We start from the raw sequence: 55,714 nt of genomic DNA on the forward strand, positions 1-55,714 counted from the left end.
CCGGCGTCTATGACGCCTTCGTGGCGAAGCTCGCCGCCCGCGTCGCCGAGCTCAAGGTGGGCAACGGCCTCGAGGAGGGCGTGGTGCAGGGGCCGCTGATCAACCCGGCCGCCGTGGACAAGGTGCGCGCCCACATCGCCGATGCGCTTGAGAAGGGCGGTCGCCTGGTGTGCGGCGGCGAACCCCACGCCCTGGGCGGCACCTTCTTTGAGCCCACGGTGATCGCCGATGTCACCCCCGCAATGCGCGTCGCCCGCGAGGAGACCTTCGGCCCCCTGGCGCCGGTGTTCCGCTTCGAGGACGACGCCGAGGCGATCGAGCAGGCCAACGCCACCGAGTTCGGGCTGGCGGCCTACTTCTACGCCCGCGACTACCGGCGCATCTGGCATGTCATGGAGGCGCTGGAGTATGGCATGGTGGCCGTCAACGAGGGGATTCTCTCCACGGAGCTGGCACCCTTCGGCGGCGTCAAGGAGTCCGGTCTGGGGCGCGAGGGCTCGCGCCACGGCCTGGACGAGTTCACTGAACTAAAATACGTCTGTGTCGGCGGCCTTTGATCGCCACAAACCCACGGATTCCGGGAGTCATCATGAACAACGCACAGCTCAACGAACTCAAGCAGCGCTACGTCGCCAGCGGCGCGGCGAGCCCCGCCACCCAGTTCGCCGACCGCGCCGAGAACGCGCTGATCTGGGATGCCGACGGCAACCGCATCATCGACTTCGCCGGCGGCATCGGCGTGCTCAACATCGGCCACCGCCATCCCAAGGTGGTCGAGGCCGTGAAGGCGCAGCTGGACAAGGTCATGCATACCTGCCAAACGGTAATGCCCTACGAGGGCTATGTGCGCGTGGCCGAGAAGCTCAGCCAGATCACGCCGGTGCGCGGCCACGCCAAGGTGATGCTCGCCAACTCCGGGGCCGAGGCACTGGAGAACGCCGTCAAGGTGGCCCGCGCCGCCACCGGCAAGAACAACGTGATCTGCTTCGACGGCGGCTACCATGGCCGCACCTTCATGACCATGGCCATGAACGGCAAGGTCGCCCCCTACGCCACCGACTTCGGCAGCATGCCGGGCAACGTCTTCCGCGCCCCCTACCCGGTGCCCTACCACGGCGTCAGCGAGGACGAGGCGCTGCGCGGTCTGAAGATGGCGCTCAAGACCGACGCCAACCCCCGCGACACCGCGGCCATCGTGCTCGAGCCGGTGCTCGGCGAGGGCGGCTTCTATGCGGCCCCGGCGAGCTTCCTCAAGGCGATTCGCGAGATCTGCGACGAGCACGGCATGCTGATGATCGCCGACGAGGTGCAGTCCGGCTTCGGGCGTACCGGCAAGATGTTCGCCATCGAGCACAGCGGCGTCGAGCCCGACATCATCACCATGGCCAAGAGCATGGCCGACGGCATGCCGATCTCCGCCGTGGTGGGCACCGACAAGCACATGGACGCCTCCGGCGGCAACTCTCTGGGCGGCACCTACACCGGAAGCCCGGTCTCCTGCGCCGCGGTGCTGGCGGTGCTCGAGGTGTTCGAGGAGGAGAATATCCTCGAGAAGAGCCAAGCGCTCGGCGACAAGCTGGCCCAGCGCTTCGTCCAGTGGGAGGCGCAGTTCGCCTGCGTCGACAACCCGCGCCACCTGGGCGCCATGGCCGCCTTCGAGCTGGTCACCGACAAGCAGGCCCACAGCCCGGATGCGGAGCTGGCTGCCGCGCTGTGCAAGAAGGCCCGCGAAAAGGGGCTGGTGCTGCTCTCCTGCGGGCTCTACGGCAACACCATTCGCTTCCTGATGCCGGTGACCATCGAGGACGAAGTGCTCCAGGAAGGGCTCGACATCGTCGAGGCGTCCCTCAAGGAGCTGGTGGGCAGCCAGGCCGCAGCCACTGCCTGAGCCCTGCCCCAGGCCCGATAACGAACCGCCCGGCTGGTGACAGCCGGGCGGTTGTCTATGGCAGCCAGGCTCAGCCCTGTCGCACCTTGGCGATCACCCACAGCAACACCACCGATCCCACGGTGGCCGTCACCAGCGAGCCGACGAAGCCGCCGGCCTGAAGGCCCAGCAGGCTGAACAGAAAGCCGCCGACCAGCGCACCGACCACCCCGACCCCGATGTTGCCGAGGATGCCGAACCCGCCACCGCGCATGATGTGGCCGGCGATCCAGCCCGCCAGCCCGCCGATGATCAACCAGGCAATCACTCCCATCATCCGTTCTCCTCTTCCGTGCTCAGGGGCAAGTCGCGGGACCGTCGGATAACGGCCCCGCTGTGGACACCGCCGGGTCGGTCGCGTTCAGAAGGACGACCCGGGCTGCTCGAGAAAGGCCAGTTCCTCGGGCGTGGACTCGCGCCCCAGGATGGCATTGCGATGAGGGTAGCGACCGAAGCGCTCGAGAATATCGCGATGGCGCCGCTCGAAACGCAGGTTCTCCTCCAGGCCCGGCTGATCGAACAGACGCAGCGCCTCGTCATGGATCGCCAGCGACTCGCTGTGCATGTAGGGCATGTAGAGAAAGGCCCGCTGCAGCGTCGTGAGCGGCCGATCCAGTCCCTGGCCCACCGCCTCCTGGGCGAGCACCAGGGCGACAGGATCGGCGGCAAAGGCGTCCGGCGTATCACGGTGGACGTTGCGCGAGAACTGGTCGAGCACGATCACCTCGGCCAGCCGCCCCTGCGCCGCGCGGCGCCACGGCCACAGCTCGCCCTGCTGCGCCGCCGCGAGCAGCGCGCCGAAGCGCTGCGTGATCTCGGCATCCAGCGCCGGGTCCTTGCGGAACCACTGGGCAGGTGCGAGTTCGCGGAACCAGAAATCGAGCACCGCCTCGGCGCCCGGCAGATCGGTCGGCATGGATGGCTCCCTCCCCGGTGACGGTCGGCGACCTCGCCGCTTGCTGCTATCATGGGCCGCTCTCGTGTCCGCCATCAACCCGGGTATGTCGCTGATGCCGCTCCTTCCTGTGCTGGAAGCCCTCACCATTCCCTTCAACCTGCTCGGCCTGGTGATCTGCCTGGTCGGCCTGACCCTGGCGCAACGCCGCCAGCGGCGCTGGCCCTGGTATGGCATGGCGGTGGCCGGCTTCATGGTCGCCGCCACGCCGACCCTCCTCGCGCAGCTTTTGCTGCTGCGCTGAGGGGCCTGCCATGCGCCAGCCGCTGACCCGCGAACTCGCCGACCTGGTCGAACGCGGCCGCGACCGCCAGCTGCGCCTGGCCGTCACCGGGCTGTCGCGCGCCGGCAAGACCGCCTTTCTCACCTCGCTGGTCAACCAACTGCGCCACGCCGGACTGGAGGCGCGCCTCGACCTGCTGCCGGCGGCCCGCGAAGGACGCCTGCTCGGCGCCCGTCGCGTCAGCCAGCCCGACCTGGCGGTGCCGCGCTTCCCCTACGACCAGGCCATGGCGGCCCTGGCCGCCGAGCCCCCACACTGGCCGGCGCCCACCCGCGGCATCAGCGAACTGCGCCTGTCGATCCGCTACCGGCCGACGCGTAGCGGCCTGTGGCGCGGCGACACAGGCCAGCTCGCGCTCGACCTCTTCGACTACCCCGGCGAGTGGCTGCTCGACCTGCCGCTGCTGGGCACCGACTACCTGCGCTGGAGCACGCAGGTGCTGGCGGGCGCGGGCGCCCAGCGGCGTGCGCTGATGGCCGAGTGGGAGCGGGCCGCGGCGCGCCTCGACCCGGCGGCGGAAGCCAACGAGGCGGAGCTTGCCGCCATCGCCGAGCAGTACGCCATGGCCCTGCGCGCTGCCCGCGAGGCCGGCTTCGCCGACCTGCAGCCGGGGCGCTTCCTGCTGCCCGGCGACCTCGCCGGCGCTCCGGTGCTGCAGTTCTTTCCCCTGCCGGGCCTGGCCGACGGCGACCGCGAGCGACTCGAGGCGCTCCCTCCGGAGAGCGTCTACGCCACCCTGGCGGCGCGCTTTCGCCACTACCAGCAACACATCGTCAAGCCCTTCTACCGCGACCACTTCCGCCGCTTCGACCGCCAGATCGTGCTGGTCGACGTACTCGGCGCGCTCAACGCCGGCCCCGAGCGCTTCGAGGACCTCGCCCGGGCGCTCGCCACCCTGATGCAGAGCTTCGACTACGGCAAGCGCAGCCTGCTCTCGCGCCTCTTCGCCCCGCGCATCGACCGGCTGGCCATTGCCGCCACCAAGGCCGACCACGTCACACCCGAGCAGCACCCGCGCCTCACCGCCCTGCTCGAGGCACTGCTCGCCGAGCCGCTCAAGGACCTGCGCTACGCCAACGTGCCGGTCAAGGCACTATCACTGGCCTCGATCCGCGCCACCGACGTCCACGAGGTCGTCCACCAGGGCGAGCGCACCCCGGCCCTGCGGGGGACCACCCTGGACGGCGAGTCGCTGCTGCTGTTCCCCGGCGAGGTGCCGAGCCGGCTGCCCGATGCCGACTTCTGGGCGCGCCAGGGCTTCGCCTTCACCGCCTTTCGGCCTCCGCCGTCGCCGCACGGCGCCCTGCCCCACATCCGCCTCGACGCCGCCCTCGACTGGCTGCTCGGAGACAAGCTGCGATGACCACGCCTCGACCCCACCCCGGCGACGACGACCCGCAACCCGGGCGTCGCTTCGCCCTGGACGACGACGCCCCGCCCGCGCCGGCGAGCGTCACGCCGAGACAGGATTTCGACCCCCACCTGCCCTCGCGGCTCGCCGCCACGGAGTCGACGCGCGCCGAGCACGACCTGGAAAGCGGCCTGATGCGCCCCCGGAAGCGGCGCTGGGGCCTGCTGGGTCTGTTGACCGGCGGCCTGGCGCTGGGCACCGCCGAGCTCGCCGTGACGCTGCCCGCCACGCTCGCCGGCGGCGACTGGCTGGCCGGCGGCTGGCAGCTGCTGGGGCTGGCTGCCATCGCCCTGGGGACCGCTGCCCTGGGTCGCGAACTCTGGCGCCTGCGCCGGCTGCGCCGCCACGACCGCCTGCGCGAGCGCCTCGCCCGCCTGCCCCGGGCCGATGCCCGAGAGGGCCTGGCGCAGGCCGATGAGCTCAAGCGCCAGCTCGACCTCGACGACGACCACCCCCACTGGCTCGCCTTTCGCGACGCCGTCCAGCCGCACCACGGCGGCGACGAGCTGCGCGCCCTGCTGGCTCACCACCTGCTGGCCCCGCGCGATCGCGAGGCACGGCGGCTGATCTCGCGGATGAGTGGGGAAACCGCCGTCATGGTGGCCGTGAGCCCCCTGACGCTGGTCGACATGGGACTGGTGGCCTGGCGCAACCTGGCGATGGTCGATCGGGTGTGCCGGCTGTATGGCCTGGAGCTCGGCTACGCCAGCCGCCTGCGCCTGCTGCGTGGGGTGCTGCACAACATGGCCTTTGCCGGCGCTTCGGAGATGGCCAGCGACACCGGCATGGAGATACTCTCCCTTGACCTCGCCGGGCGCCTCTCGACCCGGGCCGGCCAGGGGCTGGGCATCGGCCTGCTCAGCGCCCGCCTGGGGCTGCGCGCCCAGCGGTTGACCCGCCCGCTCGCGTTCACGGACGACGAGGCGCCCCGCCTCGGCGACCTGCGCCGCGAGCTGTGGCAGCAGCTTCGCCGGCTGGAGGCCAAGGAATCGGAGCGCTGAAGTCGCCTATCTTGACCGCGGTCATGACAACCAGGCCGCCGCCAGCTAGGCTCGAAGTGACTTCCCCTCACTCACACCGCCACACAGGACGCTGCCATGTTCCACACCATCCTTGTTCCCGTCGACGGCTCCGAGCACAGCAAGAAGGCGCTGACCGTGGCCTGTCAGCTCGCCCGGCAGAGCAACGCCACCCTGCACATCCTGCACATCCCGGAAGAGCTGGCCCACGAGACCACCCTGGTGTGGGGCATCGGGGCCATTGCCCTGGAGGCCTCCCGCGAGGACCGCGAACGGACCGGCCGGCAGATCGTCGATCGTGCCGCCGAGGACGCCCGTCAGCAGGGGGCCACGCAGGTGGAAACCCTCATCGGCCAGGGCGACCCGGCGCGCACCATCGTCAGCGAGGCGCGCAAGAGCGGTGCAGACGCCATCGTCATGGGTAGCCGGGGGCTCAGCGACCTCAAGGGCCTGGTGGTCGGCAGCGTCTCGCACAAAGTGAGCCATGCCGCCACCTGCACGGTGATCACGGTACGTTGAGCCGGATCGAACGCCATCTCCCTGATTTGGCGTGGGGGGCTACACCGCGTTTGGCGCCGGCCGCGGGAATCCGTATAGTGGCCCCCTTACTCCCGCCACACGTTCGTGATCATGCTGCAGAATAACGCCCTGCTTGCCCAGCTCAAGCAACAGATCCGCTCCACCACCCCTCGTGTCGAGGGCGTGATCAAGGCCACCGAGAAGGGCTTCGGCTTCCTCGAGACCGACGACGGCAACTCCTATTTCGTCCCGCCGCCCGCCATGAAGCAGGTGCTGCACGGTGATCGCGTCGAGGCCATCCTCCACGAGGAGGGCGACAAGAAGAGCGTCGAGCCGGACACCCTGATCGAACAGGGACTGGATCGCTTCATCGCCCGGGTGCAGAAACGCGAGGGCCGCCTGGCCGTGGTCCCGGACCACCCCTCGATCAAGAACGTCCTGAAGGCGCGCATCAAGCGCAGCCTCGAGGAGGCCAGCATCGGCGATGCCGACTGGGTGGTGGCCCGCCTGGTGCGTCATCCGCTCAAGGCCGATGACCGCGGTTTCTTCACCCAGATCGACGAACTGGTGGCCAAGGCCGACGACCCGGCGGTGCCGTGGCGCGTGACCCTGGCGCGCCACGCCCTGGAGCAGGAGTGCCCGGACGCCGGCAGCGACTGGCCGCTGCGCGACGAGGGTCTGGCACGCGAGGACCTCACCGCCGAGCCCTTCTTCACCATCGACAGCGAGAAGACCCGCGACATGGACGATGCCCTGCGCATCGTCGCTCGTGAGAACGGCGGCTGGGACCTCACCGTGGCCATCGCCGATCCCACCGCCTATGTCGAGGAGGGCCACGCGGCGGACCTCGAGGCGCGCACCCGCGCCTTCACCGTCTACCTGCCGGGCCAGAACGTCACCATGCTGCCCGAGCAGCTGGCCGACGACCTCTGCTCGCTGTGGGAGGGCCAGGAGCGCCCGGTGCTGGCCTGCACGCTCACCGTGCACGCCGACGGCAGCCTGGGCGACTACCGCTTCTTCGCCGCCACCGCCCAGTCCCACGCCAAGCTGGCCTACGACCGCGTCTCCGATTGGCTCGAGGGCCGAGGCGAGTGGGCGCCAGACGACACCATCGGCGAGCAGCTCAAGTCGCTGCGCGATCTCACCGAGGCACGCGCCACCTGGCGGGCCGAGCATGCCCTGGTCTTCCAGGATCGCCCCGACTACGTCTTCGACCTGGACGACGCCGGCAACGTGCTGGACATCCGCACCGAAGAGCGGCGCATCGCCAACCGCATGATCGAGGAGTCGATGATCGCCGCCAACGCCTGCTGCGCCGACCTGCTCGCCGCGCACGTGGGCCACGGCATCTTCAACGTGCATCGCGCCTTCGAGGCCGACAAGGCCGAAGCCGCTCGCGAGTTTCTCGCCAGTCAGGAGATCGAGGTGGCGCTGGAGGCGCTCACCGAGCTGCCGCGCTACAAGGAACTCAAGCGTGAGCTGGAGGGCCGCGGCGACGCCTGGCTCGACCATCGCCTGCGCCGCTTCCAGGGCTTCACCAGCATGTCGGCCAAACCCGGCCCGCACTTCGGCCTGGGGCTGCCCGCTTACGCCACCTGGACCTCGCCGATCCGCAAGTACGGCGACATGGTCAACCATCGCCTGATCAAGCGCGTGCTCAAGGGCGAGCAGGCGCCTGCCGAGGCGAGCCTGGCGCTCACCGAGCAGCTCACCGAGCGCCGCCGGCTCAACCGCATGGCCGAGCGCGACGTCAAGGACTGGCTCTACGTGCGCTACCTGACGCCCGCCGCCGAGGCCCAGCAGACCTTCGACGCCGAAGTGATCCAGGTCAACCGCGGCGGCATGCGCGTGCGTCTCACCGCCAACGGCGCCACCGCCTTCGTGCCCGCCCCGACGATCCACAGCGATCGCGACAAGGTGGCCATCGACGACAAGGAGGGACGCATCCAGGTGGAGAGCGAGGAGCGCTTCAAGCTGGGCGACCACATCCGCGTCGCCCTGGTCGAGGCCCGCGAGGAGACCCGCTCCCTGGTAGCCCGCCCCGTCGAGTGACACGGCGTCCCCACCGACCCGCACGACGCCTCTGCCCGACACGGCCGGGGCGTCGTCGTAGTCGTCGCAGACACGAAAAGGGCACCCGCTCGGGTAATGCCAGTCAGTTAACGCTGACTGGCATTTCTCTTGGCAGGGTACTTCTGTGGTCGGCGCCTGACCGATCGGGGATAAGACCGCTCGCGTCGCTCTGGTAAAACGAAAGACGGTGCCATTTCCAGCATCGACTGAATCACGCCGGGCACACGTCCCGGCGTGACCCAGGGCAGGATCGTCAACTCCTTGATGATCCAATGGGCGGCCTGGTGGAAGCTGAGCTGGTTCGGGTGCACGGCATCCAGGCTATAGGCCATGCGGGCCATCTGGAAACGGATCAGATTGTAGGCCAGCAAGGTGCCCCAGAGCTCCTGGAACACCATCTCCGGCGTCCGGCTACGCAGCGTCAGGCGGTTCCCCAACAGGGATTGCTTCATTTCCCGGTAGCCCAGTTCGATTTCCCAGCGATGGCTGTAGAGATCGACGATATCCGCCGCCGGAAAGCGCAGCGGATCGGTCATCGAGGTCAGGATCTGGACTTCCTTGCCATTCACCTTGCGTCGTAACAGACGCGCCGCCATCGTCGCCGGCAAGTCCGGCCATTTCTTGCGGGCCTGAGGCGAGGTCGTCAGGGTCACCAGGCGGTCCTGCCGACCCAGCGAGCGTCCTTCCTGATACTGCGTCCCCTTCTTCAGAGGAATGAGCCAATGGCGCTGCTCGCCTGCGCTCTGCCAGGCATGCAGCAGGCCCAGCGAATAGAACCCACGGTCGAACAACGTCAGGGAGTGGTCGGGGGTACTGGCGATGAGCTCGGGAACCAGTTCCATTTCGCTCTTCGCCACGCTGTCGAAGGCCGAGCCCGTCAGTAGATGGCTGGTCAGCTCCATCTGACACACCATCCGTACCTGCGGGTAGCTCGCTTCCCCCTGGGCATTGCGCGTGCGCGCGAAGGCGGTCTGATTCTCCGGTGAATCGGGGGTGCGCCAGACCACGCCATCGACGCCCAGTAGCGTCAGCCCGCACCAGTGAGGATGCGGCGTCTGCTGGTGCCACAGGGCCTGGGTCTGCTCGAAGACCCGCTTGACGGGCTCGACCCCTAATCGCTGGCGCGCCTGCACCACAGCGCTGGGCGCGACGAAGGGGCGTTTGCCGGGCAGCATGATGTCGAGATGATTGACGATCTGTCCCATCGGGATATGCCGGAACAAGGCCATCCCGACAACGGCCCAGACCACCATGTCCAGGGGCAGGCGACGCTTTCGCAGTGTGGCCACGCCGGCTTCCTCGAGACAGGTGTCGATCAGTTCGGGAGAGAGCACCTCGGAGAGGCTGGAGAAATCCTCGGGTGCCGCCTTGGCGATGGCATCAATGGCGTCGCTGAAATGCATGGACCTTCCCGTGTCAGTGTGCCTGACACGGGAAGGTCTCATGATCAGCTTATAGAGAATAGGCTTAACTGACTGGCATTACACCTCGCGGTGGGCCTTTTTCGTGCCTGAACGGCGTCAGTCGTCGTCCGCGGGCTCGGGAACTTCGAGCTCCTCGAGCCCCTCGGTAGGATCGCGACGCTCGGCCTCCTCGAATTGTTGCTGGAGCTCGCGCTGCGCCTCCTCGAAGCGCCGCTCCTGCTCCTCGATGATGGCGTCGATATCGCGACTGGTCGGTTCGCCGGCCCGGGAGGCCTGCTCGTCGAGTTCGGAATCACCGGCCTCGGGCAAATCGCTGGAGGGTTCGAGTTCGGTCTCGAAATCCATGGACTCATCGTCCATTGCCTCGAGGGTCGGCGATTCTCCCTCCACTTCCTCGAACTGTTCGTCGAGGCGCCGCTGGGCTTCTTCGAAGCGGCGTTCGGTCTCCTCGATGATCGCTTCGATATCGGAGCTCGTCGGTTCACCCGGCAGGGCACCGCCCTCCTCCAAGGTCTCGGTCGGGGATTCCCCCAGCGTTTCGGCATCGGGGTCGATCGTCTCCTCCCCCTCCGGCATGTCGCCGGTGGGCACCGCCTCCTGGGCTGCGCCATCGTCCGGCGGCGCGTCGCCCTCAGTAGTTGTCGTCGGGTCGCCGGTGGGCGCGTCCGCCGGCGCTTCGGCCGGGTCGGGGCTGGGTTCGGCGGCGGCTTCCTCTTCTTCAGTTGCCGTCTGCGGCTCGTTCTCGCCGTTTACGGCCTCTTCGGCAGGGGCGCTCTCTCCGTCAGCGGGGGCTTCGGCAGCGGTTGCTTCCGGCTCGCTCTCGCCGCCTGCGGTCTCCTCGCCGTCGTCGCCACAACCCGCCAGTCCGAGCAGCAGCACCAACGCCATGACTGCCGGCTTCCAGGGTGTCTTCACCATTGCCTGTCTCCTGAATTCGGGGGCCATATTGCAGCAGAGCCGGGCCCCCCTCGCAAGGCAGGGCGTCCCGGATCAGGTCGCGAAGAGCTGTCCTTCGATATCGCGGAACGCCTTGAATTCGATGGCATTGCCGCTGGGGTCACGGAAGAACATAGTGGCCTGCTCTCCCGGCTGACCCTGAAAACGCATATAGGGTTCAATCTCGAAGCGCACCCCGGCTTCGGTGAGGCGGTCGACCAGGGCTTCCCAGTCGGCCATCTCCAGCACCACGCCGAAGTGCGGTACCGGCACCCCGTGGCCGTCCACGGGATTGCGGTGGTCCGCGACGCCCGCTTCGCCGAGTGCCGGGTTCAGGTGGCAGACGAACTGGTGCCCATAGAGGTTGAAATCGACCCAGGTGTCGCTCGAGCGTCCCTCGGGGCAGCCGAGCAGTTCCCCGTAGAAGCGCCGCGCCTCGGCCAGGTCGCGAACCTGTACGGCCAGGTGGAAGGGAGTCAGCATGAGGATCCTCCGTTTTGGTCAGGGTAGCCCCATCATGCCGCAGCGAGCGGGCGCTGGACAGGCCACCTACGCACCTCGAGCGTGGCGCGAAGTATGGTAGATTGCTTCCAGCGACACAGGCGCATCGCCGACCAGTACCAGGGAGCCGGACTTGACCGAACAGCTAAGGGACTTCCTCCACGCCCTGCTTCACGCCTTGCGCAACCTCCTGCCGATCATCGTGGTGGTGGTGGCCTTTCAGGCACTGCTGCTGCGTGAATGGCCGGAAGGGGGATGGGGAATGGCCGTGGGCCTGCTCATCGTGGCGTTGGGCGTCGCGCTGTTCTTGCGCGGCCTGGAGCTGAGCATCTTCCCGGTCGGCAAGCGGCTGTCGAACCAGTTTGCCCGGCGCGGCTCGCTGCCCATCCTGCTGGCCTTCGGATTCGCCATCGGCTTCTCGGCGGTGGTCGCCGAGCCGGCGCTGATTGCCGTGGCCGAACAGGCCGAGCAGATCAGCGGGGGGCGCATCGATGGCCTCACCCTGCGGTTGATCGTCGCCGCCTCGGTGGGCCTGGTCATGTCCCTCGGCGTGCTGCGGGTGATCCTGGGCCACCCCATCCACTGGTACATGATCTGCGGCTATGTGTTGGTGGTGCTGGTCACCTTCTTCGCCCCGGAAGAGATCGTCGGGCTGGCCTACGACTCGGGGGGCGTGACCACCAATATCGTCACCGTGCCACTGATCGCCGCTCTGGGCATCGGCCTGGCGTCGTCAATCCGAGGACGCAATCCGCTGATCGACGGCTTTGGCCTGGTGGCGCTGGCCGTCATGGTCCCCATGATCAGCGTCCAGTTGTACGGCACTCTGGTCTATGCCGACGACAGCAGCGTGCCCGCCGCTGCCGACATGGTTGCCCTCAGCACGGAAACCAAGTCCGCGCCCGGCGCATTGCAGGCCCTCCTCGATCTGCTGAGCATGCTGCGCGACGTCCTGCCGATCATCCTCGTCGTGCTGTTCTTCCAGTACGCCGTGCTCAAGCGCCACCTCGCCGACCCCCTCAAGGTAGGCATCGGTTTCGCCCTGGTGATCATCGGCCTCTATGCCTTCGTCATCGGCTTGAAGTTGGGGCTCTTCCCCATCGGTCGCAGCATGGCCGAGCAGCTCATCGCCTTCGACAGCTGGCTGTGGGTCTACCTGTTCGCCTTCGCCATCGGCTTCGCCACCACCATGGCCGAGCCGGCGCTGATCGCCGTGGGCCAGCAGGCCGAGGAGGCTGCGACGGGAAAGATTCAGGGCAACGTGATCCGGCTGCTGGTGGCATTCGGCGTGGCCATCGGCATCACCATCGGCGTGCATCGCATCATCAGCGGTGACTCCATCCACCACTACATCATCGGCGGCTATCTGCTGGTAATCCTGCTCACCGCCCTGGCACCGCGCTATATCGTGGCGCTGGCCTTCGACCTCGGCGGGGTGACCACCTCCGAGGTGACCGTGCCGCTGGTGACGGCGCTGGGCATCGGCCTGGCCAGCCAGATCGAGGGCCGCAATGTGCTGATCGACGGCTTCGGGCTCATCGCCTTCGCCTCGATCTTTCCTATCGTGACGGTAATGACCTATGCCATTCTCATGGAGAGGGTGGTGCGACCACGAGGTGAGACACCATGAAGTTTTCCCTGCTGGTGGCGATCGTCCCAGAGGACATGGAACAGGAATGCATCGATGCCGCCACCGAGGCCGGCGCCGTGGGCATGACCCTGATGACGGGCCGCGGGATCGGCGGCGAGCGCAAGAAGACCTTCTTCGGCCTGACCTACGAGGGCAGCCAGAGCATCCTGCTGATGACCCTGGAGAAGAGTCTGTCGCTCAAGGTGCTCAAGGCGATTCGTCACGTGCTCAACCCCACCGGCGAAGACTCCAAGGGGCTGGTCATGACCCTGCCCGTGGAGCATCTCGGCGGCATCGAGATGTCGCAGGTCAAACGCTTCGAGGAACGGATCCGACACGAGGTCTGACCCACTGGACGGAGAGAAACGATGCTGGTCAAGGACATCATGATGCGCGAGGTGGTAACGGTCTCGCCCTTCGCCACCCTGCGCGACGCCCTGAGCCTGATGAAGAAGCACAACCTGAAGTGCCTGGTGGTAGAGCAACAGGACCCCCACGACGCCTGGGGGCTGATCACCTACACCAATGTCCTCAAGACGATCGTCGCCGAGGCGGGGGACATCGACCTGATCAACGTCTACGACGTCTGCGCCAAACCGGCGATTGGCGTCGGCGAATCCCTGGATGTGCGTCACGTTGCCCGCCTGATGACCGACAGCGTGGTCAAGCGGGTGCTGGTGCTGGATGACAACAAGCTCGTCGGCCTGGTCACCATGGACGACATCGTCGGTACCGTGCTCGACATGATCGAGTGACAGCTGCGGAAGCCCCATGCAAGACTTCTTCACCTGGCTCGGCCACTTTCTGGGCGATCTGATCCGTTTTGTGGTCGACCTGCTCAGCCGCCTCTACCATGACGTCAGCGACGCCGCCCGCGGCTTTCTGGACGGCCTTACCCAGTCCCTGGGCATCGCCCCTTCGCTGGTGAGCATGGCCATGCTCGCCGTCGGGCTGTGGCTGCTCTACCTGGCCCTGCGCGCCCTGCTGCGACGGCGGCTGATCGCCACCGTCGTGTGGAGCGTATTGGGGGTGATGGTACTGAGCTGGCTGATCAGTTAGCCAACGCCTTTTCTACCACTTCATAGACATTGGGCGAGAGCTCCTCGGCGCGGATGCGCTCGAGCTCGCGCTTCATGAGCTCCTGGTGCGCCTCGTCGAAGCGCTGCCAGCGGGTCAATGGGGTGATGAGTCGCGCGGCGATCTCCGGATTGAGACGATTGAGCTCGATCACCACGTCGGCGAGCAGCTGGTAGCCCTGGCCGTCGGCGCGGTGAAAGTTGACGCGGTTCTGGCCGGCGAAGGCGCCGATCAGGGCACGCACCCGGTTGGGGTTCTTGAGCGAGAAGGCCGGGTGATCCATCAGGAAGCGCACCCGTTCCAGGGCGTCCGACTGCGGCCGGGTGACCTGGATGCTGAACCACTGATCCATGACCAGCGGATCGTGGGCCCACTTCTCGCCGAAGGCGCGCAGTGCCGGATCGGACAGGTCATCCCGTGAGCTGTGCGTCAGCAGGGTCAGGGCATGGCGCACGTCGGTCATATTGTGGTCGGCGGCGAACTGCTCCTGGGCATGGGCGATGCCCGCCTCGTCCTCGATGGCCACGAGATACGAAAGCGCCACGTTCTTCAGGCTGCGTGCGGCGATCTGCTCGGGCTCCGGCGCGTAGGGGGCCTCACTGCGATTGGCCTCATAGACGGCAAGGAAGTCGTCGCGCAGGGCGAGCGCCAGCGACTGCTTGACGAAAGTGCGCGCGGCGTGGATGGCGTCCACGTCCACCAGTGGCTGCTGCTCGGCGATGTAGGCCTCGCTGGGCAGGGTCAGCATCTCGGCGAGCACCGCCTTGTCATCGGTCGAACCGGCCTGAGCGAGCAGGCTGCGGAAGGCCTCGACGACACGCGGATCCATCACTTTCTCGACGCCATTGCGGTGGGCCGCGATGAGGTCGTCCAGCGCCAGCAGCGCCAGACGCTGGCCGGCGTCCCAGCGGTTGAAGCCGTCGGAATCGTTGGCCAGCAGGAAGGCCAGGTCCTCGCGGCCATAGGGGAAGCGCAGCTTGACCGGCGCCGAGAAGCCGCGGGCGAGCGAGGGTATCGGCGCCTCGTCGACGCCGGTGAAGACGAAGGTCTGCTCCTCCTCGCACAGGTGGACCACCGCATCACGGCCCAGGCGTTCGCCCTTCAGGGTCAGCGTCAGGTCCTCGCCGGACTTGGTGCCCACCAGGCCCATCCGAATGGGGATATGCAGCGGCAGCTTCTCCGGCTGGTCCGGCGTGGCCGGGGTGCGCTGGCGCAGGGTCAGGCGGTATTCGCACTCCGCGTAGTCGTACTCGCCGTGGGCGTCGATCTCCGGGGTGCCGGCCTGGGAGTACCAGCGCAGGAACTGGGAGAGGTCCTGGCCGGAGGCCTCGGCCATGCAGGCCACGAAATCCTCGATGGTCACCGCCTGGCCGTCGAAGCGGGCGAAGTACTGGTCGGCGCCGCGCCGGAAGGCCTCCCAGCCCACCAGGTTGCGCAGCATGCGCACCACCTCGGCCCCCTTCTCGTAGATGGTCAGGGTGTAGAAGTTGGAAATCTCGATGTAGTGATCGGGCCGCACGGGGTGGGCGGTGGGCCCGGCATCCTCGGCGAACTGGGCGGTGCGGAAGAAGGCCACGTCCTGGATGCGCTTGACCGGCGCCGAGTTGGTGTCGGCGGAGAAGCACTGGTCGCGGAAGACGGTGAAGCCCTCCTTCAGCGAGAGCTGGAACCAGTCGCGGCAGGTCACCCGGTTGCCCGACCAGTTGTGGAAGTACTCGTGGGCGACGATCCCCTCGACCCGCTGGAAGGTCGCATCGGTGGCGGTGCGGGGGTGGGTCAGCACCGCCGCGGAGTTGAAGATGTTGAGCCCCTTGTTCTCCATGGCGCCCATGTTGAAGTCGTTGACCGCCACGATCATGAAACGGTCGAGGTCGTACTCGCGGCCGTAGGCCTCCTCGTCCCAGCGCATGGCGCGCTTCAGCGAGGCCATGGCGTGGTCGGTCTTGCCGAGGTTCTCCTCTTCGACCCAGATCTGCAGGGTGACGTCACGCCCGCTCAGGGTCGTGAAGCGGTCCTCGACCTTCTGCAGATCGCCGGCGACCAGGGCGAACAGGTAGCAGGGCTTGGGGTGCGGATCCTCCCAGGTGACGAAGTGACGTCCCCCTGGCATCGTGCCCCGCTCCACCGGGTTGCCGTTGGCGAGCAGCACCGGCTCGCGCTCGGCGTCGCCGATCACCGTGGTGGAGAAGGTCGCCATGACGTCGGGGCGGTCCGGGTAGAAGGTGATGCGCCGGAACCCTTCGGCCTCGCACTGGGTGCAGTACATGCCGTTCGACTGATAGAGCCCCTCCAAGGCGGTGTTCTCCTGGGGGGCGATCTCCACTTCGGTGTCGAGCCGGAAGCGCGCGGGCACTCGGTGCACGGTCAGACTGCTGTCGGTAAGTGCATACTCACCCTCTTCGAGGGGCTGACCGTCGATGGCGATGGCCTTGAGCCTGAGCCGCTCACCGTCGAGGACCAGTGGCTCCCCGGCCCCCACCTCGGGATGGCGTTCCACATGCAGGCGCGCCGTCACGCGGGTCGCTGCCGGGTCGAGGTCGACACTCAGCTCGGTGCGCGCGACGCGGTAGGCGGGCGGGCGATAGTCGCTCAGGTAGGTGGGCTTGGGTTCGGACATCGGGAACGGGCTCCTGTCGAAAAACGACGGCCATTGTACGGCGGCCGTGGCCCGAACCTCAAAGCAGCCGGCGATCAACGGCGCGACAGGGGGCGGGCGACGGACCAAGGCTCGGCTCGGGGCGGGTGACGATCCACAGCCCGATCAGCACCAGGCCGACGGCCAGCAGGGCCTTCAACCAGGTGAGGCTCACCGTCAGCGCCAGCACCAGGATCGACACGCCCAGCGCCAGCACGGCGAGGTACTTGGCGTGGCGTGGAATGGCACGCTCGCCCTCCCAGGCCAGCACGGCCGGCCCGAAGCGCGGATGCTGGCGAATCCACAGGGCGAAGCGGGGCGAGCCCCGCGAGGCGGCCCACACGGCCAGCAGCATGAAGCAGGTGGTGGGCATCAGCGGCAGGAAGGCGCCGATCACACCCAGCGCGAAACTCGTCCCGGCAAGAGCGAGATAGGCGGCGCGACGCACTGACGGCATGAATTCCCTCCCCCTCGATCGGCCAGGGCCATCGACCGGCTTCGGCGATGGCACCACTGTCAACCATTCAAGCGTATTCGCCCCGGCCTCGCCAATCGGCTCTGTCTATGACGCCCTTTACCGCCGCCCCACGAAAATGCCCGCCGGAGGCGGGCAGGTGCCGATCGGGCCGTTACTGGATGGGGATCTCGCGCCGCTTGGACGTCACCTCGCCGCTGCGCGGCACGGTGACCGTCAACACGCCGTTGGCGAATGAGGCCTTGATATCCTCGGCCTTGGCGTCCGCCGGCAGGTCGAGCATGCGGCGGAAGCTGCCGTAGGCGCGCTCGACGCGCTGGTAGCGATCCTCCTTTGTGCTGCTCTCCTGGCGCTTCTCACCCTCGATGATGAGCCGCTGATCGTCGAGGGTCAGCTTGACGTCCTTCTCCTCGACGCCCGGCACCTCGACGGTGATCACGTATTCGTGGTCACGCTCAGCGATGTCGAGCTGCGGGCGCAGCAACGACGGCATGTCACCGAAGCGGCTCTCCAGCGAAGGCATACCGAACTGGCGCATGACGTTGTCCATCCAGCGATCCAGTTCCTGGTGCATGCCCAGCAGCGGCGACAGCTCGCCGCGCCGCGGCTGCTCGACCGGCGCGGCCGTGGACGGCGCGTCGCTGGCTTCGCTCTTGAACCAGTTCCAGGGAGAAAACTTCTGCAGATTCATACGCCACCTCCTGTCGTTGACATGTGACGCCAATCCAAAGGGTACTGCCTGTCTTCACCGATAGATTTGGTGGCGCACAGGCGCTTTTCAAGGCGACCTGCACGGCCCTTGACCTGGATCAGTCCGCTCAGGCGAGCGTGCCGCGTCAATCGCGGAAGTTGTTGAACTGCAAGGGAAGGTCCGGGCCGTCCTCACCCCGGAGCAGGGCCATGACGCTCTGGAGGTCGTCGCGCTTCTTGCCCGTTACGCGCACCTGGTCGCCCTGAATCTGCGCCTGCACCTTGAGCTTGCTGGCCTTGATGCGCTTGACGATGTCCTTGGCTTCCGCCGCCTCGAGCCCCTGCTTGAGATGCACCGTCTGGCGGGCGCGCACGCCGGAGAGTTCCGGCTCCTGTACGTCCATGCAGCGCGGGTCGATGCCCCGGCCAATGAGTCGATTGCGCAGGACATCGAGCATCTGCTTGAGTTGGAAGTCGACCTCGGCCTGCAGCGTCACCGTCTCGCCGGTCAACTCGAAGCTGGCGTCGACGCCGCGGAAGTCGAAGCGTCCCTGAATCTCGCGGTTGGCCTGGTCAACGGCATTGCTGGCTTCGTGCTTGTCGAATTCGGACACGATATCGAAGGAGGGCATGGTGGCATCCTGCTGACAATGTAAGCTGACAAAAATAAAGAGGGGCGCGGTACGCCAGGCGGCAGTCTACACGACTTGCTCCCCACAGGGCTCCGTCAGCGCCTTCTCCATCTGCCAGCCGGCACAGCCGTCGGCATAGTAGTCGTCGAGCCAGCGGCTCAGGCGGTAGCCCAGGCGACGGTAGAGACGCAGCGCGACCCGGTTGTCGGCGCGCACCTCCAGGCTCAGGCACGCCGCCCCCCGCTCGAGCGCCACCGCTTCCAGGGCCTCCAGCAGGCGGCGACCGATGCCGGCGCCGCGCGCCTCGGGATGCACGCAGAAGGAGTAGAGCCGCACACGCGGGCTGCCGCGACGGAACAGCAGCAGGCCATAACCCAGCAGCTCGCCGCGCTCGTTCTCGGCCACCAGGGTCAAGGCATGCGCCCGGTTGAGCAGATGCCACAGCTGGCGACGGCTGAAGCGGTCACCGGCGAAGGCGATCTGCTCGAGGCCTACGATGGCGTTAAGGTCCTCGGCCCGGCCCTGGCGCAGCGTGATGGTCATGATGACACTCCCGACGGTTCGCCACGGATTGTCACCACGCTCGGTGCGCCTGTCAGCGCCTGTTTGCATGAATTTTTTTCAGCAACCCTCCTGCTTGTCCGCCGCCTCCCTCAAGGGCATCCTGAGCGCGTCTGCCTTGCCCTCCCCCTTTCGTCTCAGGAAGCTCCTCCATGTGTCCCCTGCGTATCGTCGTCGACCGCCTGGCTGACTGGCGCCCCTACTACCCCACCGAGGACCTGGTCAGCGCCGACGACTTCCTCGCCCTGGACCGTCGCCACCGGGCGGGCAACGGCGAGGCGGAGCGCGCTACCCACGTCATCAACCTGTGCAGCGACCTCGACTACCTGGGCAGCGGCTACTACGTGTCGCTGCTCGCCCAGGCGCGCAGCCAGCGCGTGCTGCCCACGGTGGAAACGCTCAATGCCCTGTCGCGCAAGGCGCTCATCGACCTCGAGCTGGCGAGCCTCGCTCCGCTGCTCGGCGACCTGGCGCGCAAGGGGCAGCTGACCGGGGACTCCCTGGTGCTGCGGGTGCTGTTCGGCGAGTGCCTCGAGCCGGGGCTGGCCAAGCTCGCGCGGCGGCTCTTCGAGCGGCTGCCCTGTCCCTTGCTCGAGGCCCGCCTGGTCAGGCGCCAGGACGAGTGGCGCCTGGCCCGCTTGAAGCCGTTGCGCCTGCGCGATCTGGCCGCTGCCGAGCAGGACCTCTTCGCCACGGCGCTCAATCGCCATTCGCGCAAGGTGTGGCGTACCCCCAAGGCGCGCCGGCGCTACCGTTTCGATCTGGCCATTTTGGTCGACCCTCAGGAAGCCCTGCCGCCCAGCAACCGTGGGGCCTTGCGCGCTTTCATCCGTGCCGGTCGCCGCCTGGGTATCGATGTCTCGCTGATCACCAAGCGCGACGCGGGGCGCCTGGCCGAGTTCGACGGCCTGTTCATCCGCGAGACCACCGCGCTCGACCACCACACCTACCGAATGGCACGTCAGGCCGAGTACGAGGGGCTGGTGGTGATCGACGCGCCCCAGGACATCCTGCGCTGCACCAACAAGGTCTACCTGCACGCCCTGCTGCGCGCCCGCGGCGTCCCGGCCCCGGAGGGCCGCCTGCTGCAGCGCCGCGACCGCGGGCGACTCGCCGAACGCCTCGCCGGGCTGAGCTTCCCGCTGGTGCTGAAGGTGCCCGACGGCAGCTTCTCGCGCGGCGTGGTCAAGGTCACCGACCCGGAGCACCTCGAGCGCGAGGCGGCCAAGCTGTTCGAAGCGTCCGCCCTGCTGCTCCTCCAGGAGTGGCTGCCTACCGAGTACGACTGGCGCATCGGCGTGCTCGACGGCCAGGTGCTGTTCGCCAGCCGCTACTACATGGCACGCGGCCACTGGCAGATCTACGACCACTCCGGCACTCGCGTGAAGAGCGGCGGCTTCACCACCCATGATCCCGAGGATGTCCCCCCCGCCGTGCTGCAGGCAGCCCTCAAAGCGTGCCGGCTGATCGGCAACGGCCTGTACGGCGTCGATCTCAAGCAGAGCGGTGACCGGGCGGTGGTGATCGAGGTCAACGACAACCCCAACGTGGATGCCGGCATCGAGGATGCCCGGCTCGGCCGCGCCCTCTACGAGCGCATCATGGGGGTCTTCCTGGCGCGCATGGAGGCGCGCCGGCGCCAGGCCGGCTGACGACGCCCGACCGGTGGCGTACGCTACCCGCCACTACCGTGACAGGAGTGCCTCATGACCGATCGCGATACCCGCCACCAGAAGGCGATGCAGAAGCTCAAGGCGCATGTCGACGAGCGCGTGGCGAAAGCCACCGAGCAGCGCGGCCAACTGCTGGTGTTCACCGGCAACGGCAAGGGCAAGACCACCGCCGCCTGGGGCACCGTGACCCGGGCCCTGGGCTACGGCCATCGGGTGGGGGTGGTGCAGTTCATCAAGGGCATGTGGGAGTGCGGCGAGCGCGAGCGCCTGACCGACGACCCCAACCTGGAGGTGGCCATCATGGCCACCGGCTTCACCTGGGAGACACAGAACCGCGAGGCCGACACCGCCGCCTGCCGCGAGGTGTGGCGGGAGGCGCAGCGTTTGCTAGCCGACCCGGACGTCTTCCTGGTGGTGCTCGACGAGATCACCTACATGCTCAAGTTCGGCTACCTGGATATCGACACGGTGACTCGGGCGCTCGCCAACCGTCCCCGAGAGCAGACGGTGATCATCACCGGGCGCAACGCCCACCGCGAGCTCCTGGCCATGGCAGACACCGTGACCGAGATGCAAGAGGTCCGTCACGGCTTCAACAACGGCCTGGAGGCGCGCCGCGGCATCGATTACTGAGCCGCAAAACACGCCAGGCGCCCCGTGGGGCGCCTGGCGCAGGCCAAACGGCGGCGGGCGTTCAGCCCGCGAAGGGGTTGCGCAGCACGATGGTCTCGTTGCGGTCCGGGCCGGTGGAGATGATGTCGATGCTGGTGCCCACCTTCTCCTCGAGAAAGCTGATGTAGGAGCGGGCGTTGGCCGGCAGGTCCTCGACGCGCTTGATGCCGAGGGTGGATTCGCTCCAGCCGGGCAAGTCCTGGTAGACCGGCTCGATGGCCTCGTAGCCTTCCGAGTCCACCGGGGTGTCGAGCACCTCGCCGTCCTTGCTGCGGTAGCCCACGCAGACGCGGATGTTCTCCAGGCCATCGAGAACGTCGAGCTTGGTTAGGCACAGGCCGGAAACCGAGTTGATCTGCACCGCGTGGCGCAGCGCCACGGCGTCGAACCAGCCGCAGCGGCGCGGCCGCCCGGTGGTGGCGCCGAACTCGTGCCCCTTCTCGGCCAGGTGGCGGCCGTGCTCGTCGAACAGCTCGGTGGGGAAGGGGCCGGAACCGACCCGCGTGGTGTAGGCCTTGGTGATCCCCAGCACGTAGTCGAGATAGAGCGGTCCGACCCCCGAACCGGTGGCGGTGCCGCCGGCCGTGGTATTGGAGCTGGTCACGTAGGGATAGGTGCCGTGGTCGATGTCGAGCAGCGAGCCCTGGGCGCCCTCGAACAGGATGTTCTCGCCAGCGCGACGGATCTCGTGAACCAGGCTCACGGTGTCGCACACCATGGGGCGCAGTTCCTCGGCCATCTGCATGGCGCTGTCCAGCACTTCCTGGAAGTCCACCGGCTTCTCGCCGTGGTACTGGGTCAGCACGAAGTTGTGGTAGTCGAGCACCTCGCCGAGCTTGGAAGCGAAACGCTCGCGATGCAGCATGTCCCCCAGTCGCAGGCCGCGCCGCGCCACCTTGTCCTCGTAGGCGGGACCGATGCCGCGCCCGGTGGTGCCGATCTTGGCCACGCCACGGGCCTTCTCGCGCGCCTGATCGAGGCGCACGTGATAGGGCAGGATCAGCGGACAGGCCGGCGACAGGCGCAGGCGCTCGCGCACCGGCACGCCCTTGGCCTCGAGCTCGCGAATCTCCTTGATCAGGGCATCCGGCGCGAGCACCACGCCGTTGCCGATCACGCAGGTCTTGTCGGGCCGCAGGATCCCCGAGGGAATCAGGTGCAGGACGGTCTTCTCGCCATCGATCACCAGGGTGTGACCGGCATTGTGACCGCCCTGGAAGCGCACCACCGCAGCGGCGGATTCGGTGAGCAAGTCGACGACCTTGCCCTTGCCCTCGTCACCCCACTGGGTGCCCAGTACGACTACGTTCTTGCCCATTGTGCTCTCGTCTCTCGTTGCTGCACCGCCGGCTGGCCTGTGGCCTGGGTTCGGCCGACGGGCCGGATGGATCGACCGACCCGTACGGTCAGTCCGCTTGCCTCACACCGCGCTCACTCTTCCAGGTCCGCGACCTGCCACTGGCCACCGCGCCACACCAGCTGACGTCGGCAGCGGTGCGCTTCGGGGCCGGTCGTCTGGCCGGGCAACGCCTGGACCACGCGCTCGCCGCGGTGGCGCAGGTCGGCGATCGCCTCGCTCACGCCCTCCCCCGCAGCGGGCGCCCAGATGCCGTCTCCGGCCGGCGCGTGCTGCCCCAGGGTGGCCAGCAGCTTGAGGTCCATGGAAAACCCCGTGGCCGGGCGCGCCCGCCCGAATGCGCGGCCGGTATCGTCGTAGCGCCCGCCCTTGGCCAGTGCCTGGCCGTAGCCGGGCACGAAGGCGGCGAACATCATCCCGGTATGGTAACGGTAGCCACGCAGCTCACCCAGGTCGAAATAGAGGGCCACTTCGGGATGTTCTGCAGCCACGCCGGCATGGAGGGCGCGCAGCCGCGCCAGGGCCTCGGCGACCGCGGCCGGCGCTCCGGCGAGCGCATCGCGGGCCTCGTCCAGCACCTCGGGGCCGCCGTGCAGGGTGCCCAGGCTCTCGAGCATCCCGGCAATGGCCGGATCGCGGACGCTGGCCGCCACCTCGCTGGCCAGCGCACCGGGCGACTTGAGCGCCAGGGCGTCGAACAGCGCGCGCTCCTGATCGGCATCGAGCTCGGCGGCCTGGACCAGGCTGCGATAGATGCCGATATGGCCCAGCGCCAGATGCACTTCCTCGGCGCCCGCCGCCTCGAGGCTGGCCAGCGCCAGGCGCAGGATCTCCAGGTCGGCCTCGGGGCCGGCATGGCCGAACAGCTCGACGCCCACCTGCACCGGGCTGCGCCCGCCCTGATTCTGATCCGCCTTGGCGCGCAGCACGTTGGTGCAGTAGCACAGCCGCGCCGGGCCCTGGTGTCGCATGGAGTGGGCGTCCATGCGCGCCACCTGAGGCGTGACGTCGGCACTCGCGCCCATCAGGCGGCCGGTGGCCTGATCGGTGAGCTTGAAGGTCTGCAGGTCCAGGTCGCTGCCGGTGCCGGTCAACAGGGAGTCGAGAAACTCCACCGGCGGCGGCATCACCTGGTCGTAGCCCCAGCGGTAGTAGAGGTCGAGCAGCGCCCGGCGCAGCTCCTCCATGCGGCTCGCCTGGGGCGGCAGCACTTCGTCCATGCCGTCGGGCAGCAGCCAGCGGTCAGCAATGGTCATGTCTTCAATCCTGCAAACGAAGGGGATCGGGCGGAAGGCGACCGGGAACGCCCACAAAAAAACCGGGCCACGCCCGGTTGAAGGATTCTACCACGTTTGGCTCGGGGATGAACCCCGCCCGGCGCCGGGGCGGGGCTCAACCGGCTACCCCTGGTCTGGCTGTTCCTGGTCGTGCCGTTCCGGGCTCTTGAGGTAGCGGAAGAACTCGCTCGACGGATCGAGAACCAGCATGTCCTGGCCTTCGCTGAAGCTGTCACGATAAGCGTTGAGGCTGCGCCAGAAGCGGTAGAACTCCTGATCCTTGCCGTAGGCTTCCGAGAAGATCTCGGCGGCTTCGGCGTCACCTTCACCGCGCAAGGTCTCCGCCCGCTCCGTGGCCTGAGCCAGCAGCACCTGACGGCGCCGGTCGGCGTTGGCGCGAATGCGCTCGGCCTCCTCCTGGCCCTGGGCGCGCCACTCGCGGGCCTCGCGTTCGCGCTCGGAGCGCATCCGGTCATAGACCGCGGCGGAAACGTCATCGGGCAGGTCGATGCGCTTGACGCGCACATCGAGGATCGCCACGCCCAGCTCGTCACGCAGCAGCTGGTCGAGCTCCTGGGTTGGGCCCGTCATCAGGTCATCGCGACGCTCTGCGATGATCTGCTGCAGGTCGAGGCGGCCGAACTCGTTACGCAGGCTCTCGTCGACCCGCGGCTGGATCAGGCGAATCGCCATCATCTCGTCGCCGGACGTCGCCTCGTAGTAGCGGGTGGGGTTGACCACCTGCCACATCACGAAGGAGTCCACGATCACCGCCTTCTGCTCCAGGGTCAGGTAGCGGCTGGGATCGGTGTCCAGGGTCAGCACCCGGGTGTCGAACTTGCGCACCGTCTGGGTGATCGGCACCTTGAAGTGCAGCCCGGGCGAGATGTTCTCCTCGACGACTTCACCGAAGCGCAATTTCACGGCACGCTCGGTCTCGTCGACCACGAAGAGGCTGTTGCTGGCCAGCCAGGCGGCGGCGGCCAGGCCACCGACGATCAGCAGGGAACGGTTGTTGATCATTTAGCGGCCCTCCCGGCGAATGCCGCCGCTGGAATTGCTGGAGTTGCTGCCCTGCGAGGACGTGCTGCGCAGGCGTTCCAGCACGCGCGGGTCGAGCTCGCCGCTCTCGCCCTGCTGTGCCTCGCCCTGATCCTGCAGGCGTGTCCCGCCGGGGCGCTGGTCGAGCGGCAGGTACATCAGCGGCGCATCGTCGCTGACGTCCACGAGCACCTTCGGTGTCTTGCCGAACACCTCGGCGATGGCATCCAGGTAGAGACGCTCGCGCATGATATCCGGGGCGTTGCGGTACTGGGCCAGCAGCGCATTAAAGCGGTTGGCCTGACCTTGTGCCTCGGCGACCACCGACTCGCGATAGCCCTGGCCCTGCTCGACCAGGCGTTGGGCCTGACCTTGCGCCGCGGGGATGATGGCGTTGGCGTAGGCCATGCCCTCGTTGATGGTGCGCTGGCGATCCTCGCGGGCCCGGATCACGTCGTCGAAGGCGTCGATGACCGGATCGGGTGCCGCAGTGGACTCGATGTTGATGGTCTGCAGGCTGATGCCGGTACCGTAGCTGTCCAGGTAGGACTGCAGGCGACTGGCCACGGAGCTGCCGAGAATCTCGCGCCCCGAGGTCAGGATCTCGATCATTTCGGTCCCGCCCACCACGTGGCGCAGGGCGCTGTCCAGGGCGTTCTCGATGGAGAGCTGCGGATTGCGCACGTTGAGCACGAAGTCGCGCGGACTCGCTACCTGATACTGGGCCGAAATCTCCACCTCGACGATGTTCTCGTCGCGGGTCAGCATCGACTGCATCTGGCTCAGCGAGCGCACACGGGTCACGTTGACCATGCGCACGTCGTCGATCAGCGGCGGATTCCAGTGCAGGCCCGGGGTGACCACGCGCTGGAACTCGCCGAAACGCAGCACCACGCCGCGCTCGGCCTGATCAACCAGATAGAACCCCGAGGCCCCCCACACCGCCAAGGCGATGACAATCAACAGCCCCGGCAAGGCAAAGGTGTTGCGCGGCCGACCGCCGCCACCGCCCTTGCCGCCGCGACCGCCGCCCTTTCCGCCACGGCCGCCGAGCATGCGGTTGAGCTTGTCCTGAAACTTCTTCAGTGCCTCGTCGAGGTCGGGTGGGCCCTGGTTGCCGCCGCGCTTACCGCCGCCGCCACCGCCGCGCCCCCCACCGCTCCAGGGGTCGTGCTGGTTGCCACCACCAGGCTCATTCCAAGCCATACATCGTCTCCACTCTCGTTGCCTGCCGTTGCCGCCGGCGAGGCGTCGGTTGCCATCTTGTCGGCGCTTCAGGCGCCATGGCCCAGTTCTGTCAGGCGTCGCGCGACGTCCGGTGCCGATTCACGACTCCCACACCGGACGCTCCTGCAGCTCACGAGGCAGATAGTCCTCGGCGCGCTCGCCGAGCCGCGCCATCAGCTGCAGGAAATCGCGACGCGGCAGGCGGATCACCAGCCGCGTGTGCCCTGCGTCGTCGAAATGCTCCTCGCGCACCGCGCCCAGCTCGTGCAGCCCGGCGCGCAGCCGCCCCTGCTCAGGGGCAAGCGTCAGCGAAAAATCGATCACATCCTCAGCCAGGCACTCCGAGAGCGCCTGGTAGAGCAGATCGATCCCCCGCCCCTGCTGGGCCGAGAGCCACACCACCTCGGGGCGGCCCTCGCCGTCACGCTCGATGCGCGGAGCGCTGTCGAGCAGGTCGATCTTGTTCATCACCTTGAGCATCGGCACGTCGAGCGCCCCGATCTCGTCGAGCACCGCCTCCACCTGCGCCACGTTAAGGTCGCGGTCAGGGTCGGCGGCGTCGATCACATGGACCAGCAGCGCCGCCTCCGCGGCCTCCTGCAGCGTGGCCTGGAAGGCCTCGACCAGCTTGTGGGGCAGGTGGCGAATGAAGCCCACGGTGTCGGCCAGCACCACCGGCCCCACGTCGTCGATCTCCAGACGGCGCAGGGTCGGGTCGAGGGTAGCGAAGAGCTGATCGGCCGCATAGACCTCTGACGCGGTCAACGCGTTGAAGAGCGTTGATTTGCCGGCGTTGGTGTAACCCACCAAAGAGACGCTGGGGATCTCCGCCCGCGAACGCGCGCGCCGGTTCTCGCTGCGCTGGCTGCGCACCTTGTCGAGGCGCTTGTGGATCGCCTTGATGCGCGCCCGCAGCAGCCGGCGGTCAGTCTCGAGCTGGGTCTCACCCGGGCCGCGCAGCCCGATACCGCCCTTCTGGCGCTCCAGGTGGGTCCAGCCCCGCACCAGGCGGGTGGCCATGTACTCCAGCTGGGCCAGCTCGACCTGCAGCTTGCCCTCGTGGGTCCGTGCCCGCTGGGCGAAGATGTCGAGGATCAGGCCCGTGCGGTCGAGCACGCGACACTTCAGTTCACGCTCCAGGTTGCGCTCTTGGGAGGGGCTCAGCGCATGGTTGAAAATGACCAGCTCTGCCCCGTGAACCGCCAGCGCCTCGCGCAGCTCCTCGACCTTGCCAGCGCCGATGAAGGTGCGGGGATCGGGGCGCTGCCGGCTGCCGGTGAGCAGCGTGGCCGGCTCGGCCCCGGCGGAGCGCACCAGTTCCAGGAACTCGCCGGGATCCTCGCGCTCACGCTCGTCCTGAAAGTCCACATGAAGGAGTACCGCCGTCTCGCCGGCGTCGGGGCGCTCAAAAAACAATCAATGACCTCACACGTTATTTTCCGGCTGGGCAGCAGGATCCTGGGCCGGCAGGCGCACGTTGCGCGACGGGACCACCGTGGAGATGGCGTGCTTGTAGACCATCTGGCTGACGGTGTTGCGCAGCAGGATGACGAACTGATCGAAGGATTCGATCTGTCCCTGCAGCTTGATGCCGTTGACCAGGAAAATCGATACCGGAATGCGCTCCTTGCGCAGGATATTCAGGTACGGGTCTTGAAGGGACTGCCCTTTGGACATGTTGCCTCTCCCTATATCGTTTTCTTTAAGGGGTGGAAGTTATGATGTTGGGGTGGGTCACCCGGCCACTCGAAGCGCTCATCTTACGCTAACCGACCGATTCGCGCACGAGTTTCAGGACGGCGGGGAACGCATCGTCGCCCTGGGAATCGATCCATTCCAGCCCCGGCCAGCGACGCAACCACGTCAGCTGCCGCTTGGCGAGCTGGCGCGTCGCCACCACGCCGCGATGTCGCAGGTCGGCGAGATCGCCCTCGCCCGCCAGGTACTCCCACACCTGGCGATAGCCCACGCTCTTCATCGAGGGCAACGCCGGATGCAGATCGCCCCGCGCCCTGAGTGCCGCCACCTCCTCGATCAGCCCGGCGGCCAGCATGGCGTCGAAGCGGGCGGCGATACGCGCATGCAGGACGCGGCGATCCCCGGGGCTGACTCCTATCGACAGCGTACGCCAGGGGAAGGTTTCAGGGCGCTGTTCACGCCACAGCGCGGTGAGGGAGCGCCCGCTGACGTGATAGACCTCCAGTGCGCGCATCAGCCGCTGGGGATCGTTAGGGTGGATGCGCGCTGCCGAGACCGGGTCGACCTGCGCGAGCGCCTCGTGCAGGGCGGGCAGCCCCCGGGCTTCGACTTCGCGCTCCAGCTCGGCGCGCACCGTCGGGTCGGACGCCGGTAGGTTGGCCACCCCGGCCAGCAGGCGCTGGGCGTACATCATGGTGCCGCCCACCAGCAGCGGAATGCGCCCTGCCGCAGTGATCTCGCGCATCGCCGCCAGGGCATCGGCGCGGAATTCCGCCGCCGAGTAAGGCTCGGCGGGATCGCGGATATCGATCAGCCGATGTGGCGCGCGGGCCAACTCCGTCGCCGTGGGCTTGGCGCTGCCGATGTCCATGCCGCGATAGACCATGGCCGAGTCCATGCTGATCAGCTCGCAGTCGAGCTGCTCGTGCAGGGCGATCGCCAGGTCGGTCTTGCCGGCGGCGGTGGGCCCCATCAGCAGGATGGCCAGGGGACGGTCGTCGGGCATGGGGCTGCTGTCCATGTAGGGGCTACTGTCCACGCAAAAAGAGCCGGTCGAGTTCCTTCATGCTCATCTCGGTCCAGGTGGGACGGCCGTGATTGCACTGCCCGCTGCGCTCGGTGCGCTCCATGTCGCGCAGCAGGGCATTCATCTCGGCCAGGGTCAGCTGGCGATTGGCGCGCACGCTGCCATGGCAGGCCATGGTGGCGAGCAGCTCATTGAGATGCGCTTCCAGCCGGTCGGAGCGGCCGTAGCGCTCCAGGTCGCCGAGCATGTCGCGCACCAGCGCCTCCACGTCGGCGTCGCTGAGCAGAGCCGGCACCTGACGCACCAGCAAGGTTTCGGGGCCGGCCACGTCGAGCTCCACGCCGAAGCGAGCGAAGGCGTCGCGCTCGGCCTCGGCGGTGGCCACCTCGGCAGCGCTGGCGGCCAGCGACACCGGCACCAGCAGCGGCTGGGCATCGAGGGTGCCCTGATGCACCTGCGCCTTCATGCGCTCGTAGACGATACGCTCGTGGGCAGCGTGCATGTCGACCACCACCAGGCCGCGGGCGTTCTGGGCCAGGATGTAGATACCATGCAGCTGGGCCACGGCATAGCCCAACGGCGGGGCCTGGGTGGCATCCGCCTCGGCCAGCGGCGGCCGCGCTGCGGGCTGTGGCACACCTTGGCGTTCGGCCAGCGCCATGTCAGCCGCCTCACCCCCAGCCCCGGGTGATGCCGGCTGGGGCGTGAGCAGCGTCGCCTCGTGCTCGGGATGCAGGGCACGGTAGCCGTCCATGAAGGCGCGGACGCGGTTGGGGGTCACCGACTCACCGGGCTCCTCGCGACGCTCGTGCAGTGCCATGGGCTGCTGCTGCCAGCGCCCGGCCGACTCGCGCACACCCCGCTTGGCCTCGGCCGACGACGCGGGTGCTTCCACGGCGCTGGTCTCGCTATCATCCGCCACTTCCCGCTCCCCCGGGCGCGCCTCGGCGAGCGCCCGGTGCAGGCTGGAGAAGAGGAAGTCGTGCACCAGCCGGCCGTCCCGAAAGCGCACCTCGTGCTTGGTTGGGTGAACGTTGACGTCCACCACCGTGGGATCGAGCTCCAGGTAGAGCACGAACACCGGGTGACGGCCGTGGAAGAGCACGTCGCGGTAGGCCTGACGGATGGCGTGGGCCACCAGGCGGTCGCGCACCACGCGGCCGTTGACGAAGAAATACTGCTGGTCGGCCTGGGCGCGGGAGTGGGTGGGCAGTCCCACCCAGCCCCACAGGCGCAGGTGGCCAGCCGACAGATCGAGGTGCAGGGCGTTCTCCAGGAAGCCCTTGCCGAGCAGCGCCGCGATGCGCCGCTCGCAGCCCGCCGGATCGCCGGCCGCAGGCAGCTGATGCACCGTCTTCTGGTTATGGCGCAGCGTCCAGGCCAGGTCGAAGCGCGACAGCGCCAGGCGCCGGAAGGCCTCCTCGACATGGCCGTATTCGGTCTTCTCGGTGCGCAGGAACTTGCGTCGCGCCGGGGTATTGAAGAAGAGATCGCGCACCGTTACCGAGGTGCCGCGGGGGTGCGGCGCCGGTGTGACCCGCGGCTCCATCTGGCGCCCTTCGGCGACCACCCGCCAGCCGGCGGTGGGGTCGTCGGCGACGTTGGAGGTGAGATCGAGGCGCGACACCGAGCTGATCGACGCCAGCGCCTCGCCGCGAAAGCCGAGGCTCGCCACACCCTCGAGCTCCTCGAGAGAGGCGATCTTGCTGGTGGCATGGCGCGACAGGGCCAGCGGCAGGTCCGCCTCGTCGATGCCGCCCCCGTCGTCGCGTACACGGATCAGCCGGGCCCCGCCGGCCTCCAGCTCCACCTCGATGCGCTGGCTGCCGGCGTCGATGGCGTTCTCGAGGAGCTCCTTGACCACCGAGGCGGGCCGCTCCACCACTTCGCCGGCGGCGATCTGGTTGGCCAAGCGCGGGTCGAGGACACGGATGCGACGACTCTCGGTCATGCGATGAAGAACCTCATGAACGCGGTATCCGCAGCACCTGACCGACACGGATCACGTCGCCGTTGAGCTCGTTGGCCTGCTTGAGCTGGGCGACGGGCACGCCGTGGCGGGCGGCGATCTGCGAGAGGGTGTCACCGGGCTGGATGCGGTACTCGTTGCCGGCGGTATTGCGCTGGTTGTCACGCTGCCAGGCGAGCAGGCTGGCCGGTGGCGGATTGCGCCGGAAGTGCTCGCGCAAGCCGCCGAAGACGGCCTGAGCGAGCTCGTGCTGATAGCCGCCGTCGCGCAGGCGACGCTCCTCGCCGGGGTTGGAGATGAAGCCGGTCTCGATGAGCAGCGAGGGAATGTCCGGCGACTTGAGCACCATGAACCCGGCCTGCTCGACCCGCGACTTGTGCAGGCGGTTGACGCGCCCCAGCTGGTCGAGCACCTGGCCACCGATCGACAGCGAGTCGTTGAGGGTGGCGGTCATGGTGAGGTCGAGCAACACGCCGCGCAGCACCTCGTCCTTGTCGCTGAGCGAGAGGTTGCCATCCACCCCGCCGATCAGGTCGGCGCGGTTCTCGCTGGCGGCCAGCCACTGGGCGGTCTCCGAGGTAGCGCCGCGCTGCGACAGCGCATAGACCGAACTGCCGTTGGGCCGCGGACTGGTGAAGGCATCGGCGTGGATGGAGACGAAGAAGTCCGCCTTCTGCTCGCGGGCGATGCGGGTGCGCTGACGCAGCCCGATGTAGTAGTCGCCGTCGCGGATCATCACCGCCCGGAAGCCCTGGGTATCGTCCACCAGGCGCTGCAGGCGGCGGGCGATCTCCATCACCACGTCCTTCTCGCGCGTGCCCGAGGGGCCGATCGCCCCGGGGTCCTCGCCACCGTGGCCGGCATCGATGGCAATGATGATATCGCGTTTGGGATGGGGCTGGGCCTGGGACACCGCCGCCGCCGCGGCCGCGGCGGCCCCGCTGGTCCCGTCGCGGCGCGCCCGCTCGGCAGTGATCTCCTGGTCGCGGATCATCGCCTCGATGGGATCGATGGGGTTCTCCACGGCGCTCTCGCCGGGATACTCCATGTCCACCACCAGGCGGTGGCCGTACTGATCATTGGGTGGCAGGGTGAAGTGGCGCGGCTCGATCTCGCGGGAGAGCTCGAGCACCACGCGCAGGCCGGTGCCGTTGCGAATGCCGCTGCGCACCTCGGTGATGGCACTGCCGCTCAGGTCGAGACGAGCCAGGTCGGTGTTGAGGCCGCTCTCCTCGAGGTCGATCACCAGGCGCCGCGGGTTGTTGAGCATGAAGACCTCGGCCTCGGCGACGGTCGAGAGATCGAAGACCAGCCGCGCATGGTCGGGGGCGGCCCACAGGCGCACGTTGTCCACCTCGGCGGCACTGGCCGGCAGGGCGACCAGTGCCAGACAAGTCGTCAGCCACAGGCCGCGCAGCCCCTGCACGACCCGGCGCCAGCCACGGGGACGCCACGCTTCACTCATGTCGCTGCCCGCTCCCCGTGACGAATGGCACCGGCCAGCGCGGGCGCCTCGGCGAGTCGCTCCAGCGCCGCCCGGCCGTGGGGGGTGAAGGCCGCCAGCTGAGCCTCGCGCCCCGCCGCGGCGAGGCGCAGCTGCACCTCGATATCCGGCACCGGCAGCCAGCCCTCGCCGCGGCTCGGCCACTCCACCAGGATCAACGCCTCTTCGGCGAAGAGGTCGCGCCCGCCGATGAACTCCAGCTCCTCGGGGTCGCCAAGCCGGTAGAGGTCGAGGTGATAGAGGCGCTGGTCGTCGAGCACGTACGGCTCGACCAGCGTATAGGTGGGGCTCTTCACCGCCCCGCCGTGGCCGTAGGCGCGCAGCACACCGCGCGCCAGGGTGGTCTTGCCGGCGCCCAGTTCGCCAGCCAGGTGCACGCACCCGTGGCCGTTCAAGGCACGTCCCAGGCATTCGCCAAAGGCGACCTGGCGCTCTTCGTCGTCGAGTTGCACGCGCATCATGCTACCTGCCCTGCACCAAGCCTTGGGAAGTCACATCTCGGGAAGTCATATCGGGGTTGACCAGCGTCCGCGCATAGAATGCCAGATCGCCGGCCAGCAGGCCACGCTCGCCCGCGGCCCGGGCTGCCGCGTCGGCGGCGCGGGCGTGGACCACCACGCCAAGCCATACTGCCCGAACGAGCGGCAGCCCCTGGGCAAGCAGCGCCCCGAGCAGACCCGAGAGCACATCCCCCATGCCACCGGAGGCCATGCCGGGGTTACCGTAGGGACACACCGCCAGGCCGTCGGGCCCGGCAACCAGGCTGCCGGCCCCCTTGAGCACGATCACCCCGCCGCGGCGGCGCTGCAGCTCGGTGACCGCCGCGGGGCGGTCGGCCTCCACCTCAGCGGGACTCACGCCCAACAGGCGAGCCGCCTCGCCGGGATGCGGGGTGAGCACCCAGTCGTCTCGCCGCTGGCCGGTAAATTGCGAGGCCAGCAGGTTGAGGCCGTCGGCATCCACCACCAAGGGGCGTTCGGCCGCCAGTGCCGCCTGCAGCATGCCCTGGCCCCAGGCACCCTGCCCCAGGCCCGGCCCCACCACCAGCACGTCTGCCGCTTCGGGCAGCGCCCCCAGGTCGGTGGCGCCGCGCATGGCGTGGACCATCACCTCGGGGCGGCGCACCAGGCTTGCGGTGACGTGCTCCGGCGCCGTGGCCAGGCTCACCTTGCCGGCGCCGAGGCGCGCGGCGGCTTCGCTCGCCATCAAGGCCGCGCCGCCGAAGCCGGGCGCCCCGCCGAGCACCAGCACGTGGCCCATGGCGCCCTTGTGGGCATCGCGGGCGCGGGATGGCAGCAGGGCGGGAATCAGCGCCTCGTCGAGCAACTTGCCCGCCACCGGCAGGTCCGAGTGGGACGCCGCGTCGACGCCGAGGGCGCAGAAGTGCACCTCGCCGTTGCGCGCTGGGGCGCGTCCGGTGTGCAGCCCGAGTTTGTCGCCGATGAAGGTCACAGTACGGTCGGCGTGCACCGCGATGCCCAGCTCCGCCCCGCTGTCGGCGGCCAGCCCCGAGGGGATGTCGACGGCCAGTACCGGTCGGCCGCAGGCATTGATCGCCGCGATGGCCTCGCGCATGGTTCCCCGCACCTCGCCGCCCAGACCGGTCCCCAGCAGCGCATCCACCACCACCTCGCCGGTGAACTCGATATCCGTCTGCCACGGCACCAGGCCCACCCCGGCGGCGCTGGCCATCTCGGCGGCGCGAGCGGCATCGCCGTGGAGTTCCTCGGGCGCCTTGAGCACGATGCGCTGCACCTCGACACCGGCCATCGCGGCGAGGGCGGCCAGCACGTGGCCATCGCCGCCGTTGTTGCCGCCCCCGCACAGCACCGTGAGGCGACGCACACTGGGCCAGCGCGCATTGAGGCTCTGCCAGGCCGCTGTGGCGGCGCGTTGCATCAGCGCGAAGCCGTCGATGCCGCCGGCAATGGTACGGCGGTCGAGCTCACGCACCTGCTCGGCGCGGTACAGGGGCCGCAGGGCCGGCAGGCTCGCATCGCGGTACGCGTCGGTCATCCGGTGTCTCCCCAGGTCGCAATGCCGTATCATGGTGGCCATCGCCACTCGGCATTATAAAACAGTGGTTCGTTACTGCTGTGAAGTGTGTCCGCTTCTTGGCGACTTCGCCAATCCCCGACCCCTCTTGCGCACAATTTTCTCGATCATGAGCACTGCTTTCCCGATCATGAGCCGCGTGACGCCCGACCACGACACCGACCTGTCCGCCCTGGCCGACACCATCAAGCAGTGGGGGCGCGAGCTCGGCTTCCAGCAGGTGGGCATCACCGACCTCGACCTGGCCGAAGACGAGCGCCGCCTGGCGCGCTGGCTCGACGCCGGGTATCAGGGCGAGATGGGCTTCATGGCCAAGCACGGCACCAAGCGCACCCGGCCCGCCGAGCTGGTGCCGGGCACCCTGCGCGTGATCAGCGTGCGCCTGGACTACCTGCCCGCCGAGGTGGAGAGCGCCAAGGTGCTGGGCCAGCCGGAGACGGCTTACGTCTCCCGCTACGCCGTGGGCCGCGACTACCACAAGCTGATGCGCAAGCGCCTGGCGACGCTCGCCCAGTGGATCGAGGGCGAGGTCGGCCCCTTCGGGCATCGCGCCTTCGTCGACTCCGCCCCGGTGATGGAGCGGGCTCTGGGCCGCAAGGCCGGGCTCGGCTGGGTGGGCAAGAACGCCATGCTGCTCCACCCCAAGGCCGGGTCGCTGTTCTTTCTCGGCGAACTCTATGTCGACCTGCCGCTGCCCGTGGACCGGCCCTTCGAGCGCGACCACTGCGGCAGCTGCAGCGCCTGCCAGACCGCCTGCCCCACCGGTGCCATCGTCGCCGACCGGGTGGTCGACGCCCGCGCCTGCATCTCGTACCTGACCATCGAGCTGCACGGCGCCATCCCCGAGCGCTACCGCGAGGCAATGGGCAATCGGGTATTCGGCTGCGACGACTGCCAGCTGGTGTGCCCCTTCACCCGCTTTACCCGGGCCACGGCGGAAGACGACTTTTCCCCCCGCCACGATCTCGACCGCGCGAGCCTGCTGTCGCTGTTCGCCTGGGGCGAGGAGGAGTTCCTGGAGAAGACCGCCGGCAGCCCGATACGGCGCATCGGCTACGCACGCTGGCTGAGAAACCTCGCCGTGGGGCTCGGCAACGCCCCCTGGAGCGCGGCCATCGAGGCGGCCCTGCGCGCGCGCCTCGCCTACCCCTCGGACCTGGTGCGCGAGCACGTGCGCTGGGCGCTCGAGCGCCAGCAGGAGAAGCGCCGCAAGCGGATCGCTACCGCTTGAGCGGCGTCACTCTTTCTCGTCACTCTTCCTCGTCGCTGTCGTCCTCGGGCATCCGCAAAAACGTGCGGCGATAGTGGGCGAGCTCAGCCACGGATTCGCGGATATCGTCCAGCGCCAGGTGGACGTTGCGCTTCTCGAAGCCGGCCCGCGCTCCGGGATTCCAGCGCTTGGCCAGCTCCTTGACGGTGGAAACATCCAGGTTGCGGTAGTGGAAGAAGGCCAGCAGCGCGGGCATCTCTCGCTCCAGGAAACGTCGGTCCTGGTGCACGCTGTTGCCGCACATGGGCGAGGTGCCGGGCTCGACGTACTGACGCAGGAAGGCGAGCGTCTGGCGCTCGGCCTCGGCGGTGTCGACGGTGCTGGCCTTGACGCGCGCCACCAGCCCCGAGTCGCCGTGGGTCTTGCGGTTCCAGTCGTCCATCGCCTCGAGCAGCGTGTCGGGCTGATGGACCGCGATTACCGGTCCCTCGGCGACCAGGCTCAGGTCGTTGTCGGTGATCAGGGTCGCCACCTCGATGATGCGTTCGCGGCTGGGATCGAGGCCGGTCATCTCCAGGTCGATCCACACCAGGCGCTGCTTGCGCGGATCCGGTTTGTCGTTCGTCTTGGCCATGGCACCTTCCTTGCCGAGCGTCGCGTCGCACGGCTGGCGACAGCGAACGCGATGGATGAGTACAATGTCGCCATTGTACCGAGCTTCAGGGGCCCATGAGCAAACGCAAGTTGAGCCGTCAGCAGCGCTGGCGCGTCGAGAAGATCCAGGCTGAACGCGCCGCGCGTGCCGCCAAGCGCGATGCCCGCGAGGACGCCGTCCCGGCGGCGGGCGAGCTGAGCGCCGAACAGTCGGGCCGGGTGGTGGCCCACTTCGGCCGACAGCTGGAAGTGCGTCCGGAGAGCGGGGCGGAACCGGTTCGCTGCCAGTTGCGCGCCAACCTGGAGGGCCTGGTGACCGGCGACCGCGTGGTATGGCGCGCCGCCCATGACGCCGACGGTCAGGTCAGGGACGGCGTGGTGGTGGCCCGCGGCGAGCGCGACAGCGTGCTCGAGCGTCCCGACGCGCGCGGCCAACTCAAGCCGGTGGCGGCCAACATCGACCAGATCCTGATCGTCTTCGCCGCCGAGCCGGAACCCCACGCCAACCTGATCGACCGCTATCTGGTGGCGGCCGAGGCCACCGGCATCGCCCCGGTGCTGGTGCTCAACAAGATCGACCTGCTCCCCCCGGGAGGCGGCGCCCTGGGCGCGCTGCTCGCGCGCTATGCCGCGCTGGACTACCCCGTGGTGACCACCACCATTGCACGGAAAGACGGCCTGGAGGCGCTTCAGGCCCAGCTCGCCGGGCGCACCTCGGTGTTCGTCGGCCAGAGCGGGGTGGGCAAGTCGTCGCTGATCGACCGCCTGCTGCCGGACGAGGCACTGCGCATCGGCGCGCTGTCGAAGGATGCGCGCAAGGGCACCCATACCACCACCACGGCGCGCCTCTACACTTTCCATCACCCCACCGCCGGCGCCATGCCCGATGGCGGCGAGCTGATCGACTCCCCCGGCATTCGCGAGTTCGGCCTGACTCACCTCGACGAGCGCCAGGTCGCCGAGGGGTTCATCGAGTTTCGCGAGCACCTGGGGCACTGCCGCTTCCGCGACTGCCGTCACCGCCAGGAGCCCGGCTGCGCCCTGCGCGAAGCCGTGGAGCGCGGCGCGATCCACCCCGAGCGTTTCGCCAGCTACCGTCGCATCGTCGATGGGCTGAATGAATCCTAGACTCAACAGGACCCGAGATCAGGAGATCGCCATGAGTTCCGAAGACAACCTGCTGCCGCTGATTGTCGAGCCCGAACAGCTCGCCGAGCACCTGGACGCCCCCTCCCTGTTGATCGTCGACGTGCCGCTGCGTCCCGACAGCTATGCCGAGGGGCACGTGCCGGGCGCCGTCTTCCTCGACCACCGCCGGCTACTGCGCAGCGAGGGCGAGACACCCACCGACGTCCCGTCCGCCGAGGCGCTGTCCCGGCTGTTCAGCGAGCTGGGCCTGACCCGCGACACCCATGTGGTGGCCTACGACGACGAGGGCGGCGGCTGGGCGGGGCGCCTGCTGTGGACCCTGGAGCTGATCGGCCACAGCCGCTACTCCTACCTCAACGGCGGCATTCACGCCTGGCGGGAGAGTGACCAGCCGGTGTCCCGCGAGCCACATACTCCCACGCCCAGCGACTACCAGGCCGAGATTCTGCACCCCGAAGTGCGCATCGACCGGGTGGAACTGCAGGAGCGCCTGGGCGAGCCGGGGCTGGCCATCTGGGACGCCCGTTCGCGCGCCGAGTACGACGGCCAGCGCGGCAACAACCGCCGACTCGGCCATATCCCCGGCGCGGTGAACTTCGAGTGGACCGAGGCGATGGACCGCGAGCGCGGCCTGCGCCTGCGCGACTATGCCGAACTTGTCACCGAGCTCGAGGCGTTGGGCCTGACCCCCGACATGGAGGTGGTCACCCACTGCCAGAGTCACCACCGCAGCGGCTTCACCTGGCTGGTGGGCCGTGCCCTGGGCTTCACGAAGATGCGCGGCTACGGCGGCTCCTGGCAGGAGTGGGGCAACCGCGACGATACCCCGATCGAGTAACCACAACGGAACCCTTCACGTGTCACTTGCCCGACTCTTCTCGCTGATCCAGTACCCCCTGCCCCATCATCTGCTGTCGCGGCTGGTGGGGTGGCTCGCCGACTGCCGCCTGCCGTGGCTCAAGAATCGCCTGATCCGGGCGTTCATCCGGGTGTTCCGGGTCGACATGGGCCAGGCGCTGGAGCCCGACCCCACGGCCTACCCCAGCTTCAACGCCTTCTTCACCCGGGCGCTCACGGCGGAGGCCCGCCCTCTGGGCGAGGGGGTGCTGTGTCCCGCCGACGGCACCCTCTCGCAGTTCGGCGCCATCGAGGCGGGGCTGCTGCTGCAGGCCAAGGGGCACCGCTATGCCATGGCCGACCTGCTAGGCGGCGACACCGAGGCGGCGCGACGCTACCTGGGTGGCAGCTTTGCCACCGTCTACCTGTCGCCCCGTGACTACCACCGGGTGCACATGCCGATCGCCGGCACGCTCACCGAGATGGTCTACGTGCCGGGGCGGCTCTTCTCGGTCAACGCCGCCACCACGGCGCATGTGCCCAACCTCTTCGCCCGCAACGAGCGGCTGGTGTGCCACTTCGACACCGAGCACGGGCCCATGGTCATGGTGCTGGTGGGGGCGATGATCGTGGCGGCGATCGAGACGGTATGGGCCGGCCAGGTCACACCGCTGTCGGGCACCCTCCAGCGCACGCGCTTCGACCGGCCGATCCACCTGGCCAGAGGCGAGGAGATGGGCCGCTTCAAGCTCGGCTCCACGGTGGTGATGGGCTTCGCCCGGGAAGTCGACTTCGCCGACCTCACGCCAGGCGGCATGGTCAGCATGGGACAGTCGCTGGGGCCGCTGCCGGCGTCGGAGGGTGCTGGCAGCCGGGCCGTCAGCCAAGCACAGGATATCGACCAGGGCTAGGCACGGGGCGTGGCGAAGGCCATCACCTCCGCCACGCTAGCCTTGCCCAGCGCCAGCTGGATCAGCCGGTCGAGGCCGAGCGCCACGCCGCTGCCCGCCGGCATGCCGTGTGCCAGCGCCGCCAACAGGCGCGCGTCCGCGTCCACTTCGGCGAGCCCCGCCTCGCAGCGCGCGGCGTTGTCCTCGGCGAAACGCGTGGCCTGTTCGTCGGCATCGGTGAGCTCATCGTAGCCGTTGGCCAGTTCCAGGCCGGCCAGGTAAACCTCGAAGCGTGAGGCCACCCAGGCACCGTCCTCGGGGTCGTGATGGCGCCGCGCCAGCGCCGCCTGGCTCGCCGGGTAGTCCACCACCACGTCGAGGCTGTCACGGCCGAGCGTCGGCTCGATGGCGAGGCTCATCAGCAGATCGAGACAGTCGTCGCGAGGCGCGCCCGCCATGTCCAGCCCACCCCGCTCACCGGCCAGGCGGCGCAGCGCGGCGAGTTCGGCCGTGAAGGGGTCGAGCCCCAGCACCTCGCGAAACAGTTCGCGGTAGCGGCGGTGGCGCAGCGGGCCCGACTCGCGGCCGAGCACCGCGCGGATCAGCGCCGCCGTCTCCTCGATCAGCGCGTCAAGCGGAAGCCCCGGGCGGTACCACTCCAGCATGGTGAACTCGAGGTTGTGCCGAGTTCCTACCTCGCCGTCACGGAAGCTGCGGGCGATCTGGAAGATCGGCCCGCTGCCCGCGGCGAGCAGGCGCTTCATGTGGAATTCCGGCGAGGTCTGCAGCCACAGCCGCTCGCACCCCGCCGGAGTGGTCGCCTCGCAGGAGAGCGACGCCAGGTGCACATCGGTGCTGCCGCCGTGACCCAGTACCGGCGTCTCCACCTCCAGCACCTCGCGCTCGGCAAAGAAAGCGCGCACCGCGGCCAGCAGCCGCGCCCGCGCGTGCAGGGTTTCGATCTCGGCGGTGGGTCGCCAGTCGACCATCAGGCGCGGGAAACGTACTCGCCGCTGCGCGTATCGATCTTGAGCACTTCGCCTTCGTTGATGAACAGCGGCACGCGCACCACGGCACCGGAGGAGAGGGTTGCCGGCTTGGAGCCGCCCTGAGCGGTGTCGCCCTTGACGCCGGGGTCGGTCTCGGTGACTTCCAGCTCGATGAAGTTGGGCGGGGTGACGTTGATGACGTTGTCGTTCCACAGTGTCACGGTGTAGACCACCTGCTCCTTGAGCCACTTCTCGGTGTCGCCCAGCGCCTTCTTCTCCACGGGGTACTGCTCGAAGGAGCCGTCGGTCTTCATGAAGTACCACATCTCGCCATCGCTGTAGAGGTACTCCATTTCCAGGTCGAGGACGTCGGCTCCTTCCAGGGACTCGCCGGACTTGAAGGTGCGCTCCCAGACGCGGCCGGTGAGCAGGTTGCGCAGCTTGACGCGGTTGAAGGCCTGCCCCTTGCCGGGCTTGACGAACTCGTTCTCGAGGATGGCACAGGGGTCGCCGTCCAGCATCACCTTCAGACCACCCTTGAATTCATTGGTAGAATAGCTCGCCATGATCGCTCCATGTTCGAGCGCGCCCCCGGAGCGTGTCGGGGGCGCGCGTGAGGTGACATTCGGCGAGGAGAGCCTCGCCCGCATTGACTGGTGGACCGCATGATAACCCGAAGCCCTGCCCTTGTGCAGCGCGCCCCCACCGAGGAGGCGCAGCCGCTGGCGATGACGCCCGCCTGGCAGAGCCAGCTGGCCCGGGCGGTTCGCGACCCGCGCGAGCTGTGCCGCCGGCTGCGCCTCGACCCGGCCTGGCTGCCCGGCGCCGAGACCGGCCACCGGCTTTTCGAGGTACGCGTACCCGAAGCCTTCCTCGCGCGCATGCGCCCCGGCGACCCCGCCGACCCCTTGCTGCGCCAGGTGCTGCCCCTCGATGCCGAGGCCGCCCCCACCCCGGGCTATGTCAGCGACCCGCTGGCCGAGGCAGAGCACACCCCGCAGCGTGGCCTGATCCACAAGTACGCCGGCCGGGTGCTGCTGATCGCCAGCCCCGCCTGCGCGGTGAACTGCCGCTACTGCTTCCGGCGCCACTTCCCCTACGCCGAGAACTCGCCCTCGCGGGCGCAGTGGGAGCAAACGCTCGACCACCTGCGCGACGACACCTCGATCCGCGAGGCAATCCTCTCCGGCGGCGACCCCTTGGCCGCCAGTGACCGCCAGCTTGCCTGGCTGGTCGAGCGGCTCGATGCCATCCCCCACCTCAAGCGCCTGCGGATTCACACGCGCCTGCCGGTGGTGATCCCCGACCGCGTCGACGCGGGCCTGCTCGACTGGCTCACCGCCACTCGCCTGCAGACGGTGGTCGTGCTGCACAGCAACCACGCCAACGAGATCGACGACGCCGTGATCGCCGCCTGCCGGCGCCTTACGCAGGCCGGCGCGACCCTGCTCAACCAGAGCGTGCTGCTGCGCGGCGTCAACGATTCCGTGGAGGCCTTGGCTGCACTTTCCGAGCGCCTCTTCGAGGCCCGGGTGCTGCCCTATTACCTGCACATGCTCGACCCGGTGGCCGGCGCCGCCCATTTCGACGTCCCCGAGTTTGAGGCCCGCGAGCTGGTCGCGGGCCTCAGGGAGAGCCTACCGGGGTTTCTCGTGCCGAAGCTGGTGCGCGAGATTCCCGGCGAAGCGAGCAAGACGCCGCTTTAGGCCAGCGTCGCCGCGGTCACATTGGCCGCCGGTTCCTGGGTGGAGAGCTTGCGGTTGATGGCGCTCATCACCGCATTCATCGAAGCCGTGGTGATGCTCTCGTTGATACCGGCGCCGAACACCGCTTCGCCGTCGATGCGCACCTCCACATAGGCAACCGCCTCGGCGTCAGACCCCTGGCCGCGGGAGTGCTCGTGGTAGTCGATGATCTCCACGTCCTGGCCTTCGGCGACCAGCGCCCGAATGAAGGCCGCCAGCGGCCCGTTGCCCTCGCCATGGATGGTGCGCCGCTCGCCGTTCTCCTCGATGGTCGCCTCGAGGCGCACCTTGGGGCTGTCCGGCTCGGAGGAGAGGCGGTGGTTGACCAGGCTGAACGGCAAACGCTGCTCCAGATACTCGTCGGCGAAGGCCTGGTAGATCATCTGCGAGGTGATCTCACGCCCGGTGCGGTCCGCCACCTCCTGCACCACCTGGCTGAACTCGATGGAGAGGCGGCGCGGCAGCTCGATGCCGTGCTCCTGCTCGAGCAGGTAGGAGACCCCGCCCTTGCCGGACTGGCTGTTGACGCGGATCACCGCCTCGTAGCTGCGCCCCACGTCCATGGGATCGATGGGCAGGTAGGGCACCTCCCACATCGCCTCCGGATTGGCGCGGCGCTCCGCCATGCCCTTCTTGATGGCGTCCTGGTGAGAGCCAGAGAAGGCAGTGAACACCAGGTCCCCCACGTAGGGGTGACGCGGGTGCACCGGCAGCTGGTTGCAGTACTCCACCTCGCGCATGACCGGGGTGATGTTGGAAAAGTCGAGCCCGGGGTGCACGCCCTGGGTGTAGAGGTTCATGGCCAGAGTGACGATATCGACGTTGCCGGTCCGCTCGCCGTTGCCGAACAGCGTACCCTCCACACGATCGGCGCCGGCCATGATGCCGAGCTCCGCTGCGGCCACGCCGGTGCCGCGGTCGTTGTGCGGATGCAGGCTGACGATCAGGCTGTCGCGGTTCTTGACCTGGCGGCAGAACCACTCGATCTGGTCGGCGTAGTGATTGGGCGTGGCCGCCTCCACGGTCGCCGGCAGGTTGACGATCATCGGCGCGACCACGCTCGGGGCGAAGGTGTCCATGACCGCCTCGACGATCTCCACCGCGAAGTCCAACTCGGTGGTGGAGAAGAGCTCCGGCGAGTACTGGAAGGTCCAGTTCGTCTCGGGGGCGGCCTCCATCAGCTTCCGGATCTGGGCGGTGGCGTCCACGGCGATCTGGATGCACTCCTCACGGTCGACGTGGAACACCACGCGGCGGAAGACGGGGTCGGTGGCGTTGTAGACGTGAACGATGGCGTTCTTCGCCCCCTTGAGCGCCTCGAAGGTACGGTCGATGAGATGCGGCCGCGCCTGGGTCAGCACCTGGATGGTGACGTCATCCGGCACCTTGTCGTTGTCGATCAGCGAGCGCACGAAATCAAAGTCGGTCTGGGAGGCCGAGGGGAACCCCACCTCGATCTGCTTGAAGCCGACCTTGACCAGCAGATCGAACAGCCGCTGCTTGCGCTCCTGGTCCATGGGATCGATCAGCGCCTGGTTGCCGTCGCGCAAATCGACGCTGCACCACTGCGGCGGGGTTTCGATGCGCCGATTCGGCCACTGCCGGTCAGGCAGATCGACGGCAACGAAGGGGCGGTACTTGGCAGCGGGGTTATCGAGCATCATGGCGGCGGCCTCCGGGGACAGGGTTGCAGCATGGGGATACGGAAACGCCAGCGCCCCGCCGGGCTTGACCGGACGGGGCGCTGGCGTGGACGTCACGCCCGACGACTGTGTGACGCACCTCAGGGGAAGGAGCGACAGCGAAACGGGCAATGAAGGAAGCAGGGTTGGCAGACATGGTACGACCTCGATGGAACCTGGACAGGGGCAATGCGGCAGGCATCACCCGGCGCGCTCAGCGGCGGGCTAGTAGTCGTAGGTCTAGATCGAGGTGGTACGATGTCGTGTTCATATGTCTAGAAAATCAGCCTTGACCGGATTTGTCAACTTCTGGGGCGCCGTGCCGCGAGGCGAGTGCCGCCTCCATGCGATCGAGCTGGTCACGCATCGAGTGCACGTCGTCTCGCAGCCCATGCAGCTCGGCGGCCTCCCCTTCGCCACTCTCCAGCTCGATCGCCAGGCTCTCCTTCTGCATCACGTCGAGCACGATGCCGATCATCATGTTCAGGAACACGAAGGCGTTGAGAAAGATGAAGGTCAGGAAGTAGATCCAGGCGTAGGGGTAGTGCTCCATGGCGGGATAAAGCACCGCCGTGGCCCAGCTCTCGAAGGTGGCCACCTGGAAGAGCGTGAGCATGGCCAGCGAGATGTTGCCCCACAGCTTCTCGTCCACACTGGCGAACAGGAAGCTGCCAATGGCGCCGTAGATGTAGAAGATGATGAACATCAGCAGCGCCACATAGCCCATGCGCGGGATCGACTTGAACAGCGCCGTTATCAGCATGCGCAGCTCGGGGATCATCGAGATCAGACGTAGCACCCGGAAGATACGCAGCAGTCGCGCCAGCAGCACCATCTCGGAGTCGTCCATGGGAATCAGACTGGCGGTGACGATCAGGAAGTCGAAGACGTTCCAGCCCTTGCGGAAGAAGTCGCGCAGGCGTCGCTCCGCGGCCATGCGGATCAGGATCTCCACCAGGAAGAAGATCGTCACCGCCACATCGAGCATCAACAGCCAGCGCTGGAAGCGACTCGTCTCCTCGTAGGTCTTGGCACCGATCAGCAAGGCCGAAAAGACGATGATCACGATGACAGCGGTCTCGAACAGCTTATTGGCGCGCAGCCGCTCGAAGCGCTCGCGCCAGGTGACGAAATCAGTGCTCATGGGATCTCGGGTCTCACAGTAACATCGGGCAGCCGGTGGCGGATGCGGCCATCGGGCCCGCCGCCACGTGTCGCTAAGGTCAGGAATCGGTCCCGCGCGATAGTACCATGGGCACGCAAGGTACCATTACCCGATGCAGCGAAACGCGCTCGTGAGGGAGCGTTGACAAGGGGCGACAGCAGGCGGTCACGAGAGGGTCACCACGCGGAGCGGGTGCAGGAACCGGGCGGCAAAGGCAGCAAGGGAGAGCGAAGGGAGAAGAAAGTGGCCAACCCTGGCCAGGAGGGGCAATCCATACCGGGAGGTTAGCGTTGGACGAACCATCCCTGGTTCAACTGACGCGGCTCGCGCCGTTAGGCGAAGAAGGCCGCAATAGCGTCATAGGCCGCTTGCTGGGCAAGGGCTTGGGAGACCCAGTGACTAAAGACTTCACTATTAAGGGCATGGGCAACCTGGTTAGCTGGCATGAGAGTTTTCCTTTTTCGTGGTGAGACTCGATCATGCCCCATCGCCCGTCACGGCGCAAATGCGCGCTTCTGCATACATATCAAGGAAAAGATCACTGCCATGACATACACCTGGCCGAACAAACCGATCTCACATCAAGGTCATGGCTGTCACGGCCGATCGCCCGAACATGACTTGGATCATGTCCGGGCCGTCGCCCGCACGATCAGGTGGTGAGCTCGGGGGCGGTCAGGATTCCCAGCAGGTCCTGGGCATGGCGGGCGGCGTCCAGGCCCAGCGAGGTGAGGTAGCCGCCGTCGACCTGAGTGACCAAGCCCTTTTCATGCAGCCGGGCCACGGCGACGACAGCGGCAGGCGGCGCGGAGCTGGCGTGGACCTTGATACCCGCCTGAGAGGTATCCAGGTTGAAGAGGCAGAGGATGTTCAGCTCCTCCAGCAGATCAGCGGTGAAATGCGCTTGCGTCATGGCGACCTCCGGGTCGGGTGGGCTTCCCCGAAGGTACGCCAGATGCCTTGGTCGCGCCAGCGCGGCTAGCGCTGTCCTTCCTCCAGGTCCCCTTCGCGATAGCCCATCAGGTAGAGCACGGCATCGAGGCCCAGCGTGGAGATCGACTGGCGCGCCTGGCTGCGCACCAGCGGCTTGGCGCGAAAGGCGATACCGAGCCCCGCGGCGGCGAGCATCTTGAGGTCGTTGGCGCCGTCGCCCACGGCGATGGTCTGCTCCATGGCGAGCCCCTCGCGCGCGGCGATCTCGTGCAGCAGGTGCGCCTTGCGCTCGGCATCGAGGATCGGCTCGGCCACTTCGCCGGTCACCTTGCCGTTCTCGATGACCAGTTCGTTGGCATGGATCTCGTCGAAGCCCAGGCGCTCCTGCAGGTGGCGCGCGAAGTAGGTGAAGCCGCCGGAGAGGATCGCCGTGCGGTAGCCCAGGCGCTTGAGGTGATGCATGAGGCGCTCGACGCCGTCCATCAGCGGCAGGGTCGCGGCGATCTCGGCCAGCACCGATTCGTCCAGGCCCTTGAGCTTCGCCATGCGCTCGCGAAAGCTCTGCTGGAAGTCCAGCTCGCCGCGCATGGCGCGCTCGGTGACCGCCGCCACCTCGTCGCCGACGCCGTGGCGGCGCGCCAGCTCGTCGATCACCTCGGTCTGGATCAGCGTGGAATCCATGTCGAAGCAGACTAACCGACGATGCCGGCGCCAGATGGAGTCCTCTTGAAGGGCGATGTCGACGCCGTGCATGGCGCCCAGCGCCAGGGCCTTCTCGCGCAGGGCGTCGAGGTCGACCTCCTCGCCGCGCAGCCAGCACTCCACGCAGGCGCCTCGCTGGTGCGCGTTCTCCTGGGCCACGCCGCCGTCCAGCGGTTCGCGGCCGGAGAGGCGGTGGATCAGTTCCACGGTGAGCCCGTGCCCGGCGGTGAGCGCGCCCACCTCGGCCAGGATCCCCGCCGGCAGGTGCGGGGCCAGCAGAGTCAGGATCAGTCGCGGCTGGCTCGCCTGCACGCTCCAGCGCTGGTACTCCTCAGCGCTCACCTGAATGGCCTGGATGTCGAGCCCCAGGTCGTCCCCCGCCGCCGAGAGCGCGGCCTCCAGGTCATTGTCGTGGTCGAGCCCCACCAGCGCCTCCAGCGACACCATGCCGAAGGTCACGCTCTGGTTGATGTCGAGTAGCCGGGCGCCGCTGCGCGCCATGGCCTGCCCCAGCCCGGCCAGCTGGCCGGGGCGTGCCGCGCCGGTGGCGCGGATCAGTAAACGTCGTGTCATGAAGAGACCTCGAGTGTATCGACCTTCTGCAGGCCGCGTGGCAGCTTGCTGCCGCGCCGACCGCGCTCGCCACGATAGTAGTCCAGGTCGTCGGCCTTGAGGGTCAAGTGGCGCTTGCCGGCGTGCACCACCAGCGCCGCCCCGGCCGGCAGCACCACCAGGTCGCGCACGAACTCCTCGCGCCGTGCCGCCCTAGCGCCGGGGATGTCGATCATCTTGTTGCCCTTGCCCTTGGCCATCTCGGGTAGCTGCTCGAGGGGGAAGACCAGCAGCCGTCCCTCGTTGGAGACCGCCGCCACGCTCACCCCTTCGCCATCGGGAATCGTGTGCGGTGGCAACACGTTGCACCCCTTGGGCACGCTGAGCACCGCCTTGCCCGACTTGTTCTTGCCGATGAGTTCCTCGAGGCGCGCCACGAACCCGTAGCCGCCATCGGAGGCGAGCAGGTAACGGGTCTCGGGTGGCGCCAGCATCACGCCGGCCATGTGGGCACCGGCCACCACGTTGGCGCGTCCGGTGACCGGCTCGCCCTGGCTGCGCGCGCTGGGCAGATTGTGGGCCTGCAGGGTATAGGCGCGCCCGGTGTCGTCGAGCAGCACCAGCGGCTGATTGGTCTTGCCGCGGGCGGCGAGGTGGAAGCGGTCGCCGGCCTTGTAGGAGAGCCCCGCCGGGTCGATCTCGTGCCCCTTGGCACTGCGAATCCAGCCCTTCTCGGAGAGCACCACGGTGATGGGGTCGGCGCCGAGCAGCTCCACCTCGGAGAGGGCGCGGGACTCCTCGCGCTCGACCAGCGGCGCGCGGCGGGCGTCGCCGTACTCCTCGGCGGCGGCGCGCAGCTCCTTCTCGATCAGGTCGGTGAGCCGGGCCTCGCTGCCGAGCAGCGCCTTCAAGCGCTTGCGCTCGGCCTCGAGCGCATCCTGCTCCCCGCGGATCTTCATCTCCTCGAGCTTGGCGAGATGGCGCAGGCGCAGCTCGAGAATCGCCTCGGCCTGGCGGTCGGAGAGCCCGAAAGTGGCCATCAGCGCCGCCTTGGGCTCGTCCTCCTCGCGGATGATGCGGATCACCTCGTCGATGTTGAGGTAGGCGACGAGCAGGCCCTCGAGGAGGTGCAGGCGATCCTCTACCTTGCCCAGGCGGTGCTCCAGGCGGCGACGCACCGTGGTGCGGCGGAAGGTGAGCCACTCGCCGAGGAGGTCCGGCAGCGGCATCACCCGCGGCCGGCCGTCGAGGCCGATGACGTTCAGGTTGACCCGAATGTTCTTCTCGAGGTCGGTGGTGGCGAAGAGATGCGCCATCATCGCCTCGATGTCGACACGGTTGGAACGCGGCTCGATCACCAGCCGGGTCGGTTCCTCATGGGTCGACTCGTCGCGCAGGTCGGCCACCATGGGCAGCTTCTTGGCCTGCATCTGGGCGGCGATCTGCTCGAGCACCTTGGCCCCGCTCACCTGGTAGGGCAATGCGGTGACCACCACATTGCCCTCCTCCATCACGTAACGGCCGCGCAGCTTCACCGAGCCGCGCCCGCTCTCGTAGACCTTGCGCAGGTCGGCACGCGAGGTGATGATCTCCGCCGCGGTGGGGAAGTCCGGCGCCGGCAGGTACTCGACCAGGTCCGCGGTGGTCGCCTCGGGGTGGCGCAGAAGGTGGCAGGTGGCCTCGACTACCTCGTTCACATTGTGAGGGGGGATGTCGGTGGCCATGCCCACGGCGATGCCGGTGCCGCCGTTGAGCAGCACATGGGGCAGCCGTGCCGGCAGCACCACCGGCTCGTTCATGGTGCCGTCGAAGTTAGGGGTCCAGTCGACGGTGCCCTGCCCCAGTTCGGACAGCAGCACCTCGCTGAACTTCGAGAGCCTCGCCTCGGTATAGCGCATCGCGGCGAACGACTTGGGGTCGTCGGGGCTGCCCCAGTTGCCCTGGCCGTCGACCAGCGGGTAGCGGTAGCTGAACGGCTGCGCCATCAGAACCATCGCCTCGTAGCAGGCGCTGTCGCCGTGGGGGTGGAACTTGCCCAGCACATCGCCGACGGTGCGCGCCGACTTCTTGTACTTGGCGTTGGCGGTGAGCGCGAGCTCGCGCATGGCGTAGACGATGCGCCGCTGTACCGGCTTCATGCCGTCGCCGATGTGCGGCAAGGCCCGATCGAGGATGACGTACATCGAATAGTCGAGGTACGCCTTCTCGGTGTATTCGCGCAGCGAGAGGCGCTCGACGTCGCCTTCCGCCACCTGGATATCCATGGTCATGGGGTTATACCTCGATGTCCGCCAGGTTGCCGTAGTCCTCGAGCCAGCTCTTGCGGTCCGGCGCCCGTTTCTTGGCCAGCAGCATGTCCATCATCTCCAGGGTGCCGTCGTCGGCCTCGCGGGTGAGCTGCACCAGGCGGCGGGTGTCGGCGGCCATGGTGGTTTCGCGCAGCTGCAGCGGGCTCATCTCGCCCAGCCCCTTGAAGCGCTGGACATTCGGCGTGCCGCGCTTGCCCTCGAGCTGGCGAAGGATCGCCGCCTTCTCGCTCTCGTCCAGGGCGTAGTGCACCTCCTTGCCCAGGTCGATGCGGTAGAGCGGCGGCATGGCGACGAAGACGTGGCCGGCATCCACCAGGGCCGGGAAGTGGCGCACGAAAAGCGCACAGAGCAGGGTGGCGATGTGCAGGCCGTCGGAATCGGCGTCAGCGAGGATGCAGATCTTGTGGTAGCGCAGCTTGGAGAGATCGCTGCTGCCCGGGTCCATGCCGATCGCCACGGCGATGTCGTGGACCTCCTGGGAGCCGTAGATGTCATGGCTCTCCACCTCCCAGGTGTTGAGGATCTTGCCGCGCAGGGGCAAGATCGCCTGGGTCTCGCGATGGCGCGCCTGTTTGGCGCTGCCGCCGGCGCTATCGCCCTCCACCAGGAAGAGCTCGCTGGCCGCCGGGTCCTGCCCTGAGCAGTCGGCGAGCTTGCCGGGCAGCGCCGGGCCGGAAGTGACCTTCTTGCGCGCCACCTTTTTCGCGCTCTTCTGGCGGCGCTGGGCAGCGCTGATGACCAGCTCGGCGAGCGCCTCGGCCTGGTCGACATGGTGGTTGAGCCACAGCGAGAAGGCGTCCTTGACCACGCCGGACACGAAGGCCGCCACGGTGCGTGAGGAGAGGCGCTCCTTGGTCTGGCCGGCGAACTGCGGGTCGAGCATCTTCACCGAGAGCACGTAGCTGACGCGCTCCCAGAGGTCGTCGGCGGTGAGCTTGACGCCGCGCGGCAACAGGCTTCGGTACTCGCAGAACTCGCGCAGCGCCTCGAGCAGTCCCGAGCGCAGGCCGTTGACGTGGGTGCCGCCCTGGGGCGTGGGAATCAGGTTGACGTAGCTCTCGAGCAGCGGCTCGCCGCCCTCGGGCAGCCACTGGATCGCCCAGTCCACCGCCTGCTCGTCGTCGGCGAAGTGGCCCACCAGCGGCGAGGCCGGCAGCACCTCGTAACCGTCGGTGGCCTGGGCCAGGTAATCGCGCAGGCCGTCGGCGTACTGCCAGACGCTCTCCGTGCCGTCCGTGTCCACCAGGGTTACCTTGAGACCCGGGCAGAGCACCGCCTTGGCGCGCAGCACGTGCTTGAGCCGGCCCATGGCGAGCTTCGGGCTGTCGAAGTAGCTGAGGTCGGGCCAGAAGCGCACCAGGGTGCCGGTGGCGCGCTTGGGCGCACTGCCCACCACGCCGAGCTCGGCGACCTTCTCGCCGTGCTCGAAGGCCATGGCATGGCGGGCGCCGTCGCGCACCACCTCCACTTCCAGACGACTCGATAGCGCATTGACCACCGAGACCCCCACGCCGTGCAGGCCGCCGGAGAAGCGGTAGCTGGACTGGGAGAACTTGCCGCCGGCGTGCAGCCGGGTGAGGATCAGCTCGATGCCGGAGACGCCGTGCTCCGGGTGGATGTCGATGGGCATGCCGCGACCGTCGTCGGCCACCTCGATGCCGCCATCCTCGCGCAGCCGCACGGTGATCTCGCGGGCATGGCCGGCGAGCGCCTCGTCGACGCTGTTGTCGATGACCTCCTGGGCCAGGTGATTGGGACGGCTGGTGTCGGTGTACATGCCGGGGCGCTTGCGGACCGGCTCCAGGCCGGAGAGCACCTCGATCGAGCTGGCACTGTATTGCGTCATGCGTCGTCGTCCTGATGGATGATGCGCCCGGCGGGCAGGGCATGGCCGCCATGGGCGAAAATCGCCGGCAGATAGGCCGCCAAGGCGCTGAACCCGTGATCTCCGCCGGGGTGAATCACGCTGTGCGCCCCGCGATAGAGCGCAAAAGCTTCGGCCGGGTCGAGCGTCTCGTCGGCGGTGCCGAGCAGCAGCAGGTAGCGCTCGGCGCGCACCCGGGACGGCGTCAAGGCCGCCAGCTCCCGGCGATGCGCCGCCGTCACCGTGAAGCGCTCACCGGTGTAGTCGTTGACGAACGCCTCGCCAAGCCACTCGGCGACCAGCGCCGCGGGATTCACCGCCGGATTGATCAGCACCGCCGGCAGGTCGTGGCGCTCGGCCAGGCAGGTGGCCAGAAAGCCGCCCATGGAGCTGCCCACCAGCAGCGGGCTTGGGCCCAGATCCGCGAACTGGCGTTCGGCCAGTGAAAACGCCGCCTGCGGCCGATGAGGCAGCTGCGGCGTGGCGCAGGGCAGCGCCAGCGCGGCGCAGGCGGCACGCATCAGCGCCGCCTTGGGTGAGCCATGGCCGCTGTTGAAGCCGTGAAGGTAGAGCACACCACTGGCCCGCGTCGCTTGCAGCGGCGCACTCAGCATACCCAACACCCTGTATGCATTGCCAGTGTTCTCTGCGGATCAGTCGTCACCGACGGCCTCCGCCTGCCACACCGCCTCAACCAGCGCGCGGGTAGAGGCGTCCATGCCTTCGTGGCCGCGGTGACTCGCCAGGATGCGCTCGGTCTCGCCGGCGATCTGCTTGCCGAGCTCCACACCCCACTGATCGAAGGAGTTGATGTCCCAGATGGTCGCCTGCACGAACACCTTGTGCTCGTAGAGAGCGACCAGCGCCCCGAGCGTGGCCGGCGTCAGGCGGTCGAGCAGCAGCGTGGTGGAGGGCTGGTTGCCGCGGTAGCGCTTGTGGCCGGGGCGCGGCCCCGCCTCCTCGATGGCGTCGTCGCCAAGCATCAGCAGGCGCGACTGGGCGAAGCAGTTGGCCAGCGTCAGGCGGTGCTGCGCCTTGAGGTGTTCGCGGGTGGCCTCGTCCTCGACGTCGTCGTAGCGGCGCAGCGGGGCGATGAAGTCACACACCACCGGCTGGGTGCCCTGGTGCAGAAGCTGGTAGAAGGCGTGCTGGGCGTTGGGCCCGAGCTGGCCCCACAGCACCGGGCAGGTGGAGTAGTTCACCTGGCGACCGTCGTGGGTCGCCGACTTGCCGTTGGACTCCATCTCCAGCTGTTCGAGGTAGGCGGCGAAGTACTCCAGCCGCCCGTCGTAAGGCAGGATGGAGTGGGCGCGGATGTCGAGGAAGTTGACGTTCCAGATCCCCGCCAGGGCGAGCAGCACCGGCAGATTGTCGGCGAGGGGCGCGCCGGCGAAGTGCTCGTCCATGGCGTGGGCGCCAGCCAGCAGTTCGCGGAAATTCGCCATGCCCACCACCAGGGCGATGGGCAGGCCGATGGCCCCCCACAGCGAATAGCGCCCGCCGACCCACTCCCAGAACTCGAGCTGGTTGGCCTCGGCAATGCCCCACTCGGTCATCTTCTCGGGCTTGGCGGAGACGCCGATGAAGTGCTGGCGCATCACCAGGGCGTCGTCCACCCCCTCCTGGTTGCCCAGGCGCGCCATCAGCCAGTCGCGGGCGGTGCGCGCGTTGGACAGGGTGTCGATGGTGGTGAAGGACTTCGAGGAGAGCACGAAGAGCGTGGTCTCGGGGTTGAAGCGGCTCAGGTAGGCAGCGAGTTGGGAGCCGTCCATGGTCGAGGCGAAGTGCACATCGACGCGGTGCACATCCGCAAGCCGGTAGTCGGCCAGGGCGTGGGTCACCATCAGCGGGCCCAGGTCGGAGCCGCCAACGCCGAGGTTGACCACATCGCGGATGGGGCGCCCGGTGGCGCCGCGCCACTGAGCGGTGTGAAAACGGGTCACCATCTCGTCCATGCGTGACAGCGTCGCCTGAACACCCGGCACCAGGTCTTCGCCGTCCACCACCAGGCTGGCCTCGGCGGGCAGGCGCAGCGCAGTGTGCAGCGCCGGCCGGTTCTCGCTGATGTTGACCCGCTCACCGGCGAGCAGGGCCCGGATTGCCTCGGGAAGCCGTGCCTCCCGGGCCAGGTCGAGGAGCCTCTCCAGCGTCTCCGCACTCCAGCGCTGCTTGGATAGGTCCAGGGTGAGGCCCGCCGCGCGGCGGGTGAAGGCGTCGCCTCGCGCGGTGTCGGCAAAGAGGTCGCTCAGGTGCGTGCCGCGCATGGCCTCGGCATGGTTCGCCAGGGCCTGCCAGGCGGCGCTCTGGTCGATGGGGGCGTGGCGCATGACTCCTCCGTGACGTCGCCGTGCAGCCGGCAGCGCGGATGCGTAAAATGGGTGCCCACTCCGCTGCCGCCGGCCGACTATGAGTACTGCATCTTACCGTGACGCAATCTATTCGACACCCCTCGACCGAGTGGCGCGCTTTTCGTTCGACGAACAGGTCGTGGCCTGCTTTCCCGACATGATCCGCCGCTCGGTGCCGGGCTACGGACAGATACTCGGCATGCTGGGGCTGATCGCGCGGCGTCACCTGCGCCACGGCGCCCACGTCTACGACCTGGGCTGCTCACTCGGGGCCGGCGGCCTGGCCCTGGCCGGGTCGCTGCCGCCCGACGCCTTCCGCTATACCGGCGTCGACCTCTCGCCGGCCATGGTCGCCCGCGCCCGCGAGATGCTCGCCGCCGAGTGCCCGGAGCATGCCCTCGAGGTCGTCGAAGGCGACATCCGCACCCTCGCCTACCGCCCTTCGGGGATGATTCTGCTCAACTTCACCCTGCAGTTCCTCGATCCCGCGGAGCGTGACGCCGTGATCGCCGCGCTCTACGAGGCGCTCGAGCCCGGCGGGGTGCTGGTGCTCTCCGAGAAGGTCGTCGACCCCGACGAGGCCGACAACGCCTGGCGCGTGGAGCGCTACCACGACTTCAAGCGCGCCAACGGCTACAGCGAGCTGGAAATCAGCCAGAAGCGCACGGCGCTGGAGAACGTGCTGGTGCCCGACACTCTCGACGCCCACCACGCGCGGCTGGCTCGCGCCGGCTTCCCGCGTTCGCTGACCTGGTTCCAGTACCTCAATTTCGCTTCGCTGATCGCCTTCAAGGGGTGACACGCCATGAGCGGGCTTGCGGGAATGCTTGCGGGAACGCTGCTGAGCCTCGCCCTGGCACTCTATCTGGCCACCGCCTGGTGGCATGTGCGCAAGCCCCTGCCGACCGGCCTGGGTCTGACAGGCCCCTGGCGCGAGGCACGCGACGTCCAGCTCCGGCTCGACGAGACCTGGCTCGATGACGCCGGCCAGAGGCACTCCCGCGGTCAGCTCCTCGACGAGCGGCTGGCGTTGATCGCCCAAGCACGTCGCCTGGTAGTGCTCGACGTCTTTCAGTTCAGCGACCCCGCCGACTGCCCGGCCGACTGCCGCCCCGGCATCGCCGCAGCGCTGTGCGAGGCGCTGCTGGCACGCCAGCGGGCGGTGCCCGACCTCAGGGTCGTGGTGATCACCGATCCGATCAACAGTGCCTACGGCGGGCGTGCGACACCCCATCTCGACGCCCTGCGCGCCGCCGGCATCCGCGTGGTCGAAACCCGCCTCGCCGCCACCCGCGACCCCAATCCCAGCTGGAACGCCCTGTGGCGGCTGCTGTTTCGCTGGTGGGGCAATGCCCCACACGGCTGGCTGCCGAATCCGGTGGGCCCCGGCCGGGTCACGTTGCGCAGCTACCTGGCCGCGCTCAACCTCAACACCAACCACCGCAAGACGCTCGTCGTCGACCACGGCAACGACTGGCGCGCCCTGGTCGGCTCGGCCAACCTCGACGACACGGCCAGCGCCTATCGCGAGGCGGGACTCGTCTTCTCGGGGCCCGCCGCCCTCGACCTGCTCGCCAGCGAATCGGGCATCGCCGCCTTCTCGGGCGCTACCGCTCTCGCCCTGCCGGCCGCACCGCCGGCTTCCGACACCGCTGCGGAATCACCGTCACCCGCCCTGCGCGTGCTCGGCGAGGGCGCGATACGCCACGCCCTGCTCGCTCTCATCGACGACGCCCGACCGCCGGAGCGGCTCGACCTCGAGGCGCTCTACCTCGCCCACCGCGGGGTGATCCGCGCCCTGCTCGCCGCCCACCGCCGCGGCGTGGCGGTGCGCGTGCTGCTCGACCCCAGCCACGAGGCCTTCGGCCTGGCGCTGCACGGCGTGCCCAACCGCCCGGTCGCCGCGGAACTGCAGCGCACCGGCATCCCCGTGCGCTGGTGCGACACCCGCGGCGAGCAGGCCCACGCCAAGCTGCTGCTCAGAAGCGGCGGCACACGCCCCGCCCGGCTGCTGCTCGGCTCGGCCAACTTCACCCGCCGAAGCCTCGACAACCTCAACCTGGAGGCCAACGTGGAACTCGTCGCCGACGCCGACCACCCGGCGATCCGAGACGCCCTCGCCGCCTTCTCGCGCCACTGCCACAACGCGCCCCGGGCGCGCTTCAGCGTCGACTACGCCACCTACGCCGATGCCTCGCGGCGACGCTACTGGCTCTATCGGCTGATGGAAGCTACCGGCTGGTGCACTTTTTGAACACATTCTGAGAACAAGGACTCTCTCATGCCCCACGCGCACCGCGACCTTCTCCACGCCTTCGTCGACCAGGGCCTCGATCGCTGGCTGGCCCGGCTGCCCGAACAGCTTGCCGCCGGCCTCGACCGCCGGCGCTACGGCGACCTGCCGGCCTGGGAGAAGGCCGTGGCCAAGCTGCCCGCC

At 68.3% G+C, this 55,714-nt stretch carries 53 protein-coding genes (2 of these 53 only partly in view); 21 read left to right on the top strand and 32 right to left on the bottom strand.

All coding sequences use genetic code 11. The annotated features are described in order from the left end of the window. Positions 1 to 557, top strand: the end of a protein-coding gene (locus FEF15_RS09200) for an NAD-dependent succinate-semialdehyde dehydrogenase (protein WP_163558859.1). It extends 889 nt beyond the left edge of the window; the window shows 557 of its 1,446 coding nt (coding positions 890-1,446); its start codon lies off the left edge, out of view; it ends in the stop codon at positions 555 to 557. Positions 558 to 589: 32 nt separating this feature from the next. Beyond that, positions 590 to 1,888, top strand: a complete 1,299-nt coding sequence (gene gabT, locus FEF15_RS09205; RefSeq protein ID WP_163558860.1) for a 4-aminobutyrate--2-oxoglutarate transaminase — start codon at positions 590 to 592, stop codon at positions 1,886 to 1,888. Between the two features lie 70 nt (positions 1,889 to 1,958). Here the strand turns inward: gabT and FEF15_RS09210 are convergent, their stop codons facing one another. After that, the gene (locus FEF15_RS09210; protein ID WP_089682006.1) at positions 1,959 to 2,201 is read right to left on the bottom strand and encodes a GlsB/YeaQ/YmgE family stress response membrane protein; all 243 of its coding nucleotides are present in this window, start codon (positions 2,199 to 2,201) and stop codon (positions 1,959 to 1,961) included. Positions 2,202 to 2,288: 87 nt separating this feature from the next. Further along, entirely contained in the window at positions 2,289 to 2,843 is a 555-nt protein-coding gene (locus tag FEF15_RS09215) for a DUF924 family protein (protein ID WP_163558861.1), read from the bottom strand. 94 nt (positions 2,844 to 2,937) lie between these two features. Between FEF15_RS09215 and FEF15_RS09220 the strand changes: the two genes are divergently transcribed. The 5 genes from FEF15_RS09220 to FEF15_RS09240 all read left to right on the top strand — a co-directional run bounded on the left by FEF15_RS09220 (position 2,938) and on the right by FEF15_RS09240 (position 8,166). Next, positions 2,938 to 3,126, top strand: coding sequence for a hypothetical protein (locus FEF15_RS09220; RefSeq protein ID WP_163558862.1), 189 nt, complete (start codon positions 2,938 to 2,940; stop codon positions 3,124 to 3,126). 10 nt (positions 3,127 to 3,136) lie between these two features. Next, positions 3,137 to 4,528, top strand: a complete 1,392-nt coding sequence (locus FEF15_RS09225; protein WP_163558863.1) for a YcjX family protein — start codon at positions 3,137 to 3,139, stop codon at positions 4,526 to 4,528. Then, complete coding sequence (locus tag FEF15_RS09230; RefSeq protein WP_163558864.1) at positions 4,525 to 5,577, top strand: TIGR01620 family protein; 1,053 nt, start codon at positions 4,525 to 4,527, stop codon at positions 5,575 to 5,577. The genes FEF15_RS09225 and FEF15_RS09230 overlap by 4 nt, the downstream gene beginning before the upstream one ends. Before the next feature lie 96 nt (positions 5,578 to 5,673). Next, positions 5,674 to 6,114, top strand: a complete 441-nt coding sequence (locus FEF15_RS09235) for a universal stress protein (protein ID WP_163558865.1) — start codon at positions 5,674 to 5,676, stop codon at positions 6,112 to 6,114. Between the two features lie 111 nt (positions 6,115 to 6,225). Then, entirely contained in the window at positions 6,226 to 8,166 is a 1,941-nt protein-coding gene (locus FEF15_RS09240) for an exoribonuclease II (RefSeq protein WP_163558866.1), read from the top strand. 107 nt (positions 8,167 to 8,273) lie between these two features. Here the strand turns inward: FEF15_RS09240 and FEF15_RS09245 are convergent, their stop codons facing one another. The 3 genes from FEF15_RS09245 to FEF15_RS09255 form a co-directional block, all read right to left on the bottom strand. Next, positions 8,274 to 9,590, bottom strand: coding sequence for an IS4 family transposase (locus tag FEF15_RS09245; RefSeq protein ID WP_163558867.1), 1,317 nt, complete (start codon positions 9,588 to 9,590; stop codon positions 8,274 to 8,276). Between the two features lie 117 nt (positions 9,591 to 9,707). After that, the gene (locus FEF15_RS09250; protein ID WP_163558868.1) at positions 9,708 to 10,529 is read right to left on the bottom strand and encodes a hypothetical protein; all 822 of its coding nucleotides are present in this window, start codon (positions 10,527 to 10,529) and stop codon (positions 9,708 to 9,710) included. A gap of 72 nt (positions 10,530 to 10,601) precedes the next feature. Next, the gene (locus tag FEF15_RS09255; RefSeq protein WP_205598508.1) at positions 10,602 to 11,030 is read right to left on the bottom strand and encodes a VOC family protein; all 429 of its coding nucleotides are present in this window, start codon (positions 11,028 to 11,030) and stop codon (positions 10,602 to 10,604) included. A gap of 151 nt (positions 11,031 to 11,181) precedes the next feature. Here FEF15_RS09255 and FEF15_RS19670 point away from each other — a divergent pair, with 151 nt between their 5' ends. From FEF15_RS19670 to FEF15_RS09275, 4 genes are read left to right on the top strand one after another with little or no spacing between them, the layout of a single operon-like run. After that, positions 11,182 to 12,678 (top strand): DUF1538 domain-containing protein, encoded by a 1,497-nt coding sequence (locus FEF15_RS19670; RefSeq protein ID WP_163558869.1) that lies wholly within the window; start codon positions 11,182 to 11,184, stop codon positions 12,676 to 12,678. After that, positions 12,675 to 13,025 (top strand): transcriptional regulator, encoded by a 351-nt coding sequence (locus FEF15_RS09265; RefSeq protein WP_163558870.1) that lies wholly within the window; start codon positions 12,675 to 12,677, stop codon positions 13,023 to 13,025. The genes FEF15_RS19670 and FEF15_RS09265 overlap by 4 nt, the downstream gene beginning before the upstream one ends. Before the next feature lie 21 nt (positions 13,026 to 13,046). After that, positions 13,047 to 13,433, top strand: coding sequence for a CBS domain-containing protein (locus FEF15_RS09270; protein ID WP_163558871.1), 387 nt, complete (start codon positions 13,047 to 13,049; stop codon positions 13,431 to 13,433). 16 nt (positions 13,434 to 13,449) lie between these two features. Further along, positions 13,450 to 13,737 (top strand): hypothetical protein, encoded by a 288-nt coding sequence (locus tag FEF15_RS09275; protein ID WP_163558872.1) that lies wholly within the window; start codon positions 13,450 to 13,452, stop codon positions 13,735 to 13,737. Here FEF15_RS09275 and pepN read toward each other — a convergent pair. The 5 genes from pepN to FEF15_RS09300 form a co-directional block, all read right to left on the bottom strand. Continuing rightward, positions 13,730 to 16,372 (bottom strand): aminopeptidase N, encoded by a 2,643-nt coding sequence (pepN, locus tag FEF15_RS09280; RefSeq protein ID WP_163558873.1) that lies wholly within the window; start codon positions 16,370 to 16,372, stop codon positions 13,730 to 13,732. The two genes, FEF15_RS09275 and pepN, sit on opposite strands and share 8 nt — an antisense overlap. A 58-nt stretch (positions 16,373 to 16,430) precedes the next feature. Continuing rightward, positions 16,431 to 16,847 carry a YbaN family protein gene (locus FEF15_RS09285; RefSeq protein WP_163558874.1) on the bottom strand — a complete coding sequence of 139 codons (417 nt, stop codon included), beginning with the start codon at positions 16,845 to 16,847 and terminating at the stop codon, positions 16,431 to 16,433. A gap of 172 nt (positions 16,848 to 17,019) precedes the next feature. Next, on the bottom strand, positions 17,020 to 17,556 hold the full coding sequence (locus tag FEF15_RS09290; RefSeq protein WP_163558875.1) for an Hsp20/alpha crystallin family protein: 537 nt from the start codon (positions 17,554 to 17,556) through the stop codon (positions 17,020 to 17,022). A gap of 145 nt (positions 17,557 to 17,701) precedes the next feature. Continuing rightward, positions 17,702 to 18,187, bottom strand: coding sequence for a YajQ family cyclic di-GMP-binding protein (locus FEF15_RS09295; protein WP_163558876.1), 486 nt, complete (start codon positions 18,185 to 18,187; stop codon positions 17,702 to 17,704). Positions 18,188 to 18,253: 66 nt separating this feature from the next. Beyond that, a complete protein-coding gene (locus FEF15_RS09300; RefSeq protein WP_163558877.1) occupies positions 18,254 to 18,730 on the bottom strand; it encodes an N-acetyltransferase in 477 nt (158 codons plus the stop codon). Positions 18,731 to 18,900: 170 nt separating this feature from the next. On the opposite strand from FEF15_RS09300, the gene FEF15_RS09305 reads away from it, so the two are divergent. Both FEF15_RS09305 and cobO read left to right on the top strand, forming a co-directional pair. Next, entirely contained in the window at positions 18,901 to 20,400 is a 1,500-nt protein-coding gene (locus FEF15_RS09305; protein WP_163558878.1) for a RimK family protein, read from the top strand. A gap of 54 nt (positions 20,401 to 20,454) precedes the next feature. After that, entirely contained in the window at positions 20,455 to 21,054 is a 600-nt protein-coding gene (cobO, locus tag FEF15_RS09310) for a cob(I)yrinic acid a,c-diamide adenosyltransferase (RefSeq protein ID WP_163558879.1), read from the top strand. A 61-nt stretch (positions 21,055 to 21,115) separates the two neighbouring features. Here the strand turns inward: cobO and FEF15_RS09315 are convergent, their stop codons facing one another. The 11 genes from FEF15_RS09315 to FEF15_RS09365 all read right to left on the bottom strand — a co-directional run bounded on the left by FEF15_RS09315 (position 21,116) and on the right by FEF15_RS09365 (position 34,209). Then, a complete protein-coding gene (locus FEF15_RS09315) occupies positions 21,116 to 22,411 on the bottom strand; it encodes an adenylosuccinate synthase (protein WP_163558880.1) in 1,296 nt (431 codons plus the stop codon). Positions 22,412 to 22,524: 113 nt separating this feature from the next. Further along, entirely contained in the window at positions 22,525 to 23,706 is a 1,182-nt protein-coding gene (locus FEF15_RS09320) for an ATP phosphoribosyltransferase regulatory subunit (RefSeq protein WP_163558881.1), read from the bottom strand. Between the two features lie 144 nt (positions 23,707 to 23,850). Beyond that, positions 23,851 to 24,750 carry a protease modulator HflC gene (gene hflC, locus FEF15_RS09325; RefSeq protein WP_163558882.1) on the bottom strand — a complete coding sequence of 300 codons (900 nt, stop codon included), beginning with the start codon at positions 24,748 to 24,750 and terminating at the stop codon, positions 23,851 to 23,853. Further along, positions 24,751 to 25,974, bottom strand: a complete 1,224-nt coding sequence (hflK, locus tag FEF15_RS09330; RefSeq protein WP_163558883.1) for an FtsH protease activity modulator HflK — start codon at positions 25,972 to 25,974, stop codon at positions 24,751 to 24,753. A gap of 120 nt (positions 25,975 to 26,094) precedes the next feature. Continuing rightward, the gene (gene hflX / locus FEF15_RS09335; RefSeq protein WP_163558884.1) at positions 26,095 to 27,411 is read right to left on the bottom strand and encodes a ribosome rescue GTPase HflX; all 1,317 of its coding nucleotides are present in this window, start codon (positions 27,409 to 27,411) and stop codon (positions 26,095 to 26,097) included. Positions 27,412 to 27,420: 9 nt separating this feature from the next. Next, positions 27,421 to 27,672, bottom strand: coding sequence for an RNA chaperone Hfq (gene hfq / locus FEF15_RS09340; RefSeq protein WP_163558885.1), 252 nt, complete (start codon positions 27,670 to 27,672; stop codon positions 27,421 to 27,423). An 88-nt stretch (positions 27,673 to 27,760) separates the two neighbouring features. After that, positions 27,761 to 28,699, bottom strand: a complete 939-nt coding sequence (gene miaA / locus FEF15_RS09345; RefSeq protein ID WP_163558886.1) for a tRNA (adenosine(37)-N6)-dimethylallyltransferase MiaA — start codon at positions 28,697 to 28,699, stop codon at positions 27,761 to 27,763. 22 nt (positions 28,700 to 28,721) lie between these two features. Next, positions 28,722 to 30,671 carry a DNA mismatch repair endonuclease MutL gene (mutL, locus tag FEF15_RS09350; RefSeq protein ID WP_163558887.1) on the bottom strand — a complete coding sequence of 650 codons (1,950 nt, stop codon included), beginning with the start codon at positions 30,669 to 30,671 and terminating at the stop codon, positions 28,722 to 28,724. Positions 30,672 to 30,684: 13 nt separating this feature from the next. Then, positions 30,685 to 32,154, bottom strand: coding sequence for an N-acetylmuramoyl-L-alanine amidase (locus FEF15_RS09355; RefSeq protein ID WP_163558888.1), 1,470 nt, complete (start codon positions 32,152 to 32,154; stop codon positions 30,685 to 30,687). Beyond that, complete coding sequence (gene tsaE, locus FEF15_RS09360; RefSeq protein WP_163558923.1) at positions 32,151 to 32,651, bottom strand: tRNA (adenosine(37)-N6)-threonylcarbamoyltransferase complex ATPase subunit type 1 TsaE; 501 nt, start codon at positions 32,649 to 32,651, stop codon at positions 32,151 to 32,153. The genes FEF15_RS09355 and tsaE overlap by 4 nt, the downstream gene beginning before the upstream one ends. Positions 32,652 to 32,655: 4 nt before the next feature. Beyond that, positions 32,656 to 34,209: an NAD(P)H-hydrate dehydratase gene (locus FEF15_RS09365; RefSeq protein WP_163558889.1), complete on the bottom strand. Its 1,554-nt coding sequence runs from the start codon at positions 34,207 to 34,209 to the stop codon at positions 32,656 to 32,658. A 148-nt stretch (positions 34,210 to 34,357) separates the two neighbouring features. On the opposite strand from FEF15_RS09365, the gene queG reads away from it, so the two are divergent. Continuing rightward, positions 34,358 to 35,479: a tRNA epoxyqueuosine(34) reductase QueG gene (gene queG / locus FEF15_RS09370; protein WP_240454123.1), complete on the top strand. Its 1,122-nt coding sequence runs from the start codon at positions 34,358 to 34,360 to the stop codon at positions 35,477 to 35,479. Between the two features lie 19 nt (positions 35,480 to 35,498). Here the strand turns inward: queG and orn are convergent, their stop codons facing one another. Then, complete coding sequence (gene orn, locus FEF15_RS09375) at positions 35,499 to 36,092, bottom strand: oligoribonuclease (protein ID WP_163558890.1); 594 nt, start codon at positions 36,090 to 36,092, stop codon at positions 35,499 to 35,501. A 95-nt stretch (positions 36,093 to 36,187) separates the two neighbouring features. On the opposite strand from orn, the gene rsgA reads away from it, so the two are divergent. Genes rsgA through asd form a run of 3 tightly spaced genes read left to right on the top strand, consistent with a single transcriptional unit; the run spans position 36,188 to position 39,009 of the window. Beyond that, positions 36,188 to 37,240 carry a small ribosomal subunit biogenesis GTPase RsgA gene (gene rsgA, locus FEF15_RS09380; protein WP_163558891.1) on the top strand — a complete coding sequence of 351 codons (1,053 nt, stop codon included), beginning with the start codon at positions 36,188 to 36,190 and terminating at the stop codon, positions 37,238 to 37,240. Between the two features lie 31 nt (positions 37,241 to 37,271). Next, on the top strand, positions 37,272 to 38,099 hold the full coding sequence (locus tag FEF15_RS09385) for a sulfurtransferase (RefSeq protein WP_163558892.1): 828 nt from the start codon (positions 37,272 to 37,274) through the stop codon (positions 38,097 to 38,099). A gap of 19 nt (positions 38,100 to 38,118) precedes the next feature. Further along, positions 38,119 to 39,009, top strand: a complete 891-nt coding sequence (gene asd, locus FEF15_RS09390; RefSeq protein WP_163558893.1) for an archaetidylserine decarboxylase — start codon at positions 38,119 to 38,121, stop codon at positions 39,007 to 39,009. Here asd and epmA read toward each other — a convergent pair. Then, positions 39,006 to 39,980, bottom strand: coding sequence for an EF-P lysine aminoacylase EpmA (gene epmA, locus FEF15_RS09395; RefSeq protein ID WP_163558925.1), 975 nt, complete (start codon positions 39,978 to 39,980; stop codon positions 39,006 to 39,008). The genes asd and epmA overlap by 4 nt on opposite strands. Next, a complete protein-coding gene (gene efp / locus FEF15_RS09400) occupies positions 39,977 to 40,543 on the bottom strand; it encodes an elongation factor P (protein ID WP_163558894.1) in 567 nt (188 codons plus the stop codon). Before efp ends, epmA begins: the two co-directional genes overlap by 4 nt. A 162-nt stretch (positions 40,544 to 40,705) precedes the next feature. Between efp and epmB the strand changes: the two genes are divergently transcribed. Further along, positions 40,706 to 41,683 (top strand): EF-P beta-lysylation protein EpmB, encoded by a 978-nt coding sequence (gene epmB / locus FEF15_RS09405; protein WP_240454127.1) that lies wholly within the window; start codon positions 40,706 to 40,708, stop codon positions 41,681 to 41,683. Here epmB and leuA read toward each other — a convergent pair. From leuA to pgi, 8 genes are all read right to left on the bottom strand, one after another. After that, on the bottom strand, positions 41,680 to 43,386 hold the full coding sequence (gene leuA / locus FEF15_RS09410) for a 2-isopropylmalate synthase (protein WP_163558896.1): 1,707 nt from the start codon (positions 43,384 to 43,386) through the stop codon (positions 41,680 to 41,682). The two genes, epmB and leuA, sit on opposite strands and share 4 nt — an antisense overlap. Before the next feature lie 301 nt (positions 43,387 to 43,687). Beyond that, entirely contained in the window at positions 43,688 to 44,548 is an 861-nt protein-coding gene (locus tag FEF15_RS09415) for an ion transporter (protein WP_163558897.1), read from the bottom strand. Positions 44,549 to 45,221: 673 nt separating this feature from the next. Further along, a complete protein-coding gene (locus FEF15_RS09420; protein WP_163558898.1) occupies positions 45,222 to 45,482 on the bottom strand; it encodes a TIGR02647 family protein in 261 nt (86 codons plus the stop codon). A 65-nt stretch (positions 45,483 to 45,547) separates the two neighbouring features. Then, positions 45,548 to 46,777, bottom strand: a complete 1,230-nt coding sequence (serB, locus tag FEF15_RS09425; RefSeq protein WP_163558899.1) for a phosphoserine phosphatase SerB — start codon at positions 46,775 to 46,777, stop codon at positions 45,548 to 45,550. Continuing rightward, complete coding sequence (gene parC / locus FEF15_RS09430; protein ID WP_163558900.1) at positions 46,774 to 49,026, bottom strand: DNA topoisomerase IV subunit A; 2,253 nt, start codon at positions 49,024 to 49,026, stop codon at positions 46,774 to 46,776. The genes serB and parC overlap by 4 nt, the downstream gene beginning before the upstream one ends. A gap of 4 nt (positions 49,027 to 49,030) precedes the next feature. Beyond that, entirely contained in the window at positions 49,031 to 50,911 is a 1,881-nt protein-coding gene (gene parE, locus FEF15_RS09435; protein WP_163558901.1) for a DNA topoisomerase IV subunit B, read from the bottom strand. Beyond that, a complete protein-coding gene (locus FEF15_RS09440) occupies positions 50,908 to 51,543 on the bottom strand; it encodes a YqiA/YcfP family alpha/beta fold hydrolase (RefSeq protein ID WP_163558902.1) in 636 nt (211 codons plus the stop codon). Before FEF15_RS09440 ends, parE begins: the two co-directional genes overlap by 4 nt. A 39-nt stretch (positions 51,544 to 51,582) precedes the next feature. Beyond that, on the bottom strand, positions 51,583 to 53,256 hold the full coding sequence (gene pgi, locus FEF15_RS09445) for a glucose-6-phosphate isomerase (protein WP_163558903.1): 1,674 nt from the start codon (positions 53,254 to 53,256) through the stop codon (positions 51,583 to 51,585). 79 nt (positions 53,257 to 53,335) lie between these two features. Here pgi and cmoA point away from each other — a divergent pair, with 79 nt between their 5' ends. The 3 genes in view from cmoA to cmoB are tightly spaced (at most 27 nt apart) and all read left to right on the top strand, a layout consistent with a single transcriptional unit that may run on beyond the window. After that, complete coding sequence (gene cmoA, locus FEF15_RS09450) at positions 53,336 to 54,076, top strand: carboxy-S-adenosyl-L-methionine synthase CmoA (RefSeq protein ID WP_163558904.1); 741 nt, start codon at positions 53,336 to 53,338, stop codon at positions 54,074 to 54,076. Positions 54,077 to 54,082: 6 nt separating this feature from the next. Next, complete coding sequence (locus FEF15_RS09455; protein ID WP_240454124.1) at positions 54,083 to 55,531, top strand: phospholipase D-like domain-containing protein; 1,449 nt, start codon at positions 54,083 to 54,085, stop codon at positions 55,529 to 55,531. A gap of 27 nt (positions 55,532 to 55,558) precedes the next feature. Beyond that, on the top strand, positions 55,559 to 55,714 hold the start of the coding sequence (cmoB, locus tag FEF15_RS09460) for a tRNA 5-methoxyuridine(34)/uridine 5-oxyacetic acid(34) synthase CmoB (protein ID WP_163558905.1). It continues 831 nt past the right edge of the window; only the first 156 of its 987 coding nucleotides appear in the window; it begins with the start codon at positions 55,559 to 55,561; its stop codon lies beyond the right edge, outside the window.

This window comes from Halomonas sp. NO4 (assembly GCF_010994375.1).
Lineage (GTDB): Bacteria > Pseudomonadota > Gammaproteobacteria > Pseudomonadales > Halomonadaceae > Halomonas.

Excerpts from the sequence above, each read along its gene's own strand:
- gabT (WP_163558860.1), top strand. The coding sequence starts at position 590 with ATGAACAACGCACAGCTCAACGAACTCAAGCAGCGCTACGTCGCCAGC.
- FEF15_RS09210 (WP_089682006.1), bottom strand. The coding sequence starts at position 2,201 with ATGGGAGTGATTGCCTGGTTGATCATCGGCGGGCTGGCGGGCTGGATC.
- FEF15_RS09215 (WP_163558861.1), bottom strand. The coding sequence starts at position 2,843 with ATGCCGACCGATCTGCCGGGCGCCGAGGCGGTGCTCGATTTCTGGTTC.
- FEF15_RS09220 (WP_163558862.1), top strand. The coding sequence starts at position 2,938 with ATGCCGCTCCTTCCTGTGCTGGAAGCCCTCACCATTCCCTTCAACCTG.
- FEF15_RS09225 (WP_163558863.1), top strand. The coding sequence starts at position 3,137 with ATGCGCCAGCCGCTGACCCGCGAACTCGCCGACCTGGTCGAACGCGGC.
- FEF15_RS09230 (WP_163558864.1), top strand. The coding sequence starts at position 4,525 with ATGACCACGCCTCGACCCCACCCCGGCGACGACGACCCGCAACCCGGG.
- FEF15_RS09235 (WP_163558865.1), top strand. The coding sequence starts at position 5,674 with ATGTTCCACACCATCCTTGTTCCCGTCGACGGCTCCGAGCACAGCAAG.
- FEF15_RS09240 (WP_163558866.1), top strand. The coding sequence starts at position 6,226 with ATGCTGCAGAATAACGCCCTGCTTGCCCAGCTCAAGCAACAGATCCGC.
- FEF15_RS09245 (WP_163558867.1), bottom strand. The coding sequence starts at position 9,590 with ATGCATTTCAGCGACGCCATTGATGCCATCGCCAAGGCGGCACCCGAG.
- FEF15_RS09250 (WP_163558868.1), bottom strand. The coding sequence starts at position 10,529 with ATGGTGAAGACACCCTGGAAGCCGGCAGTCATGGCGTTGGTGCTGCTG.
- FEF15_RS09255 (WP_205598508.1), bottom strand. The coding sequence starts at position 11,030 with ATGCTGACTCCCTTCCACCTGGCCGTACAGGTTCGCGACCTGGCCGAG.
- FEF15_RS09265 (WP_163558870.1), top strand. The coding sequence starts at position 12,675 with ATGAAGTTTTCCCTGCTGGTGGCGATCGTCCCAGAGGACATGGAACAG.
- FEF15_RS09270 (WP_163558871.1), top strand. The coding sequence starts at position 13,047 with ATGCTGGTCAAGGACATCATGATGCGCGAGGTGGTAACGGTCTCGCCC.
- FEF15_RS09275 (WP_163558872.1), top strand. The coding sequence starts at position 13,450 with ATGCAAGACTTCTTCACCTGGCTCGGCCACTTTCTGGGCGATCTGATC.
- pepN (WP_163558873.1), bottom strand. The coding sequence starts at position 16,372 with ATGTCCGAACCCAAGCCCACCTACCTGAGCGACTATCGCCCGCCCGCC.
- FEF15_RS09285 (WP_163558874.1), bottom strand. The coding sequence starts at position 16,847 with ATGCCGTCAGTGCGTCGCGCCGCCTATCTCGCTCTTGCCGGGACGAGT.
- FEF15_RS09290 (WP_163558875.1), bottom strand. The coding sequence starts at position 17,556 with ATGAATCTGCAGAAGTTTTCTCCCTGGAACTGGTTCAAGAGCGAAGCC.
- FEF15_RS09295 (WP_163558876.1), bottom strand. The coding sequence starts at position 18,187 with ATGCCCTCCTTCGATATCGTGTCCGAATTCGACAAGCACGAAGCCAGC.
- FEF15_RS09300 (WP_163558877.1), bottom strand. The coding sequence starts at position 18,730 with ATGACCATCACGCTGCGCCAGGGCCGGGCCGAGGACCTTAACGCCATC.
- FEF15_RS09305 (WP_163558878.1), top strand. The coding sequence starts at position 18,901 with ATGTGTCCCCTGCGTATCGTCGTCGACCGCCTGGCTGACTGGCGCCCC.
- cobO (WP_163558879.1), top strand. The coding sequence starts at position 20,455 with ATGACCGATCGCGATACCCGCCACCAGAAGGCGATGCAGAAGCTCAAG.
- FEF15_RS09315 (WP_163558880.1), bottom strand. The coding sequence starts at position 22,411 with ATGGGCAAGAACGTAGTCGTACTGGGCACCCAGTGGGGTGACGAGGGC.
- FEF15_RS09320 (WP_163558881.1), bottom strand. The coding sequence starts at position 23,706 with ATGACCATTGCTGACCGCTGGCTGCTGCCCGACGGCATGGACGAAGTG.
- hflC (WP_163558882.1), bottom strand. The coding sequence starts at position 24,750 with ATGATCAACAACCGTTCCCTGCTGATCGTCGGTGGCCTGGCCGCCGCC.
- hflK (WP_163558883.1), bottom strand. The coding sequence starts at position 25,974 with ATGGCTTGGAATGAGCCTGGTGGTGGCAACCAGCACGACCCCTGGAGC.
- hfq (WP_163558885.1), bottom strand. The coding sequence starts at position 27,672 with ATGTCCAAAGGGCAGTCCCTTCAAGACCCGTACCTGAATATCCTGCGC.
- miaA (WP_163558886.1), bottom strand. The coding sequence starts at position 28,699 with ATGCCCGACGACCGTCCCCTGGCCATCCTGCTGATGGGGCCCACCGCC.
- mutL (WP_163558887.1), bottom strand. The coding sequence starts at position 30,671 with ATGACCGAGAGTCGTCGCATCCGTGTCCTCGACCCGCGCTTGGCCAAC.
- FEF15_RS09355 (WP_163558888.1), bottom strand. The coding sequence starts at position 32,154 with ATGAGTGAAGCGTGGCGTCCCCGTGGCTGGCGCCGGGTCGTGCAGGGG.
- tsaE (WP_163558923.1), bottom strand. The coding sequence starts at position 32,651 with ATGCGCGTGCAACTCGACGACGAAGAGCGCCAGGTCGCCTTTGGCGAA.
- FEF15_RS09365 (WP_163558889.1), bottom strand. The coding sequence starts at position 34,209 with ATGACCGACGCGTACCGCGATGCGAGCCTGCCGGCCCTGCGGCCCCTG.
- queG (WP_240454123.1), top strand. The coding sequence starts at position 34,358 with ATGAGCACTGCTTTCCCGATCATGAGCCGCGTGACGCCCGACCACGAC.
- orn (WP_163558890.1), bottom strand. The coding sequence starts at position 36,092 with ATGGCCAAGACGAACGACAAACCGGATCCGCGCAAGCAGCGCCTGGTG.
- rsgA (WP_163558891.1), top strand. The coding sequence starts at position 36,188 with ATGAGCAAACGCAAGTTGAGCCGTCAGCAGCGCTGGCGCGTCGAGAAG.
- FEF15_RS09385 (WP_163558892.1), top strand. The coding sequence starts at position 37,272 with ATGAGTTCCGAAGACAACCTGCTGCCGCTGATTGTCGAGCCCGAACAG.
- efp (WP_163558894.1), bottom strand. The coding sequence starts at position 40,543 with ATGGCGAGCTATTCTACCAATGAATTCAAGGGTGGTCTGAAGGTGATG.
- epmB (WP_240454127.1), top strand. The coding sequence starts at position 40,706 with ATGACGCCCGCCTGGCAGAGCCAGCTGGCCCGGGCGGTTCGCGACCCG.
- leuA (WP_163558896.1), bottom strand. The coding sequence starts at position 43,386 with ATGATGCTCGATAACCCCGCTGCCAAGTACCGCCCCTTCGTTGCCGTC.
- FEF15_RS09415 (WP_163558897.1), bottom strand. The coding sequence starts at position 44,548 with ATGAGCACTGATTTCGTCACCTGGCGCGAGCGCTTCGAGCGGCTGCGC.
- FEF15_RS09420 (WP_163558898.1), bottom strand. The coding sequence starts at position 45,482 with ATGACGCAAGCGCATTTCACCGCTGATCTGCTGGAGGAGCTGAACATC.
- serB (WP_163558899.1), bottom strand. The coding sequence starts at position 46,777 with ATGACACGACGTTTACTGATCCGCGCCACCGGCGCGGCACGCCCCGGC.
- parC (WP_163558900.1), bottom strand. The coding sequence starts at position 49,026 with ATGACCATGGATATCCAGGTGGCGGAAGGCGACGTCGAGCGCCTCTCG.
- parE (WP_163558901.1), bottom strand. The coding sequence starts at position 50,911 with ATGACGCAATACAGTGCCAGCTCGATCGAGGTGCTCTCCGGCCTGGAG.
- FEF15_RS09440 (WP_163558902.1), bottom strand. The coding sequence starts at position 51,543 with ATGCTGAGTGCGCCGCTGCAAGCGACGCGGGCCAGTGGTGTGCTCTAC.
- pgi (WP_163558903.1), bottom strand. The coding sequence starts at position 53,256 with ATGCGCCACGCCCCCATCGACCAGAGCGCCGCCTGGCAGGCCCTGGCG.
- cmoA (WP_163558904.1), top strand. The coding sequence starts at position 53,336 with ATGAGTACTGCATCTTACCGTGACGCAATCTATTCGACACCCCTCGAC.
- FEF15_RS09455 (WP_240454124.1), top strand. The coding sequence starts at position 54,083 with ATGAGCGGGCTTGCGGGAATGCTTGCGGGAACGCTGCTGAGCCTCGCC.